Here is a 57,671-nt window from a genome sequence, read left to right on the forward strand (position 1 = left end):
ACTCCAAGAATACCCAAACAATGGAAGGCATACTCTTTCAAGGTGAACTTTAGAAATAGGATCTTAAAAGTGAAAGTGACAGAAGCGGGAACCAGTTTTGATTTGGAGGGGACCGATGAAATGTCGATCAGGGTCAATGGAAAACGCGTAGTGCTAAAGGCCGGTGAAACGGTATCAGCTTAACTCACAAAAAAACCAGCTTTTTAATCAACTTAAGATGTATGAAAAAAGTTCTCTTATTGATTTGCTCTGTCTTGATATGTGCTTCAGTTATGGCACAGATAGATAGGGTTGAGCCTCCCTTTTGGTGGAGTGGTATGCAAAATACCCAGTTACAGGTCATGTTATACGGCAAGGATATTGCCAAATACAGTCCTGAAATAAAAGGTATTCCAATTATTGATGTGCATCGTCCGGAGAATCCCAATTACCTGTTCATCACCCTTGATACAAAGGAAGTGAAGGCGGGAGCTTTTGAAATTCTATTAAAGGACGGCAACAAACTGGTTGAGTCCCTTGATTACGAATTAAGGGAACGGAAACCAAATTCCGCCCAAAGGCAGGGTTATGATGCCTCGGATCTGATCTATTTATTGATGCCGGACCGGTTTGCCAATGGAAATCCGGCTATAGACTCGCATCCGGACGTCGTGGAGAAAGTTGATAGGAAGTTGGATGGGGGCCGCCATGGAGGGGATATCCAAGGTATCATAGACCATCTGGATTATATAGAGGAACTGGGGGCCACAGCCATATGGAGCACCCCACTTTGCGAGGATAACGATGAAAAGTATTCCTATCATACCTATGCCCAAAGTGATGTCTACAAGATAGACCCCAGATTTGGAACCAATGAGGATTACAAGCGCCTTGCTGCAGAACTCCATCAAAGGGACATGAAATTGATTTTTGATTATGTCACAAATCATTGGGGCATTACCCATTGGATGATGAAAGACCTGCCAACCTATGATTGGATACATCAGTTTCCGGGATATGGTCAGACCAATTACCGGATGACCACACAGATGGATCCCAACGCCTCACAATACGATTTTAGATATTGTATGGATGGATGGTTTGTAAAGACCATGCCGGATCTAAACCAGAAAAACCCCTTGGTATTGAATTATTTAACGCAAAATGCCATATGGTGGATTGAATATGCCGATTTGGATGGTTTCAGGGTTGATACCTATTCCTTTAACGATAAGGAGGGGATTGCCAAGTGGACCAAAGCCATCACCGACGAATATCCCAATTTTAATATTGCCGGAGAAGTTTGGATGCACGATCAGGCACAGATGGCCTATTGGCAAAAAGACAGTCAAATAGGTGCCATTCAGGGCTATAATTCCAACTTGCCCACAGTAATGGATTTTACATTGCATGATGCCATCATGGAGGTGTTCAAAGTGGAAAAGCCAACTTGGAACACAGGGATCATCCAGCTATATGAGAATTTCGTCAATGATTTTCTTTATCCGGATATCAACAACATCCTCATATTTGCAGAAAACCATGACACACCACGGATCAATGAACTTTATCCCAATTTTGAAGACTACCAATTGGCCATGACCCTCATTGCAACCGTTAGGGGGATACCCCAGATCTATTATGGCAGCGAGATAGGAATGAAAGGCGACAAGAATAAGGGGGATGGGGATATTCGCAGAGATTTTCCAGGTGGTTGGCAAGGTGATGTCACTTCTGCTTTTACGGCCAAAGGGCGCAGTGCCGAGCAGAACAAATATTTCAATTTCTCAAAAAAGCTTTTTAATTGGCGCAAAAATGCCAAGGCTATCCATCAAGGAAAAACGACCCAATATGTTCCCGAGGAAGAGGTTTATGTATATTTCAGATACACTTCTGACCAAACGGTAATGGTGATCCTCAACAATAACAAGACCTCAAAGAGCCTTTCACTGGAAAGGTTTGTCGAAAATCTGGGCGGTTACACAAAGGGGAGGGAAATACTGACAGATACCGAAATAAAATTGGGCAAACAACTTGCCATCGGTCCAAAGGCAAGTATGGTCATTGAACTGGAGAAGTAGTCCAGTTACTTAGGTAAATCATTAATGATATAGAAATTGTCAGCGGTTGAGAAAATTGAATTATAACCCCATGAAAAAATTTACATTTATTATCTTTAGTTGTCTCTCCTTGATGGTTATTTCAGAGGGATATGGGCAGGATAAAAAAGCAAAATCGGAGATGAAAAAGGTGCAGGAAGATAAAAAGGAGGTGGTTTACCAAGTGTTTACCCGTTTATTCGGAAATACGAACACTACAAATAAACCATGGGGGACTATCCAAGAGAACGGTGTTGGCAAATTTGCCGATTTTACCGATCAGGCCTTAAAGGGGATCAAGAACCTAGGGGTCACTTATATTTGGTATACCGGGATTCCCCACCATGCTGTCATCAATGATTATACAGCCTATGGCATTTCCAACGATGATCCGGATGTGGTTAAAGGAAGGGCCGGTTCGCCCTATGCGGTCAAGGATTATTATAATGTAAACCCGGATCTGGCCACAGATCCTGCGCGCAGATTGGATGAGTTCAAGGAGCTTATAGAGCGGACCCATAAAAATGGACTGAAGGTCATCATTGATATTGTCCCCAACCACGTGGCCAGAAGATATGAAGGAAAGAACAATCCAAAAGGGGTGGTCGACTTTGGTGCGGAGGACGATACGTCGGTAACCTATAAAAGAGACAATAATTTCTATTACAATCCAGGGGAGCCCTTTAAAGTACCCCATTGGGAGCACGGGTATGTGCCACTGGGCGGGGAGAATACAACTTCTGTAGATGGACATTTTGATGAGTTTCCGGCCAAATGGACAGGTAACGGCGCACGTTCCTCACAACCGGGATTCAACGATTGGTACGAGACCGTAAAGATCAATTATGGCATTACCCCGGATGGTGTACGTGAATTTGATTCCCTGCCGGAAGGATATGACAAGAAGGATTATAAGGCCCATTTTGAGTTTTGGAAGGACAAGGATGTGCCCAATAGCTGGAAAAAATTTAGGGACATCGCCCTGTATTGGATTGAAATGGGGGTCGATGGATTCCGATACGATATGGCGGAAATTGTGCCCGTTGAATTTTGGAGCTTTATGAACGCTACCATTAAAATGCAAAAACCGGATGCCTTTTTGATGGCCGAAGTTTACAATCCCAACTTATACAGGGACTATATCCATAAGGGAAAAATGGATTATCTGTATGACAAAGTAGGTTTGTACGATTCCTTGGTGCCCATTATGAAAGGTTACGGGTGGACAGACCAGATCAACACCGTGCAGAATAGTATGTTGGATATAGAACACCATATGTTGCACTTTTTGGAAAATCATGACGAACTTCGTTTGCCAAGTCCGGAATTCGCCGGTAGTGCCGAAGTGGGAAAGCCGGCAATGGTACTTTCTGCTACCATCAGTACCTCTCCGACCATGATCTATTTCGGACAAGAGGTTGGTGAACCGGGGAAAGAAAACCCGGGATTCGGGAGTGCGGGACGTACCTCTATCTTCGATTATATCGGGGTGCCCCACTTACAAAGATGGGTGAACAATAAAAAATTTGATGGAGGAGCCTTGAGACCAGAGGAAAAAGAGTTAAGGGATTTCTACAAAAGATTGTTGAATTTTACCATTAAAAGTAGTGCCCTGATGGGTGAATATCAAGAGGTGCATTCTTTTAATAGGGCGCATACGGAATGGTACAATCACCGGGTGTTTTCCTTTGCCAGATGGTCAAAAACAGAAAAATTGGTCGTCGTTACAAATTTTGATGCCAACGACACCTTTGGTTTTAGTCTTGGACTGCCACCTGATCTAATAGAAAAATGGCAATTGAAGGACGGGGATTATTTATTGACAGACCAATTATACGGTGAAGCCAAGGCAGTGTTGCGTGTTAAACAAGGAAATGCAAGAATGCGTGTAGATCTCAAACCGTTGCAGTCGTTTATCTTTAGACTGGAAAAATGATCTTAAGATTGGGCCAAGGCTTTTGTATGAAGTAAAATGGGCCATAGTAAATGAAAAAAAGGAGCTGGGGATTTTAAAACCACAGCTCCTTTTTTAATGGTAATTAACGTGTTGTTTTTTGATAGACATATCCTATTACGGCTCCTATAATACCATAAAATACGATATCTATTATCGCTTCCACCAAATGACCCGTCATATCCATCAGTTCAGAGGTACCATACCAGAGTAGGCCCATTCCCAAACCAACAAATATCCCAATCCATATTCCAAAGGCAAAGCCAGAGGCCGCACCATAATTTCCTGCAGCCCATTTGCTGTACAGGGTGCTTATGGCAAAAGTGCCGATCAAATTGCCCAAGGCTATGAACAACATATCTGGTGGATCTTTCATAATACTATTTGTGGCATGGACTTCAAAGAACGAGACCGTAGCTACTCCCCAAATGGCATATCCCAACAAGAACATGGTCAGGAACCCCAAAATTGTGGCCAATACGTTTGATTTTGAAAACATAGTTTATTGATTTAATTGGTTATGGTTACTTAAATATAGTTAATAATATTTTCGGTATTTATAATAAATTAACAAATAGGATAGCTTAAAAGATAACATCACTCTTGTTGTTTGCGACATGTCTTAAGAATCAATAAAATTCTAATAGTGTTAATTCCATTTCAAATTGTATTTTTGATGCTCATTAAAATTGTTAAAAATGAAAGTCTTTCGTTTTCTCTTGGGCCTATGTTGCCTACTGATCTTATCCAATTGTAAAAAAATGAACGAAACCTTAGTAATAGGACATAGAGGAGCCATGGGCCATGAAACAGAGAATACCCTAGCTTCTGTACAAAAAGCACTGGACTTGGGGGTAGACATGATAGAGATCGATGTCTTCAAGGTTAAAAGTGGGGAGATTGTGGTATTCCATGACGAAACCCTGGAGAGACTCTCTAATGCCGGCGGTAGCATTGAGGATTACAATATATTTGATCTTAAACAGGTGATCTTGGACGGTAACCACAGAATACCCATGTTACAGGATGTCTTGAAACTGATAGACCATAAGGTGCCGTTGAACATTGAATTAAAAGGAGCAGGAACTGCCGACCGTGTCAACTTTATAATTGAGTATTATGTAAAGGAAAGGGGTTGGAAACTACAGGATTTCCTGATTTCCAGTTTTAATTGGGATGAATTGAGGGACATGCGCAAATTGAACAAAGATATAGCCATAGCAGTCCTTACCGATGGCAATCCATCAGAGGCCATTCCAGTGGCCAAAGAACTCGGTGCGGTCGCCATCAATCCGGCCTACAATACGCTGAACGAAGAAAAAGTAGAGGAAATAAAGGCCGCTGGGTTCAAAATATATACCTATACCGTAAACGAGCCTGAGGATATTGAAAATATGAAAGATTTGGGAGTGGACGGTATTTTTACAAACTTTCCAGAACGGATGCGTTAATGTATGATGTTGTAATTATTGGGGGTGGTGCAGCAGGTTTCTTTGCGGCCATCCAAATGGCAGAGGAAGATCCCGGTTTAAAAATAGTTCTTTTGGAGCGTGGGAAGGAAGTCCTTTCCAAAGTAAAGATATCCGGTGGCGGAAGATGTAACGTGACCCATGCCGAGTTTGATCCAGGTGAATTGGTACATCATTATCCCAGGGGCGAAAAAGAATTGTTAGGGCCCTTCCATACGTTTTGCAGTGGGGATACCATGGCATTTTTTGAGCGTAGGGGCGTACCTTTGAAAATTGAGGAAGACGGTCGTATGTTTCCAGTTTCCAATAGTTCACAGACCATAATAGATTGTTTTTTGAATGAAGTTGGCCGTTTGGGAATAACGGTCCTAAAGAACAGTTCGGTTACGGCCATCACAAGATCGGACCATGGATTTACAATCCAATCCATTAAAGCAGAATATCGGGCCAAAAAAATATTGGTGGCAACAGGCAGTAACCCCAAAATTTGGAAGATGCTCGAGAATATGGGGCACTCCATTGTACCTCCCGTGCCCTCGCTCTTTACCTTCAATATAAAGGACGAACGTATTTCGGGTATTCCCGGTGTAAGTACCCATGCTATGGTTGAGGTATTGCCACAGAATCCCATAGGTTCCAAGGTAAACATTCCCCTTAAGAGTAAAGTGCCACAACAGTCCAACCTACAATCGGAAGGTCCATTGCTTATCACCCACTGGGGAATGAGCGGGCCTGCAATTTTAAAATTGTCTGCCTGGGGTGCCAGGGTGCTGCACGATTACCATTATAAATTCAAAATACGGGTGAACTGGTTGCCGGCCTATCATGAAGGCGCTGTGTTCCAGCAGCTTTTGACCATCAAGGAAATTGAGGCAAAAAAGACCGTTTTGCGAACCACTGCCTTTGAAATCCCAAAAAGGTTATGGATCAATCTGGTAAAGGCTGCTGGGATTTCAGATAAGACCAAATGGGCTGATATTGCTAAGAACGATTTACAGGAATTGAGCTTGCAGTTGGTAGGTTCCGAATTCTCGGTAGATGGGAAAAGTACTTTTAAAGAGGAATTTGTTACCGCGGGAGGTATAGACCTAAAGGAAATAAATTTCAAGACCTATGAAAGTAAAATTGTGCCTGGCCTCTATTTTGCTGGTGAAGTCATGGATGTAGATGCCATTACGGGAGGTTTCAATTTTCAAAATGCATGGACGGGTGCTTTCATTGCAGCCAAAGCAATAGCTGCTAACTAATTAACAATATCCTTGCCAAGTGCCAGCTTAATTTAATTCCCAAATCTTATAGTTCAGAACAGTTGCAAAACACACCCAAAGGAAATAGGGGATCAATAAATATGCTGCCGTTCTATGTACTACCTTGAACCATTTGATGGTCAAAACGATTAATACCAGTAGAGCCAAAATGATCAAGAGGGCCATCAAAGGATTCTGAAAACCAAAGAAAACAATGCTCCATAGGGCATTGAGCAGTAATTGGAAACCAAAATGGTACAAGGCCGTTTTTACCCAAACATGATAGAAACCCCTTGCCCAGACCAGCCCTGCCGCTACGCCCATCATAATATAGAGCACGGTCCAAACCGGCGCAAAGATCCAATTTGGTGGGTTGAAGCTTGGCTTTTTCAAGGTTACATACCAATCATTTATGGAGGACTGGGTCGCAAAACTGGATAAAAATCCAATAAGCAGACAAACCGTAACGCAGATGGTAATGTAGTATAATCTTTTTTTCAAAATTTGGCTGTAAGACCCTAAAATAGTAATTTATTTTATTCGGGACCATCGTAAAACACCTTAAAAACTATCTTTGCAAAAACTTTTCATTAAATGATAGGAACAGACTTCGTCCCTTCGGCCTATTCAAATTCAGTGGCCAAAGGTAAGATCACGTGGAAATCACCAAGCAATATTGCGCTAGTGAAATATTGGGGCAAGAAAGAGAACCAGATTCCAGCGAATCCTTCCGTCAGTTTTACCCTGGACACCTGTGCCACGACCACAACAGTAACGTATCGCAAATTGGAAGAAGAAGGTAAAGATTACTCCTTTGATCTCTTCTTCGAAGGAGAGCCCAAGGAATCGTTCAGGCCAAAAATCTTGACCTTTTTTAAGCGGGTGGAACACTACCTGCCTTTTTTAAAATCCTATCATTTTACCATTGATACCTCCAATTCCTTTCCCCATAGCAGTGGTATTGCTTCCTCGGCAAGTGGAATGAGTGCTCTAGCCCTATGTTTGATGAGCATTGAAAAGGAATTGCAACCAGAAATGGACCCAGGGCATTTCAATAGGAAAGCTTCGTTCCTGGCCCGTTTGGGCTCGGGCAGTGCCTGCAGAAGTATAGAAGGCGATCTAATGCAATGGGGATTGCATAAGGATACCCAAGGAAGCTCCAATGAATATGCCATCAAATACCCCTTTCCGGTCCACGATGTATTCAAGAATTATCAGGATACTATTTTATTGGTGGATAAAGGGCAAAAACAAGTCAGTAGTACCGTAGGGCACGACCTAATGCATGGGCACCCCTTCGCGGAACAGCGATTTTTACAGGCACATGCCAATCTCACCAAATTACAGGATGTTTTTGCCCAAGGTGACCTGAATGGGTTCATAGAGATCGTGGAAAGTGAAGCGCTTACGCTACACGCCATGATGATGACCAGTTTGCCCTATTTTATTTTGATGAAGCCCCATACCTTGGAAATCATCAATAAAATTTGGGCCTTTAGGGAGCGGACCAATACCCACGTATGTTTTACCCTCGATGCAGGGGCCAACGTGCACGTTTTATATCCTGAGTCAGAGCAGGAAATAGTTTATCAATTTATTAAGAATGAGTTGGTTGCATATTGTGAAAACGGGCAGTATATTTGCGATACAATTGGATATGGAGCCAAAAAGATGTAAATTAATATCATTATTGGCGAAATAAGGCGTTATTTGTATATCGCTTTTAAGATCCAATTTTTTAAAAAGGCTATGAAAGGACCATTATTTTACTCTAAAATTTTACTTTTTGGGGAATACGGGATTATAAAGGACTCTAAAGGACTTTCCATTCCCTATAATTTCTTCAAGGGCGCCCTAAAAACAAGCAAGAATCTTACGGAAATTGCAAAGAAATCCAATGAGAGCCTGAGGGCATTTGCGCTGTATTTGGAAAAAGTGCAGGTTGAAAATCCGGAATTGGTAAAATTTGATCTCGAATCACTGAATGAGGATATTGCCAATGGCATGTATTTTGACAGTTCCATACCGCAAGGTTATGGAGTGGGTAGCAGTGGAGCCCTTGTTGCAGCCATTTATGATAAATACGCTGTAGAAAAGATTACGGTCCTGGAAAATTTAACCCGGGAAAAATTACTCACCTTGAAGTCCATTTTTGGAACTATGGAATCCTTTTTCCATGGCAAGTCTTCCGGTTTGGATCCCTTGAACAGTTATTTAAGCTTACCGATCTTGATAAATTCAAAGGACAATATAGAATCTACCAGTATACCTTCCCAAAACTTGGAAGGTAAAGGCGCAGTATTCTTATTGGATAGCGGTATCATTGGAGAAACCGCGCCTATGGTTCAGATCTTCATGGAGCAAATGAAGCAGGACGGTTTTAGGAATATGCTGAAAGATCAGTTCATTAAACATACAGATGCCTGTGTGGAAGATTTTATCAGTGGTAACATGAAATCACTTTTTGGAAATCTGAAGCAGCTCTCCAACGTGGTGCTGGACAATTTTAAACCTATGATTCCTGCTGAATTCCACAAACTTTGGAAGAACGGCATAGAAACCAACGATTATTACCTTAAGCTTTGCGGTTCAGGTGGCGGTGGTTATATTTTAGGTTTTACCCAAGATATTGATAAAGCAAAAAAAGCATTGCAAGGTTATAAGTTGGAAGTGGTCTATAACTTCTAAGGTTTGAACCATGCTTAGTAGAAAGAACAAGCTCCTTTTATTAAAGATCTTGAGTCTTGTTTCCGTGGTACGTGGATACAATATTCTTATGATTGTATTTGCCCAATACCTGGCATCCATATATATTTTGGCACCAGATCTGCCCTTGAGAAGGGTTGTCTTCGATATCAACCTCTTTGTTTTGGTCACCGCTTCTGCCCTGGTAATCGCTGGGGGGTATATCATCAACAATTTTTATGATGCAGAAAAGGATTTGATCAACAAACCCAGAAAGACGATGTTGGACCGATTGGTAAGTCAGCGGACGAAGCTGACCACCTATTTTGTACTCAACTTCCTTTCGGTCTTTTTGGCGAGTTATGTATCCTTTAAGGCAGTTGTTTTCTTTTCGGCCTATATATTTGGGATCTGGTTATACTCCCATAAATTGAAGAAGGTGCCCTTTGTAGGCAATATGGTATCCGCTATTCTGGCCATTACACCCTTTTTTATCGTGTTTGTCCATTACAAAAATTTTGAAGCCCAAATTTTCGTACATGCCGTTTTTCTGTTCCTATTGATATTGGCCAGGGAAATGATCAAGGATATGGAGAACATGGCCGGGGATTTGGCACAGAACTACAAGACCATCCCTATTCTGTATGGGGAGGTTTTTTCCAAGGTTGGCATCAGTATTCTGGTGGCTCTAACCTTGGTGCCCTCGTTATTGCTGATTACCTCTTTTGATGTGGGATACATGTACATTTACTTCATGGGGGCAATTGTTTTATTGCTCTTCTTTCTGGTGCTGCTGTGGAAATCCAATAGCAGGAAGCATTACGTATGGCTCCATAATATCCTAAAATTGATCATCATCGTAGGGGTGTTCAGTATCTTGTTGATCGATGTTGATATGGTATTAAATAGAATATTCTAATGGAAAACTTGCTGAAAGTCGCCCTAGCGCAAATTAGTCCCATATGGCTGAACAAAAAGGCCACGCTTCAAAAAATAGAAGATACCCTCCTAGAAGCTTCTTCCCAAAAAGCGGAATTGGTTGTCTTTGGGGAGGCACTTTTGCCTGGATATCCATTTTGGTTGGCACTGACCAACGGTGCTGCTTGGGATTTGAAGATAAATAAGGAAATACACGCCCATTATGTGCGGAATGCCATACAGGTAGAAGCAGGAGAATTGGATTCTATTTGCGCCTTGGCCAGGGAAAATAAGTTGGCCATTTATTTGGGTGTCATGGAGCGTGCCAAGGATAGGGGAGGTCATAGTATTTATTGTTCGTTGGTCTATATCAGTGCCTTGGGTGAGATAAAGTCCGTTCATCGAAAACTACAACCTACGTATGACGAAAGGTTGACATGGGCACAGGGAGATGGGAATGGCCTTCGGGTACATCGCTTAAAACAATTCACCGTTGGGGGACTTAATTGTTGGGAAAATTGGATGCCATTACCTAGAGCGGCACTTTACGGGCAGGGAGAGAATTTACATATTGCTGTTTGGCCTGGCAATGAAGTAAATACTAAAGACATCACTAGATTTATAGCGAGGGAATCCAGGAGTTATGTCATTTCCGTGAGCTCATTGATGAAAAAGGCTGATTTTCCTGAGGACACCCCTTATTTAAAGGAAATATTGGAAAAGGCCCCCGATATTCTCGGCAATGGGGGATCGTGTATCGCTGGTCCCGATGGCCAATGGATATTGGAACCTGTGGTAGACGCCGAGGGATTGATCTACCAAACACTAGATTTTAATAGGGTCTATGAAGAGCGCCAAAATTTTGATCCTTCAGGTCATTATTCCAGGCCCGATGTCACGAAGCTTTATGTGAACAGGGAGCGCCAATCCACCATAGAGTTTAAGGATTAATTCACCCGTCATAGCTTAACCAACTATATAAAAGGTAATTGCTGTAATCCTGAATTTCCTTTGTACCTTTGTGGAAATATTTTAGTAGATAATACGTATGGGAAGGTCAGATGACAATAAAGATAGGAAAGCTTCGGGAAGAGGAGAAGGTTTTAAGAAGAAGAGCTTTGCAAGGGGCAATGCACCTATAAAAAGGAAATCTGAAGGAGATAAGAAACCTTCCGATCCCAATGTAATTCGTTTGAACAAGTATGTGGCCAATTCCGGGGTTTGCTCCAGAAGGGATGCCGATATTTATATTGCCTCCGGGAACGTAACCGTAAATGGAAAGCCAGTTACTGAAATGGGTTATAAGGTGAAGCTTACCGATGTCGTTAAATTTGACGGTCGGTTGTTGAGCCCTGAGAAAAAGGAGTACGTGCTTTTGAACAAGCCCAAGGATTTCGTGACTACTACCACAGATTCAAGGGGAAGAAGATCGGCAATGCAATTGGTGTTGAATGCCTCCAAATCCAAAATTTCACCTATTGGTCGTTTGGATAAGGACGATACCGGACTTATTCTTTTTACCAACGATGGGGAAATGGCAAAGCGTTTGGCCAGACCACAGAACGGGTTGAGAAAGATCTACCATGTGGTGCTCGATAAAAATTTGAAATTCGAAGACTTAAAAGCCATTGAAGAAGGGGTTACGATAGATGAAAGTGTGATCAGGGTGGCCGAAATAAGCTATATAGATAATGCACCCAAGCGCGAAGTGGGAATTGAAATCCACAGTACCCGAAACAAGGCGGTTCAAAGAATATTTGAGCATCTTGGCTATGAGGTAGAAAAATTGGACAGGGTGGTCTATGCCGGCTTAACCAAAAAAGATTTGCCTAGGGGCCATTGGAGGTACCTTACGGAGCAAGAAGTGATCAATTTGGGGATGATCAAATAGATCACTCGCAAAAAGAAATAAAAAAGGGGCCAAAAACATATGTTTTTGGCCCCTTTTTTTAAGGCAAATGGTTTTACTTCATTTTATTTCTGATCTCCTTCAGACACAGATTGCCCAAACTCCCTTCATGGGTATGTTCAATATCCCGTTTTGGGGAAAAATTCCCTGCATTGATCTCCATTCCCATTTTCTTGTAGGCGTCCCGGAACGGCATCCCACCCAATACCAAGTCGTTCAAGGTGTCCACGCTAAATAGGTAGTCGTATTTGGGGTCTTCCAAGATACCTTTGTTCACCTTGATTTCCTTTAAACTGAAGGTCAGTATTTCCAAGCACGCCTTTAAATCTTGTATGGCGGGAACTATTACCTCTTTTACCAATTGAAGGTCTCTATGGTATCCGCTAGGTAGATTGTTGGTGATCAAAATGAGTTGGTTGGGAACGGCCTGAAGCTTGTTGCATTTGCCCCTCACCAATTCAAATACATCGGGGTTCTTCTTATGTGGCATGATGCTAGAGCCCGTAGTGAGTTCATCTGGAAAAGAGACAAAATTGAAATTCTGGCTCATGTACAGGCAGATGTCCATGGCCATTTTAGATAGGGTAGCTGCAATGCTGCTCATCCCAAAAGCCGTAGCTTTTTCTACTTTTCCGCGACCCATTTGGGCGGCTACCACGTTGTATTTCATTGTCCCAAATCCCAATTCCTTAGTGGTGAAACTGCGGTCTATGGGAAAGGAACTGCCGTATCCGGCTGCACTTCCCAGCGGATTCTGATCGGCAACCTTATAGGCCGCATCTATAAAATATAGGTCGTCCACAAGAGTTTCTGCATAGGCAGAAAACCAAAGTCCGAATGAAGAAGGCATGGCAATCTGCAAATGGGTATATCCCGGTAGCAAAACATCTTTGTGCTGTTCGGCCAACTTTAGCAGCAGGTTGAACAATTCTTGGGTCATTCCTTTGATTTCAGAAAGCTCATTTTTTAGATACAGGTGCATGGCCACCAAGACCTGATCATTCCTGGATCGTGCCGTGTGGATCTTTTTTCCGGTATCCCCTAGTTTTTCGGTCAGTACGTATTCGATCTTCGAATGCATGTCCTCAAAAGAGTCCTCAATGGTGAATTTTCCAGATTCAATGGATTGGTTGATATGATCCAATTCTGTGCATAGGGCCTGGGTCTCTTCTTTGGTCAACAATCCTATTTTGCCCAACATTTTTGCATGGGCCTTGGAAGCGATTACGTCGTATTTGGCCAACACCAAATCCAGTTCCCTGTCATTGCCCACTGTAAAATGGTCTATTTTCTTATCCGTACTAAATCCTTTGTCCCAAAGTTTCATATGTTATTGTTTTCAGGTTTTCGATGTATCCTAAATCATCCGTTTTTAAATCTTGTGCACTGTTAGTGCAGGAATCCTTCTAAAATTTTAATATACAAATCTATCCCCTCTTCAATCTCATCTACATAGATAAATTCATCGGCAGAATGAGATCTGGTGCTGTCACCAGGTCCCAATTTCAAGGATTGACAGCTCAGGGCCGCTTGGTCCGATAGGGTTGGGGACCCGTAAGTGCTTCTTCCCAATTTTATCCCGGATTGTACCAAGGGATGATTTTTGTCTATGGAAGAGGAATTGAGTCGAAGTGAGCGTGCCTTTATCGCACAAGGGGCCTCCTTGGAGAGTATATCGGCAATCTCTTTATTGCTGTAGCGGTCATTTACCCGTACATCCACCACTAGATCCACTTTTGCAGGAACCACATTGTGCTGACTTCCGGCATTTATTTGGGTAACGGTAAGTTTTACCTCTCCCAGGGCTTCGGAAACTTTTTCAAAGGAATAGTTCTGAAACCACTGCAGTACTTCAATGGTATTGTATATGGCATTATCGGTATTGGGATGTGCCGCATGGGAGGGGGTGCCTTTTACTTCGGCATCAAAAACCACCAATCCTTTTTCCGCTATGGCCAGGTTCATCAAGGTAGGTTCTCCCACAATGGCCACATCAATATGTGGTAAAATTGGCAGCATACTGTTAAGACCATTGGGCCCAGAACTTTCTTCCTCTGCGGAAGCCACTATGATGATGTTGTGGTTGAGGTCTTCTTTCTCATAAAAGTGGGTAAAAGTAGCTATCAAGGAAACCAAGCACCCTCCGGCATCATTACTGCCCAGGCCAAATAATTTGCCGTCCTCAATATGGGGGTGGAATGGGTCCTTCGTGTAGGCCGAGTTTGGTTTTACCGTGTCATGATGTGAATTCAGTAGCAAGGTAGGTTTGCTTTCATCATAGTATTTGTTGAAAGCGTATACATTATTTTTCTCCCTTTTGAACGCAATATCAAAAGAAGAAAACCAAGCTTCAATGGCATCGGCAGTTTGACCCTCTTCCGAGGAAAAAGATGGTATGGAGATCAATTGGTGTAAAAGGGCAATTGCTTTATCTGTCAGTTGTTTTTGGGCCATGCTCATAATGTTATGGTTGTAAATAAGGTCGAATTAGGTTGTAACATGGAAATATCGCCTATACAGACCTTGCTCACTTTTTTGTTCAGGGCATGAAAGCAATTCTCCATTTTTGGCAGCATGCCATCGGCAATAATTTTTTGGTCCAATAAATCTTGGTAGGATTTGGTGTTGATATGCTTTACTACGGAATCATCTTTGGCTATATCCAGTAATACCCCCTTTTTTTCAAAGCAGTAGTACAAGGTTGTTTCATAGAGCGTACTCATCCCAATGGCAATTTCTGAGGCAATGGTATCGGCATTGGTATTCAATAGTTGTCCTTTTCCATTATGGGTAATGGCACAGAATACAGGTACTAACCCAGAGGTCAGGAGGGCGTTTATGGTGTTGGCGTTTATGCCGTCCACATCCCCGGCATACCCGTAGTCTATAGTTTTTACGGGCCGCTTATGGGCTTGAATGGTATTGCCATCGGCACCGCTGAGACCAATGGCATTACAATTGTTGGCCTGCAATTGAGCCACAATGTTTTTATTGGCCAGGCCGCCATAGACCATGGTGATTACTTTTAAGCTTTCCTCGTCCGTAATTCTTCTTCCGCCGACCAACTGGGATTTTATGCCTAATTTCTCCGCTAATTGAGTGGCCAGTTTGCCACCACCATGGACTAAAATTTTAAGGCCCTCCATGGCAGAAAAAGCACTGAGAAATCTGGACAGTTCACTTTCGTCTTCTATAACGTTCCCTCCGATTTTTATAATGGACAATTTTTGTTTCATGCTTTTGGTTTCTTGTTTCCTGCTCTTCTAGAGCTGTAATATGTTTTAATGGGGCATAACATCCATATGATCAAGAAATACTTTCCAATAGCTTCTTGAGTGTTACTTGGGCTGCATAGGTCCGGTTGTTGGCCTGTTCAATGACCAATGATCGTTCGCTATCCAATACTTCATCTGCTACCACTACATTCCTACGTACGGGCAGACAGTGCATAAATTTCGCTTCGCCCAATTTTTTTAAGTTCATGGTCCATTTGGAATCCTTGTTGGTGATCTGTCCGTAATTGGTGTAATTGCTCCAGTTTTTGACGTATACAAAATCCGCGTTTTCCAGGGCTTTTTCCTGGTCATACTCAATGGTACAGCCTTGGGTTACCTTTTCGCTCAACTCATAGCCCTTCGGGTGGGTAATGATGAAATCTGCCTCTTGTCGCTGCATCATTTCCACAAACGAATTTGCTACGGCATGGGGCAAGGCCCTAGGGTGTGGGGCCCAAGAAAGAACAATTTTTGGTTTTGGTTTGGTGTTGTGCTCTGCCAAGGTGATGGCATCTGCCAATGCCTGTAACGGATGTCCCACAGAACTTTCCATATTCAGTATGGGTACAGTAGCAAATTTTTTAAATGATTCCAAGACTACTTCGGCCTCATCTTCCTCCTTATTGGTAAGGGATGCAAAAGCCCTAATACCTATAATGTCACAGTACTGGGAAATTACTTGGGCAGCTTCCTTTACATGTTCCGATGATCCTTGGTCCATAATTGTGCCATCCCCATATTCCAACGCCCAGCCCTCACTGCCAAAATTCATGACAATGACCTCCATGCCCAAGTTCATCGCTGCTTTCTGCGTGCTCAAACGGGTCCGAAGGCTGTTATTGAAAAAAAGCAATCCTAGGGTTTTGTCTTTTCCCAGGGCTTTATCGCGTTTGGGATCTGCTTTCAGGGATCTTGCCTCCTCAACCCAATCGGGCAGGGAGTCAATATCTTTTAGGGATAGGTAATGTAACATGTCTTTATTTTATTTTGGTAAAATTGCTTTTATGGTTCAGGGCATCCAGAATGAAATTTTCCTTTAAGCCGTTTACGATCCAGGTTTCTATATGGGCCTCGTTGGCGATGGTGGCCGCTTCAATTTTGGATTGCATGCCTCCAGTGCCCTTGGAGGATTTTAGTCCACTTACCTCCCTTTGGAGCACCCTAAGGTTGATCACCTCCTTGATTGTTTCGGGCTTGTTGTTTTCCAAGGACTCCTTGGTATAAATGCCATCCGTATTCGTGGCAATAATAAGCAGGTCCACATTCAAGAGGGCGGCGGTAAGCGCAGCCAATTTATCATTGTCCCCAAACTGTATTTCATCCGTGGCCACCGTATCGTTTTCGTTGATGATGGGAATAAAGTTATTGCTTACCAACACGTTGATGGTATTGCAAATGTTCACCTTGGAAGCTTCCTTTTCAAAATCGGAATACGAAAGAAGGCACTGTGAGGTCAATAGTCCCAATTCCCTGAAGTTCTCTTGGAAAATCCGCATCAGGTGGGGCTGGCCGATAGCCGCCAATGCTTGCTTTACATTGATATCTGCACCATTATGCTCCAATTTTACAAACTGCCTTGCGGCGGCAATAGCTCCGGAACTCACAATAATAAATTCATATTGGTCTTTTAATGCCGCTATCTGACGGGCAATATCCTCAATCTTCCCTCTGGAAATCTGATCGGTCTCCTTGGTCAGGGTATTGGTGCCAATTTTTATTAATATCCGTTTTTTATTCATCCGATATGTTGCTCTTCTGCTTATTGTCCTAATTTAAGTTCCTTTTGAAGGGCCTCAAAGAATAGATCGATTTGTTTTTTGGTAATATTCAAGGCAGGGAGAATCCTTAATACACGCTTGTCCTTTGCTCCTCCGGTAAAAAGATGTTGGTTATAGATCAGTTTTTTGCGTAGTTCGGATACATCAAAATCGAATTCCAAGCCCAACATTAGGCCTTTTCCTTTGACTCTCTTTACCTGAGGAATCTTTGCTGCCTCGGATTTGAAATATTCATATAATTTGTTGGTGTTCTCTATGAGGAATTCTTGTTCAATGACCTCCAATACGGCCAATGCTGCTGCACATGCCAAATGATTGCCACCAAAGGTGGTGCCCAAAAGGCCGTAGGATGCTTTGATGCTTTCGTGGATCAAAACGCCACCAATGGGGAACCCGTTGCCCATGCCCTTCGCAATCGTTATGATGTCGGGCTGGATATCATGATGTTGGAACGCAAAAAATTTGCCACTTCGGCCGTAACCGGACTGTACCTCGTCTGCTATCAAAAGTACTTGGTGTTCCTTGCATAGGGCTGCAATAGCCTGATAAAATTCTGTGGTGGGCTCGTCCAGTCCCCCAACGCCCTGAATGGCTTCCAGGATCACCGCACAGACGTCACCTTGTTCAATTTCTTTGGTAAAGGCCTCAAGATCATCAAAAGGCAAAAATGTGACTTTTTGTTGCTGGTTGATGGGCGCATTTATTTTGAGGTCGTCCGTCGCCGCTACAGCCGCAGAAGTCCTACCATGAAAGCTATTGTGAAATGCCAATACCCTTGATTTGCCCGTTTGGAAAGAAGCTAATTTCAAGGCATTCTCATTGGCTTCTGCCCCAGAATTGCACAAGAAAAGGTTGTAATCCTCGCATTCGGACAGTTTTCCCAATTTTTCTGCCAATTCGCACTGCAAAGGATTTTGTATGGCATTGCTGTAAAACCCGATCTGATCCAATTGTTCCTTGATGCGCCTTACATAATGAGGGTGCGAATGGCCAATGGAGATTACCGCGTGTCCTCCATAAAAATCAAGGTATTTCTGGCCTTTGTCATCGGTCACAACAATACCCTTGGCGGTCACTGGGGTTACGTTATAAAGTGGATAAACATCAAATAGGTTCATTGTTATTCTCTTTTAATTTGATTGATCTTTTCATAGGAAGCCACTATACCCTGGATAAGGGAGGAGCTCAATCCTTGGTGTTCCATTTCGTTCAGTCCCTGAATGGTACACCCCCTTGGGGTAGTCACCCTGTCTATCTCCTCTTCCGGATGGTTGCCCGAAGCGATGAGCAATTGGGCAGCTCCATTGCAGGTATGCATGGCCAGTTCTTGAGCCTCTTTGGCATCAAACCCCAATTGAATGGCGCCTTGTGTGGTGGCCCTGATAAGCCGCATCCAAAAAGCGATGCCACTGGCACAAATTACCGTGGCCGCTTGCATCTGACCTTCAGGAATGACCATGGAATGCCCCATTCTGTTGAAGATGGTTCTGGCAAGTTCAATTTTTTCCTGACCCTTTTCATTGCCACAGATACAGGTCATGGACTGGCCTACCGAAATTGCAGTATTGGGCATACTTCGAATGATGTAGTTGTCCTTTCCAATGACTTTTTCTATACGGTCAATGCTAAAGCCGGTTATGGTGGAAATAAGGATATGCCGTTGGGTGAAATGTCCTTTCAGGTTTTCTAGCAAACCCTCAAAATGGACAGGTTGTACGGCAAATATTATGATGTCCGAATTTTTTAGAGCTTCCGTGTTATCCTTGGTTACGGTGACATTCCCATAGGATTCAAGGGCTTTAATCTGGGTTATATCTCTTTTTGTGAGGTATATGGAGGATATTCCGTCATTTGTGCTCAATAATCCTTTGGCTATGGACAAACCTAGATTTCCCGCCCCAATAATGGCTACTTTCATTTTTTGATTGGTTTATGCGTGTATGATCACAACACTTTATTATCTATAATTGGATGGTTTAAAATACCCCTGCTTTTAGTTGTAGACCTTCCGTCTCGTCAAAACCGAGCATCAGGTTCATGTTTTGTACGGCCTGACCGGATGCTCCTTTTAATAAATTATCGATCACCGAAGTAACAAGAAGAATATTGTTGTGTTTATGCAGATGGATATGGCAATAATTTGTGTTCACCACCTGCTTCAAACTAATCTCATCCTCAGAGACCTGGGTAAACAGGGCCTTGGCATAGAACTTTTGATACAATGAATAGGCATCTGTTAGACTTCCCTCATAATGCGTATAGGCAGTGGCAAAAATCCCGCGGGTGAAATTACCCCTACTGGGCAAGAAGATCAGGTCTCCCGCATTGTTCTGAAGGGAATGAAGACTTTCATTGATTTCTCCAAGATGCTGGTGGGTAAATGGCTTATACCAAGACACATTGTTGGTCCTCCAGCTGAAATGTGAGGTTGCCGTAAGACCAACCCCCGCCCCAGTGCTCCCGGTAACGGCATTTACATGTACCGTATGCTCCAGAGCTCCTGCATCCGCCAAAGGCAAAAGGGCCAATTGGATGGCTGTAGCGAAACACCCTGGATTAGCAACGTGATTTGCATTTCTAATGGATTCCCTGTTCAATTCAGGAAGCCCATAGATAAAATTCTTGCCAATGAAATTCGCATCGGCATGTAATCTGAAATCGTTGCTCAGATCTATAATTTTGGTATCGGCAGAAAACGGGTGCTCTTTAAGAAAGGAGGTAGAATTCCCATGCCCCAAGCAAAGAAATACCACATCCACATTTAAATTGACCTCTCCCGTAAACTCGATGCCAGTAACTCCCAAAAGATCGGGGTGTGCGGTGGATACTTTTTTGCCCGCCCTTGTTGTACTGTAAATAAAATCGATGCTCACTTTGGGATGGTTCAAAAGGATTCTGGTCAGTTCACCCCCCGTATATCCCGATCCGCCTATAATTCCCGCTCTAATCATATCCGTTGTTAACGTGGTTAAATATTTTTCCGGCGTTGGATAATATCTTGATAAATCCTTTGGCGTCCTCAGCGGTCCAGCCTTTGTTCATTTCTCCATAGCTGCCGAAAGAAGCATTCATCAGATCGTGCTTGGATTCTATTCCATTCAGTTGGAAACGATAAGGGTGGAGGCTTACAAGGACATCTCCCGAAACGTATTTCTGGGTGTCGGTCAAAAAGACCTCGATATTTCTCATAACCTCGTCCAAATAATTCCCTTCATGCAATAGCATACCATAAAAGTTTCCTTGTTGCTCTTTCTGGAATTGTTGCCATTTGCTCAAGGTGTGTTTTTCCAACAAATGGTGGGCCTTGATAATTATAAGGGAGGCTGGTGCTTCAAAGCCTACCCTGCCTTTTATGCCAATAATGGTATCTCCAACATGTATATCCCTGCCTATGGCATATTTCGATGCCAGTTCGTTTAAGGCGATAATATTGTTCACGGGAGTGTTCCCATTGCCATTGATGGCTACCAGCTCACCCTTTTTAAAGGTGAGTTTAACTTCCGTTGGATCTGTTTCTTGTAACTGACTGGGATAGGCGTTGTCCGGTAATGCGGCATAGGATGTCAGCGTCTCCTCTCCACCAACAGAGGTGCCCCATAGGCCACGATTGATGGAATATTTGGCTTTTGCCCATGGGTAATCTACCCCGTTTTCTTTAAGATATGCTATCTCAGCCTCCCGTGATAGTTTGTGGTCCCTAATAGGGGTGATGATCTCAATTTCTGGGGCTATGATTTGAAATATCATATCGAACCTCACTTGATCGTTACCGGCCCCGGTGCTGCCATGGGCAATATATGAAGCACCAATTTTTTTGGCATGGTTCACTATTTCTATGGCCTGCACAATTCGTTCGGCACTAACAGAGAGGGGGTAGGTATTGTTTTTGAGAACATTACCGAAGATCAAATATTTGACCACCTTCTCATAAAATGTCTGAACGGCATCAATGGAGGTATAGGTGGATGCTCCCAGTTCCAATGCTTTTTCCTCGATATTGGCTATTTCCTCTTTTGAAAATCCGCCGGTATTGACACTTACTGCGTGTACTTCAAATCCTTGGTCCTTTGATAGATATTTTGCACAATAAGATGTGTCCAGTCCACCACTATAGGCTAATACTAATTTTTTCATTTTTCTTTCTTTTTAAGGAACAATTGCTCCTTGATGCTTTTTAATCTTGTAAATGCTTTTGTATTCAATTTGTTGTCTTCCACTTTTTTCTTGGCATGTGGATCGTACAACATGCCCGTACAGAGACACATTTTTGTTTCCGTCCTGGTCAGGATGTCAAAATTCTTACAGGTCTGACAGCCTTTCCAAAATTCGGGGTCATTGGTGAGTTCTGAGAAGGTCACAGGTTTGTAACCAAGCTCGTAGTTCATTTTCATTACGGCAAGTCCCGTAGTGATTCCAAATATCTTTGCGTCAGGAAATTTTTTTCTGGAAAGTTCAAATACGGCCTTTTTAATTTTTTTGGCAAGGCCTTGTCCTCTATAATCCGGGTGGACTATCAGTCCAGAATTGGCAACAAACTTCTCGTGGCCCCATACTTCAATATAGCAGAATCCGGCAAAAGTATCTCCGTCCAGTGCTAAAATGGCATTGCCATTTTTTAACCTTTTCTCAATATACTCCGTAGTGCGTTTGGCTATACCGGTACCGCGAACCTTGGCAGATTCCTCAATGGTATCACAGATAACCTGGGAGTATTTAAAATGTGATTCGTTAGCAATAACAATCTTCATTGAATGTTGCTTTAGGATTAAAATAAAATAATGATTTTTTTCGAGAATTGGAAATGGACTCACCTATTTCCATAGTAGAAGCGCACCCTTACGGGCGACGACGTGTAGGCGTAAATGAATAAGCGGGAAAGGAAACCCGATTATGACAATTTATATGTGTTGTTTCATTCATTACAAAACAAATGTACCAATAAAAATGAATTAGGGGCAAAACATGATTATTTTTTACAAAATAACAGGTTTTTGTTATTTAGGTTGATCAATTCATAGGCAAGAAAGCCATACACTAGGAGATATTCAATGCTGATGATCAATAAGTTCTCTTGAAACTGGGTATTGGAATAGGCCCAATAACTCAATATGACAAGTAGGGACCATACCAAAGGAAACCGGAATTCGGTGAATATGGCCAGAAGGACCAAGAAGATGATATACCAAGGATGTACGGTTGTGGAGAGGAAGTAATAACAGCTCAGAATCCATAACATGGCAGTGACCAAAGAGGAAACAGTTAAGTTGTTCCTCTTAAAGGTGAAAACCAAAACCAGAACAATTACCAGAAAAGGTATAATTTTACCATAGACCTTGATCATCTCATAGGCGGGGACATCCATTTGCGATCCAATGGCTTTAATTACATTATAGATGCTGGCGTTAAACTCAAAATTGGAAAACCACAAACCTATGGTATCGGCATAATGCGAAATGAATTCCAAAGTAAAAAAGGGAAGGGTGCCTATTACAATGGTTGCTCCAATCAGACTATAGAACAGCATACTTTTTTTGATGCCGAAATGTTTTAAGAATAAAGGTAGGAACAATAGGGGCACTAGTTTTGTCATTATGGATAGGGCGTAAAGCACGCCACCCCATACCCACCTATTCTTGGCTATAAGATATATGGAGGCCAAAAAGAAAAACAACATGACACCTTCAAAATGTAGGTTTCCGGTTAGTTCAACGATAACAAGGGGATTCAGGAAATACCAAAAGATCAAATACGTTGATCTATTGAGATGCTTCAGTAGCCTGATGCCAAAAATCAATATGCCCAGATCTGCCAATAGGATGATGGTACGCATGGCTATGATACCGCCTAGAATGGAGGATCCCCCAAATAAGGTTGCGATAGCAAATAGCACTTGGTTCAGGGGTGGGTAATTTGAAAAATGCATGGCACTGAGTTCACCCATACCCAAATGCAACTCCCTTGCATTGGCAATGACCAGATTTCCATGTGCCATAAGTTGGTCAGGTGTATACAGATAGGGGTTGATCCCATGACTGACCAGTTCTCCATCCCAAATAAAACGGTAAAAGTCCTGAGAGAGATTGGGGGTGGCCAAAAGGAATGCCAGGCGGAACAGTATGCCGGCAGTGATCATAAATTTGAAGTTCCACTTTTCGAATTGGATGATCTTAAAACACAAAAAAAATAACCCTACGGATAGGGTTATTAATTTTATAAAATCAGATCTGTCCAGATCATAAGCAAAACTCCCATAAAACACGATGCTGATCAGCACCATAAGGATTGGAAATTTATGAAGTTTCCAATAGGAGGACATACTTATGCTTTGGCCGTAAGTGAGTTAAAGAATACAAATCCAAAACCTAGGAACAACATAAAATGGAATGGGAACAAACCAAAATCGTTCAAAGGAATTGCACTGTACATTCCAAACAAGAAATAGATCATTAACATAGCTTCCAAGATCATGTTTGGAGATAATTTTTTGGTCAGGTATTTGTTTCCTTTCCAGCTATCTGTAAGGCTGTTGATGTTGAATTTGGGCGTTCTAACAAATTCGCTTCTTTTACCCATATGGCCTTCCAAAACGGCCATTGAATTGTGCAAAGAAAAGCCCAATGCAACGGAGAAGAAGGTAAAGAACAACTTGATATAGTCCACAAAATTGTCAAAACTACTGCCCTGAATACTCTTATAGGTGAACCAATAGCATACAAACAAGATAATGGTGCTCACTACAAAGAAACTGGTGACTTCAAAGATCCATCCCAAGTGCCCGTACATATTTTTAATGTACAACATAGGAATACTCAAAAATGCTACGATGAAAACACAAAGGAACATAGAGCTGTTCAACAAGTGCATAACGCCGTGGAATTTGGTTTTGAAAGATATGTTTCTAGAGGTAATAACACTCAAAACAGTTTTCCTAAAGTTCTCCGCTCCACCCTTGTTCCAACGAAATTGCTGTGAACGGGCAGCACTGATCACTACGGGAAGCTCAGCAGGAGTTTCTACATCTTCCAGGTATTTGAACTTCCAATTTTTCAATTGAGCCCTATAGCTCAAGTCCAAATCTTCGGTCAAGGTATCACCTTCCCAGTTACCGGCATCCAGGATACATTCCTTTCTCCAAATACCTGCAGTACCGTTAAAATTGATGAAATGGCCTTTTGCGTTTCTTCCCACTTGTTCCAAGGTGAAGTGTGCATCCAAAGCAAAAGCCTGGATTCTGGTCAAGGTAGAATAATCTCTGTTGATATGTCCCCAACGGGTCTGAACAACACCGATCTCTTCATCCTTGAAATAGATAACTGTCTTTTTCAACCAATCTGCGTCCGGCAAGAAGTCGGCATCAAAAATTGCGATGAAGTCACCTTTTGCAATTTTAAGTCCTTCTTTCAAAGCTCCTGCCTTATAACCAGATCTATTTTCTCTTCTAATGTGAGAAATATCCAAACCTGTTTCTTTCAGCGCTTCTATTCTTTTGGCCGTATCATGTACCGAATCATCGGTAGAGTCGTCCAAGACCTGAATTTCAAGTTTGCTGGAAGGGTATTCAATTTTTGCAATATTCTCCAACAATCGCTCTACCACATACTCTTCGTTGTAAATAGGCAATTGAATGGTAACAAATGGAATCTCTTTTGGATCGAGGAGATTGTATTTAGGAGCCTCTTGGTTCCGTCTCTTGTACCAAAGATAATTTACAAGAAGGTTCAATTGAGCCAAACTGTAAAAGAAGATTAAAACTAGAGCAATACTGTAGATTGCAATGATAATGTAAGTGATGGTTAGTCCCATTTTAGATGATAAAGAAAAGTGTGATTAAGTTTGTTTTTTATTTAATACTGTATTTAAAAATCCAACCTAGGATTTTTATGCCTGCAAATATACTACCTTTTACCGTACCTGACACTTTTGACACCCCAATTCTTTTTTTGTAACGAACTGGTACTTCGGTGTATGTAAGTTTCTTACGTAACGCTTTGAGTTGCATTTCTACAGTCCAACCATAGGTTTTGTCCTCCATTTCAAGGGCCAACAACTGGTTGTATTTTATGGCTCTAAAGGGGCCTAAATCTGTAAATTTTGCTTTAAAAAGCATTTTCATTAGAAAAGTTGCCAGATTATTGCCGAATATTTGTTGCGGTGTCATGGAACCTTGTTCCCTCAACTCTTTTACACGCGCCCCAACTACAAAATCTAAATCCTTCTCTATAATGGGTTCAACTACCTTGGTTATCTCTTCCGGGTAATCGGAATAGTCACCGTCGATAAATACGATAATATCGGGTGTTTTGGATTTTTTGGCTATATAATCCATTCCACAAAGACAAGCATAACCATATCCCATCCTGTTTTCTGTTAGTACAGTGGCGCCCATATTCTGGGCGTTAATGGCCGTTCTGTCAGTAGAATTATTGTTTACCACAATAATTTCCGAAACATAATCGGGTATTTCTCGGATTACTTTCGCAATGGAATCTTCTTCATTATAGGCAGGAATAATTACGTTGATGTCTTTCATTCTACTATTTTTGAACAGGTATCTGCTCTTCCTTCCTCTATTAATTTGGATTCCATTTTTTGTTAAATCCTTTAACTTTTCATTTTTTTAAAAAGCGGACAAAAGTATATAACTTATTGTCAACTTCAACAAGAAACCAAAAATGTTTTATAATTATTTTTGATTCACCAGATCCATGAGGTTTACATCGTTGCCCAAAAGAATTTCCGTTGCGTTGATACGACCTTTTTCCGGCCCATTTTCCAGTTTCAACACGCCTCGAGGACAAACGGCCGAACATATTCCACAGCCAACACAGCTAGACCTTACTATGTTTTCTCCCCGCTGTGCATAGGCCCTAACATCTATTCCCATTTCGCAATAGGTAGAGCAGTTGCCGCAAGAAATACATTGCCCTCCGTTGGTGGTGATCCTAAACCTTGAAAAAAGGCGTTGTTGGAATCCAAGAATCGCGGCCATGGGGCATCCAAACCTGCACCATACCCTGTTACCAAATATAGGATAGAATCCGGTGCCAATGACCCCCGAAAAAATGCTTCCTATCAAGAACCCGTAGGTTTTTCTCAGGGTTTCAGATTTGAAAAGAAATACGTTGCCATCACCGTTGAGGTAGTGAAAACCTATGAGGGCTATGATAATGGTAAAATATCCTATTGCACCATAACGGGCATCTTTTTGAAGTTCCTTTCTTTTAAAAAGCATGACCCATCCAAAGACCAAGGTCAATATCCCAGCAACTCCAAGTAAAAAGGTGTTCTTGGTCAACCAATATTTACTGCTATCGTTTCCAAGATAGGAATAAATCACGGCCGTGGTCATCAAGGTCACAAATACCACCACGCTGTGAACAACCCACCTCTCTATTTTCCAAGCCTTTTGGGTCTTGTCGCTCAATTGGCGAAAGGCATCACCTGCTGTTTCGGCTAGACCACCACATCCACAGACCCATGAACAATACCATCGTTTTCCGTATTTATAGGTGAGAATAGGGGTGATAACAAAGATGGAAAGGATACCAAAAATGAGCATGGCCAAACCTATATCTCCTGCATCGATCATACTGTTTACCCTATAGCGCTCAAAATTATAATAGTTGAGGGGCCAGATATTTTTGAGGTCGTAATAAGGAAGTGAAAAGGAATCGCTGTTCAATCTCGACATGAATTCGGGGATCAGAAAAGCAAAGGCAGTCTGGAAGAACATGACACTGGAGGTACGGATCATTTCATACCTGTTGTGTCTGTATTTCCAGATAAATTTGATTCCAAATGCCAAAATAGCGATGGTGTACAGTGTTCCATATACAAACCATTGACTTGCCGGGTTGCCGCTGAGGAGATAGCTCAAAGGATCAAAAAGGGCAATGATCCCCGTATTTTTGCCAGCTTCGGCAAGACCGAGATATTGGGGATAAAAATAAAGTACAATATAAAATGTGGTTAGGGCAATACCTGCCATCCATGCCCATACGCCCCTGCTAGAGACAGATTTGAACCATACCCCGTCATTCTTAATTCCTTTTGAAGTATTTACATACGCTGCTGCAGAGAACCAGACTGTTCCTGAAAAAATAGCTGTTAAAGCGATGGTGAGCCATAGTGCTTTTTGTGGAAAATCAACGTTTAAAGTTGCTAGGAAGAGAATGGCAAGGCCGCTCATTCCCAAAACCGTCGCTATTTTCTGACCAGTGGTCAATGCTTTGGGAGGTGTGCCGGTCAAGGCCATATTTTTGTCGTACGTACTCATGTTGGAAAGTGGTTATGCGTTGAAAAATATTCTTTTGAGGCTTTTCTTTTTGACACCAATGGTGGTATTGAATTGGTTGTTGTATTTGGCCACAATGGCTTCCTCATAGCTGGTGTAAAATTCAGGGTCAAAATTGGCATCCTTTAAATGAGCCATCACGTGGTCCACGGATCGGTGTTCCGTCAACCATCTATCAATTATTTCATGTCTCATCCGAATGCCAAAAGTGTTGATGCCCAAAAATTCTTTGGTATCCCTATGGTAAGAAATGGTGATACAGGCTTTTTCGTGGTCATGCCTCCAATGGAAATGTTCCTCGTAAGGTTTGATATTCCGTTCGCTGAAAACCCATCCGTAGGTTTGGTATTCGATATCCAAAAATTTGGCAGAGTTGAACCAGTGTCCTGGATTGTATTGGGTTGGATTGCCACAGATAGTCTGGGCTATGGCTTCGCCCATCATCCTGCCGGTATACCAGACGGCCTCCACTGGTTTTCTGTTGCCAATGGCTTCCCGCTGTTCCGCACAATCGCCAATGGCATAGATATCCTCAATATTGGTTTCCAACATGCGGTTAACCTTTATGCCCTTTCCTAATTCCAGTCCAGAACCTTTTAGAAAATCAATATTCGGTGTTACACCGGCCGTAAGGCCAACCAAATTGCAGGCAATGGTTTCACCCTTATCAGTGACAACGGCCATGGCATTGCCAGCTTCATCTGAAATTATTTCTTTTAAATTAGTGTTCAGCCGGAGATCTATATGGTGTTCCAAAATATGTTCATTGATCATTTCGGATTCCCCTTTTGGAAGCACCCCGTTCCAAAAGCTTTCCTCCCGGACCAAAAAAGTTACCGGAATATCTCTGGTACGAAGCATTTCCGCCAATTCTATGCCTATGAGTCCGCCACCAACAATTATCGCACGTTTGCACATATCCTTGTTGGGGGCATGTATTTCTAAATTATCCAAATCTTGTTTGGAATACAGTCCTTGAACCCCTTTCAAATCTTGTCCGGGCCAACCGAATTTATTGGGTTTGGAGCCGGTTGCTATAATAAGTTTGTCATATGTCATAGATTCTGAATGGGCCAATTCAATCGTTTTGGATCCGTGGTCTACTTTTGTGACGTAGCCTTTTACAAGTTCCAAACGATTTTTGGACCAAAAGAAATCTTCATAGGGCTTTATATGCTCAAATTGCATATGCCCCATATAGACATACATAAGGGCTGTACGGGCGAAGAAATGTTCGGTCTCTGCGGAAACAATCGTTATTTTTTTATCTGAAAGCTTTCTAATGTGCCGGGCAGCGGTAACTCCTGCTATCCCATTACCAATAATAACAATATGTTCCATGTGTTGGGTAGTTGTTTTTCCTTAAGTCGTGCTTAAATATAAGAACTTAATTTCAGGGGTTAAGTTTTACATTCTTTAATAGTCCATCCCTAATGTTAATATGGGACCATATTTCGTTACTAGAAGTAAAATTGCAGTATTTTAGAGCTATGAAAAAACTGATCCTCTTTGTCCTATGTGCCTTGCAACTATCCTGTATTAGTCAGGATAGAAAAAAAATAAATGGCGTAAGTTTTGTTGCTTCCAGGGATCGGGCCTCTCAGGAGCACGTTGATGCCCTGTTGCGTATCAATGCGGAATCAGCCGCCGTCATGCCCTTTGGTTTTATTAGGGATGTTGCATCCCCAGAAATTATTTTTGATACTGAAAGGCAGTGGTTCGGTGAGACCAAGAAGGGGGCAAGACAATATATCGAATTGCTTCATAAAAATGGATTAAGGGTGATGATGAAGCCCCAGATCTGGATTTGGAAAGGGACCTTTACGGGTACCTTGAAAATGAACTCGGAAGAAGATTGGAAAAGATTGGAGTCCTCCTATTCCAATTTTATTATGGCCTATGCTGAACTGGCACAAGAAACAAAGACCGAATTTTTTTGTGTAGGGACCGAATTGGAAAAGTTTATAGAGCACAGGCCGGCATATTGGCATGGCCTTATTAAAAAAATCAGGGCGGTTTACAAGGGCAAGCTGACCTATGCGGCCAATTGGGATGAATACCAAAAGACCCCCTTTTGGAAGGCACTGGACTATATTGGGGTAGATGCCTATTTTCCTTTGTCAGAGGAGAAGACCCCTTCGGTAGCGCAATTGGTAATGGGGTGGAAACCCTATAAGGAACAACTTAGATTACTCTCAGAAAATCTGGATAAACCCGTGATTTTTACCGAATATGGTTACAGAAGCAACGATTACACTGCAAAACGTCCTTGGTTGGTAGATAGGAGTAAGGACGATGTTAATCTTCAGGCTCAAGCGAATGCCACCCAGGCCATATTTGAATCATTTTGGGAGGAGGATTGGTTCCAGGGCGGTTTTGTATGGAAATGGTTCATAGACCACGCTGCTGCAGGTGGAGGAAATGACAATAGATTTACCCCTCAAAATAAGCCTGCGGAGAATGTTATCAAGAGCTTTTATAAAAATCATTGATCTAATATTATAATAGAGGCTTTGCTTTTTGGAAGTGGACTTAATTTTTGATAATCTTTGTGCAAAATTAGCACTGTGTATCCCAATAGAAGTAGTCTCCTATTCGTAATTTTCCTTGTAGCCTCGCTGACCATCAATGCCCAAAATTCGGTAAGGACCGTTATTGCGGAAAAGGGGGACGGCATTTTCTCCATCCTTAGGAAACAGGGCATGGACCCCATTAAACATTATGGTCATTTTGTAGCCTTGAACAAAGATAATCTAAGGGATAGCATCCAACTTTATGAGGGAAGAAAATATATTCTGCCTCCCTTTGTGGAAGAAAGTGTTGAAGTTTTGGATACTATCCAGAAAAAGTCGACCGAACGAAAGATTGTAGCCAAGGAAGCGGAACATTCCATTTTTGGCAGAAAGTATGCAGCTGTACCGAATATGAGCAAAGCTCTGGACGGGGCCGTGTATTACCTTATTTCCGGGCACGGTGGACCCGACCCCGGTGCCATAGAAAATTACGAAGGAAAAATTATTGCCGAAGATGAGTATGCCTACGATATAACCTTGCGGTTGGCCCGTGAATTAATGTCACAAGGGGCGAAGGTGTATATTATTATACGCGACCCCAATGATGGTATCAGGGATGAGCGCATCTTGGAAATAGATAGGGACGAGGTCACCTATCCGGCGTTGGAGATACCACTGAACCAATTGGCCCGACTGAAACAAAGGACCGATGCGGTCAACGCCCTGTACGCGGAAAATAGGGGAAAATACCAAAGGCTTATTGTGACCCATGTGGATAGCCGTAGTAGTGGGCAAAATATCGATGTTTTCTTTTACCATCATGAGCACAGCAAGAACGGAAAACGGTTTGCGGAGAATATCCACACAACTTTCCAGAACAAGTACCAGAAATATCAGCCCCATAGGGAGTATTCTGGAACCTTTGAGGATCGTACCAATTTGTATGTTATAAAAAATACCCATCCGGCCATGGTCTATATAGAAATTGGCAACATCAAAAACACCAAAGACCAGAGGAGAATTTTGGATCCCGATAACAGACAGGCATTGGCAAAATGGATCTCGGAAGGTGTGTTGTTGGATTATCAGACCCGAAATAAAGTGCCCTAGGAGGCAATATTCTTTCTGTAGTAGTTGTGGAGACGTTCCGGACTTGCACCCAGTAGGTTGATAAGGTGTATCATCCCAAAATGGTATTGTAGGCGGATGGTGCCATTTTTATTGTATTTCCTAGCAGAAGTCAGAACTTCTTGTGGCAATACCTTAAATCCATCCAATTTATAAAGTCGCCCTATAAATTCAGTATCCTCATAAATGATATAGGTCTCATTGAAACCATTGGACCTGTGCCATAATTCTTTGGTGATAAACAGGGATTGATCTCCTCCCCGACAAATTTTGTGGTTGATCCGTGTAAACCATGCGGATGCTTTTAAAAGCCAATTGTTGGAATCGAATTTCATGCGAAAACATCCTGCCGATTTTCCAAGGACCACTGCGTTTAATATGTGGGAATCGAAATCTTTGGGAGGATAGGTGTCGGCATGTAAAAAGTACAAAATAGTACCTGTTGCCACTTCTGCCCCTTTGTTCATCTGCTTGGCCCTACCTTTTTCTGAGTGCAGAGGAATAGCACCAAATTCTTTGGCAATTGCCATACTATGGTCCGTGCTACCTCCATCTACCACAATAATCTCCTCTACCTGTGCGGTTTTACTGTTGTTGCGAAGAAAAGCCAGTAAATTGCCAAGGTTTTCCGCCTCGTTGAGTACGGGGATGATAATGCTTATTTTAAGGGGTTCGTTTTGATGCATTAAGGCTCCAATCGTAGTTAATGTAATCTATGCTGGTGTCTTTGTTCAGCTTGGTGTCCGAATATTGATTGATATATTCATAAAGGGACATCTTATCGGTGAAGTCCTTTTTGTACCACTTGAAAATTTGTGATAGCATGGCCTTGTCTTTCCTTATCGTATTTCTTTTAGGATCATTCACGAAACTCTCTGCCGTTCTTTGGAACTGTTCTTCCAATTTTTCCACTGTAAAGGCCTCATTCAATAGTTTGGGGCAGGAATAGGAAGCGCAGTTGATGGCAAAATGGATTCTGGGCTCGTCCATCTTTCGCAAAATATTGTGTTCAATATCCCCTAGGGAGAATTGTTTGTCCCTAATGGTCACTACTTTTCTGTTCCATGGACCTTTTAGATCTTTAATACTGTTAAGGGGGTAATTGTCCAAGATCAATTTTACGGTAGCGGCATTGTACAAATTGATATAGTATACCAATTTGCTCTCTTTGGTGTCGTATTCCGAAACCGGGTTTTTGGTCTGCTGATCCAAGTAGGAGTTTAGTAGGCCAATTTCCTTGCGGAAGCTCTTATAATCTACATTGCCATCCTTGTCAACATATTTCTTCAGAAGATTGTCCCAGATTGTATAATCTACTTTCTGAGGTGATAGGGCGCTAGGGTCATGGGCAGTGCTCTTGGCATTGCCCATGTTAAATCCTGTGATGACCAACAGTAAGATTGTGATTCGGTTTACAAAGTGCTTCATGGGAATCTATTAACTAATGTCTTAGTGTGCAATTACAAATAAACCTTACAATAGGTAATGAAAGGAGTCGTCACTTTTATGGCTAGCAGCAGCCACCCCCATTATAATGCCAGGTACTTTCACTGATATGGATCTGCGCACTGGCCTCGGCCAAGGCAGCGGCCGTTTTGTCACATACGGCCAAAGGTTGGTTTTGCATCAGAACGTGGCCGTTGTTATCATCAAAATAAGGTTCATCTCCATAATAAATGGCAGTTTTTCCTGTAAATATACAGGGGCCATCTACAGGCATTGGGTCTTTTATGGCGGCGATCTCTATGGATTCAATATAGATCAGTTCCTCTGTGGGGTAGTGGTTTGGTGAAAGAACGCGATAAGATTTGCGTGCCCTTATTTCTATGGTCCCAAATCCGGCATCGGTCAGAGCCTTGATATAGTCTTTCATCGGGATACTCCCGCTTAGGCAAAGAGCTCTGAGCCTGTCATCGTTCCTTAGTTTATCGTTCATGGGCTGCTCGCAGATAGGGTCGCTCATCACCAATCTGCCGTGTGGTTTTAAAATTCGGTACATCTCCTCAACTGCCTTTTTCAGGTCCTCGGCCTTAAAAATATTGAACAAACAGTTTTGGGCAGCTACATCTATACTTGCATCGGCAACCGGTAAATTCAAGGCGTCCCCTTTTACTAAGTCAACGAACTCGCTCTTGAACCAGTCGTTTTCTTTTTCGGCAATCTTGAAATTCTTTTTGGAAGCCTCCAACATTTCATCAACGACATCAACACCTGTAACGCCACCTTTTTGTCTTGAAAAGTAGGAGAACTGTAAAAGCTCCATGCCTCCTCCAACGCCAACATATAATACTTTGGGACTGTTTGTCAAATCCTGTGCAGAAACCGTGCTCCCGCATCCATAGTTCATCTCCTGCATGATCTTGGGAATGGAAAGTCCGGGAAATTGCCAGACAGGGTTTGTTGTACAGCAAAGACCCACGTCTGGGGTCATAGCAGCTTCTTTGTAAAGGTCGTTTGTGGCGTTTAAATAACTCATATCTCTTTAATTAGTTCTTTGAACAATTTTATCATTTTTGGTTCCGTTTCCCCGGCAATGGAAATGATTTCAGCAATGTTCACCGGTTTCAAATTGTCCGGGTCACATTCATCGGTAAGGACAGAAACGGCCATTACGGGCAATCGGAGGTGATTGGCAGCAATGACTTCTGGGACAGTGCTCATCCCAACAGCATCTGCTCCTATCAGTTTTATCATTCGGTACTCGGCCTTGGTTTCCAGTTGCGGACCTACCACAGAGGCGTACACCCCTTTTTGCAGGGATATGTTTTCCCTTTTGGCAATGGCTTCTACCTTTTTACGCATATTTGGGTCGTAGGGTTCACTCATATCCACAAAACGATCTCCAAATTCAGCTACATTTTTAAAGGCAAGGGGGGATCCGCCTTGGAGATTGATGTGGTCCTCGATTAGCATGATATCTCCTTTTTTGAAGTCGAGATTCACAGCCCCGGCGGCATTGGAAATAAACAGGTTCTTGATTCCCAGCTGGTGCATTACCCGAATGGGATAGGTAACATCTATCAAATCATAACCTTCGTACATATGGAAGCGACCCTGCATAACCACAACCTTTTTGCCCTCTATGGTGCCATAGATCAATTTTCCCGTGTGGAACTCTACGGTTGCCAGCGGAAAAAAAGGAATATGGTTGTAGTGCGCCTCTATTGGATTTTCAATTTCAGCTACTAATTTTCCAAGTCCCGTTCCAAGAACAATCCCCAATTCTGGGGTCTCAAAACCTTTGTTTCTTAAGTAAGCCGTGGACTCTTCTAATTGTTTTGATGTCATATTTTTAGTTTTTTTAAAAATGGTTCAAATGCTTTTATATGTTGAATGTCCTCATAGTGATCTACATCATTTTTGATCTTCAACAATTTTACGTCTTCATTTGATAGGTCGTTTAAGGAATCCTTTAGAACGGTATCGGTACCCCAGGCTTTGTTTTTGAAAAGACCGGAGTTCATTTTGGACATTCCAAGAAGGTAGTAGCCGCCGTCCTCTGCAGGTCCTATTACAAATGGCTTTTTATCCAATTCCTGGAACGCTGTATTCAGGTCTGCCGTGGAGAGATCGTACATATCACTCCCAATGATAATGATATTTTTGTATCCTGCCTCGAACCCGTCTGAGAAGGCTTTGGACATACGTTCGCCAAGATCTCCCCCGGACTGTATTTTTTTATGGTAATGGGCTGGTTCCCAAATATCATCATCCCATATTTCTTCAGAATAGTGTACCTCTTTTGTGGCCTTTGCCTCTTTGGTGATGGCATGGGTGTGAGCCAAAAGAAAAGTGTAGATTTCCAAAGCGGTTTGGTCACCTACTTTGGCTGCCAATCTAGTTTTGCACTTGCCCAATTCAGGATTTCTGGTGAAAATAAGAAGTAGGTTTTTTTGGTTTTGGGATTTCAAATTTAAAGTCATAAACGGTTTAATAAACTTTTTCTCCTTTAGTCAGGAATTTTCCCCAATGCTTACTAAATGCATGGACCTTATTGGTCTTTTGGCCCTGATTGTCAAAAACGGGATAATTTTTGTTTTTCCACTCGAAAATGCCTCCATATAGATTGTGGATATTGGTGTAGCCTGCTTCCAAAAATTGTTCCGCGGTGTTTTCGGAGCGGACCCCAATGGAGCAATACACAATGATGTGGGAGTTTGTATCAGGGACGAGTGCCAACATTTCTTTGGTGTCCAATTTTCCAGTTCCGACCCATTTCGCATCCGCAATATGGCTAACATCGTACTCCTCCTTTTTTCTTGCGTCCAAGAACACATAGTTGTCAAGGCTTTGTGCTTCGTGAACATTTATATAGGCAACATGGTGATTGTTGTATTTTAATAGGGCCTCTTCAATTGAATTTTGGGCATAGGATGACAAAATGCCTAGAAAGAGGATGAAAAAGGATATATAAAATCTCATGGGAAATGTAATGTCATTCCTAACAAAGATACCATTTTGCTCATAAAATGTACCACTTTAACAAAGCATTAGGGAAGAGGTGGTATGCTATTCAATAAAATATTAATTTTAGGAATAATTGAATAATACCAATATGGAGGTTAAAAAAGTTATCCTTGCCATTGCTGTTTTAGGATTTTTAATTGGATGTAAAAACAAGACAAAAGAACCATCGTCCGTGAAAGAGAATTCGGAGTTATCTTATTATCAAGAGCCGTACAGGCCCCAGTTTCATTTTACACCAGAAAAAATGTGGATGAACGATCCCAATGGCTTGGTCTACCACAAAGGTCTCTATCATCTTTTCTATCAATATTATCCGGAGGATACAGTTTGGGGACCTATGCACTGGGGGCATGCAGTCAGCAAGGATATGATGCATTGGGAGCACAGGCCGATTGCCCTGTTCCCGGACGAACACGGTCTTATTTTTTCTGGTAGTGCAGTGGTTGATGTGAACAATACCTCCGGTTTTGGCAGTCCCGAAAATCCAGCCTTGGTGGCCATCTTTACATACCACCTTATGGAGGGAGAGGAAGCAGGTAGGAAAGATTTTCAGACGCAGGGTATTGCCTATAGTTTGGACAACGGTGACACATGGACAAAATACACCGGGAATCCGGTAATTGAGAACACTGGTATAAGAGATTTTAGGGATCCCAAGGTATTCTGGAACGATAAAGCAAACAAATGGACAATGCTCTTGGTAGCCGGAGACCACCTGCAAATTTGGGAATCCCCAAATTTGATTGATTGGCAATATACCAGTGAATTTGGTAGGCAACAAGGTGCCCATGGTGGCGTATGGGAATGTCCGGATCTATTTCCCTTAGAAGTGGAAGGCACCACTGAAAAAAAATGGGTTTTATTGATCAGCATTAATCCAGGAGCCCCCAATGGAGGTAGTGGTACGCAATATTTTATAGGCGATTTCGATGGTTCTACCTTTACATCTGATCAGCAAGAAGCACGGTGGATAGACCTTGGGAGGGATAATTATGCCGGGGTGACGTACAATAACGTTCCCAACGAAGATCGTATTTTTATTGGATGGATGAGCAATTGGGACTACGCCAGGGATACACCAACCGAAAAATGGCGCAGTGCCATGACATTGCCACGAAAATTGAGCCTACGAAAGGTAGGTAGTGGTTATGGGCTCTTCAATTTTCCGTTGGAAGGTTTTGATGGTCTAGTGGAGAAGGCACCATTGCAAAAGGTAGCCGTACGTTCTATGGATGTGCTGTCCGTTCCAAATGAAAACCTGAATCAATCAGATCTCATGTTCAAAACAGGTGCCGCTAGTTTTCAGCTTATCTTTACGAATGACCTAAAGGAAAAATTGGTAGTTGTTGTAGATAGGAAGAACAAGATGTTGATCCTAAATAGGGCTAATTCTGGTAGAACAGGTTTCCATAAGTCTTTTCCGGATCCCATTCAGAAAATGCCACTGTCCGATTTGCCATCCGGAAAAATAAATTTTAGAATCATAATGGATTGGTCCTCTTTGGAGCTTTTTGTGAACGATGGGCAGCATGTAATGACCACACAGCTGTTTCCCACAAGTCCTTATAACAATCTCGTGATAAAGAATATGGAGGAAAATGAGCTTCAGTTGGAAGATTTTCAACTTTCCAAGGTGAAGTCCATCTGGTAATGCCAAGGATATTTTTTTCATTTTAGCGACTTTTATTACGACCTTGCAGGCATTTTTGAATACATGGATACAAACTTGGTTGATCATAAGAGTGCTTTGCAAAATTTATTTCCTCGAATAATAATCATAATGGTTTTTTTTATGTCCACGGCGACAGTCAAAGGGCAATTAATACAAGAGGACAAAATGCTTCATTTTGGGGTTGGTGCGGCCATTGGCGCGGGGACAACGGGATTGGTGTATGGCATTACAAAGAATAGGACAAAGGCGGTCATCTGGGGTATTGGCTTAAGTACATTGGCGGGTATCGCCAAAGAAGTTGTGGATCATAATAGTTATGGAAAAGCGGATACCGGGGATATGCTTGCCACCACTTTGGGTGGAGTGGTAGGTTCCTTCAGTATAAAGATTGCTATTGGAAATGGGCGTCGCAGAAGGTGATTGTTTTCCAATAGAATAGAATTTGGAACGAAGTCGTTATAAAATTCGCTAAAACAAAAAATCCCCACCGAAGTGAGGATTTTTTTGTGGTGCCTCCAGTCCCGATGCTTCGGGAGAACCAGGGTGTGTTTATTTGTTTTTTAGGATGTCGATGAGGATGTCAGGGGAAACGATGATTTTTTCAATGAATCTTCTGCTTTTCATTCTTTTGATAAACCTTTCAAGAAACAGTGCGTCTTTTTTGGATGGCACCTCTTTTTCAAGAGCTAGAGTCCAGTCGTTTGCTATTTTGGTAAAGTTGTTTTTGAAACGATGCTCCAAATGTTGTGCTAACCTATTTTGGGGATTGGAAGATTCTCCAACATAGTACTTGTTGGCCTTTTTGCTGTAAAGAATGTAAATCCAATGTTTCATAAAATGCCTTAAAACAAAAAATCCCCACCGAAGTGAGGATTTTTTTGTGGTGCCTCCAGGAATCGAACCAGGGACACATGGATTTTCAGTCCATTGCTCTACCAACTGAGCTAAGGCACCAAGCCGTTTAAGCGGTTGCAAATATAATTTCAATTTTGCGATATCCAAACAAAAATCAAAAAAAAGCAGATAGTTTTTTTTCAAATGATGATCTTTGTAACATGAACCTCATAGTTGATGCTGGTAATTCTTTTGTGAAACTCGCTGTGTTTGATAGGGATAGGATGCTTTCATATCAAAAAGTAGGGGTGGATGATTTTTGCAATAAGGTCAAAGAATTTTTTTCAGAATTCCCGAATATTGATCATTCAATCGTCTCTTCCGTCGGATTTTTGGAAAAAAAGCATCTGGCTTTCATTGCTATTTTCAGTAAAGTCCACCTTTTGAGCTCTAAAAGTCTTGTGCCCTTCAAGAATTCCTATGCATCTCCCCAAACCTTGGGGGTGGACCGTATTGCTCTGGCCACGGCTGCCTTTTACCATAATCCAAAAGGAAACACCCTGGTCATTGATGCAGGTACGTGCATTACGTATGACATGATCAATGATATAGGGGAATATTTGGGAGGTGCCATATCCCCCGGGATTACTATGAGGTACAGGGCGCTGCACGACCAAACGTCCAAATTGCCCTTGTTGGAAGCGGAGGAGATCTTGGATTTTATTGGCAATACAACTGCCTCCAGTATACATAGTGGGGTGGTCAACGGTGTTTGTAATGAAATAGATGGGGTCATTCAACAGTATAATGCAAGATTTGTAAATTTAACAGTTATTTTAACGGGTGGGGATATGCAATTTTTGTCAAAACGATTAAAAAATACCATATTTGCGCATTCTAAATTTCTCCTAGAGGGGTTAAATTATTTGCTCGAATACAATAAACGATAAATGATCAAAAAATTTGTAATTGCAATTGTCTACTGTGCAACTTGTATAATCTATTCCCAAAACGGTACAGTATCCCCTTATTCTTTCGGTATTGGCGATTTAAATGCAGTAGGAACTGTGGAAAATCAAATGATGGGTGGCGTGGCCATCTATGCAGACAGCATACATGTCAACCTCAGAAATCCTTCAGCCTATTCGAAACTTGCGTTGACCACCTATACAGCCGGTCTAACAAGAAAAGAGTCTAGATTAAAGACCTTTGACGATCAGGAAAATGCTTCGGTATCCAATTTGGACTACCTGGCCATAGGTCTTCCTTTGGGCAAAGGCTTTGGCTTGGGCTTTGGACTGATGCCTTTCTCTTCCGTGGGTTACAATGCGGTAACACAGAGGGTCAATGCTGAAGGCAACACGGTGACCTATTCTGCCTCAGGAGAGGGAGGATTGAGCAGATTGTATACCTCGCTGGGGTATGAGGTTTTTAAGGACTTTAGTATAGGTGCAACTTTGAATTTTAATTTTGGGACCTTAAACAACGAAAGGATACAAACAGAGGAAGGTGTGCAGTTCGGTACTTTGGACAGGAGAGAATCCAGGATAAATGGGTTCGATTTTAACTATGCCGCCAATTATACCCCTAAAATTTCCGAAAAATATAGGTTGTTTACTTCTGTAGGTGTAAATACCCAAATGAATTTAGTTTCTGAAAATACGCGTACCATAGGATCATTTTCCTTGTCAACAGGGGCTGATGTTGAGGTAATTAATGTAAATTTGCAAGCACAAGGGTTGAAAAACACCGAAATCAAAGTTCCTACGACCACTACACTTGGACTTGGTATAGGAGAGGACAAAAAATGGTTTATGGGTGCCGAATATAGTTTGCAAGGGTTATCATCTTTTGAAAATGATTTCTTGAGTAGGGACAATGTGAGTTATAACGATGCCAGTACTTTTAGTTTTGGTGGATTTTATGTTCCAGATTATTCTTCTTTTACAAGTTACTTTAAAAGAGTAACTTATAGGGCGGGAGCCAAGCTGACCAAATCAGGTTTGGTGATCAATGATAAGGAGATAAATAATTTTGGCATAACTTTTGGAGTTGGATTACCACTGGGAGGAAGTTTCTCAAATCTCAACATCGGATTCGAGTTGGGAAGAAGGGGAACGACAGATGCCAATCTGGTAGAAGAGAGTTATTTGAAAATGAATTTAGGGCTTTCTTTGAATGATAGGTGGTTCCAAAAAAGAAAAATTAATTAATAAATTTGCATTAACCATTAAAACTCAGAACAACATGAAAAAAATATTTTACTTCGCGGCTTTTGCAATAGCTGGGTACATGGGTACTGATGCTGCCCAGGCTCAGGCTCAAAATCCAGAATGTAGCAATAACCTATCTATTTACGTTGAGCATGCCAAAGTTAAAAATTACGATGCGGCCTATACCCCATGGAAAATGGTGTACGATAATTGCCCGGATCTTAACTGGGCCAACTTTGCCTACGGGGAGCGCATTCTTGCCGATAGGGTAGAGAAAGCTACTGGGGCGGATAAAAATGCCGCTATTACCCAAATGGAGCAGCTTTATGACAACAGGTTAAAGTACTTTTCCAACAAAACCAATAAGGCAGAGACCCTTATAGATAAGGTTATCTTGAAGTACGACAACAAAATGACCTCGAATGATGAGGTTTATGAGATGTTGCACAAAGCCTTTACAGAAGATCAGAAGAACTTCACCAATCCAAAGGCACTGTACCTTTACTTTTCTAGCTTGGTAGATTTGAATGCCGAAGGGAAAAAAGATTTGGATTTGGTATTTGAAACCTACGATGCCGTAATGGCAAAAATAGATGTTGAGAACGAGAAGTATACTTCGGTAATCGCTAAATTATTACCAAAGGAAGATGCAAATACATTGACCTCTAAGGAAAAAAGCCAATTAAAATCGGCCAACAGCTATTCTGAGGTATATGGTAAAATTTCTGAGAGTATTGATGGTAAATTAGGGGCATTGGCCAATTGTGAGAATTTGATCCCATTGTATGAAAAGAACTTTGAGGCCAAAAAGAATGATGTGAACTGGGTAAAGGGTGCAGTAGGAAGAATGTTCTCCAAAGAATGTACCGATGATCCTATGTTCAAAAAACTTTTCGAGGCCCAATTGGCACTGGATCCTTCTGCTGAAGCTTACATGTACGGTGCTTCCTTGAAATTGAAGGCCGGTGACTCAAAAGGTGCTGTGGCAGATTTCAATAAAGCTTTGGAATTGGAAACAGACGGTAGAAAACGTTCCGATATTGCCTATAAAATCGCTACTACTTACGTAAGAACTAGCAAGTCATCGGCAAGGAGCTATGCTCAAAAAGCTCTGGATGCCAATCCTTCCAACGGAAAGGCTTATTTGATGATCGCCAGTTTGTATGCAAGTAGTGCCAACGACTGTGGGAATACTACTTTTGAGAAAAGAGCAATTTACTGGAAGGCGGCTGATGTTGCCAGACAGGCAGGTAGGGTAGATCCTGCTTTGAGTGGAAGGGCTTCACAGGCTGCGGCCAGTTATGCCGCAAAAGCTCCATCCAAAGAAGATATCTTTAACTCAGGAATGGCTGGTAAAACAGTTTCTTTCAGCTGTTGGGTTGGAGGTAGCGTAACCGTGCCTAGCTTATAAGATGTACAATCTTATTAGAAATAATTTCAAGAACATTGCCGTAGTTTTTTCTATGGCAATGTTTTTTTTATCCTGTCAGGACAATTATAAAAGGGTCGGGAAAGAAGCCGGGGAATTGATATATCCTCAGGGCGTTGCCGAGAATTTTACGCTTACCTATACCGAGGCTAAAGAGGAGGTGGGTAGTGAAGGTAGGGTGAACACCAAAGTAATTGCTGTATTGTCGAGCCCAAGCACAGAAGATTTTGACAACCTCAGATTTAGGTACAGGACATTTCCAAATGGACTAAAGGTCGACTTTTATGACGATCAAAATAAGAAGAGCGTTATAAAGGCCGATTACGGTATTATTTATTCTGATACAAATTTGATAGATTTACAAGGTAATGTGGTGATCGAAACCCATGATGGTAAAAAGCTCGAAACACCACAGCTTTATTGGGATAGGGCCAATGAATGGATCTTTACCCAGGCAAAATTTAAGTATACCAATCCGGAAGACGGTACTATTATGGACGGGGAAGGAATGGATTTTAATAAGGATTTTAGTTTTTTCAGCGCCCATAGGACCTATGGTTTTATGAGCATTAAAGAGGAGTAATATGATCAAAGTTTTAAAATATACAGAATATCTTTATCTGGTGGTTGCCATAATAGCTATATACAAGGTGGCGACACTGTGGAGTATAGCGCCAGAGGAAACCTACATTTTTATTTTCTTTGCCGTGGTATCTTTGGGAATGTTCTTTTTCCGAAGAAATTATAGGAAGAAATTTGAGCAACGTCAGAACGATAATCAGAAGTAATAGTGGAAACCGGCATAATTATAATTCTTGCAACGCTATTATTGTCCGCCTTTTTTTCAGGAATGGAAATAGCCTTTATCTCTGCGAATAAAATTCACATAGAAATAGAGAAAAAGCAGGAAGGTATATTGGCTATGGTCCTTACCAGGCTCACGCGAAAACCATCAAAGTTTATCGCTTCCATGCTCATTGGAAACAATATCGCCCTAGTGGTCTATGGTTTTTATATGGGGGACGTCCTCATGTATTGGTTCCAGGGAATGTATCCTTCACAATATGGATTGGTCAATATTATGTTGACCGATTTTAGTTTGGTGGCACAGACCATAATATCAACCTTGGTCATACTTTTTACAGCGGAGTTCTTGCCCAAAGTACTATTCCAGATTTATTCCAATACCCTGTTGAAAATATTGGCCGTCCCGGCTTATCTGTTTTATCTGCTTTTCTCTGTTATTTCTGAGTTTGTTATTAGGATATCTGATTTTATTTTAAAGGTCCTTTTCAAAACGGATGGGGATGAAGTTCAATTGGCATTTAGTAAAATTGAACTGGGAGACTATATCACAGAACAAATGGAAACCGTGGAGGAAGAGGATGAAGTGGATTCTGAAATCCAGATTTTTCAAAATGCCCTGGAATTTTCAGCAGTAAAGGCAAGGGAGGTCATGATTCCCCGGACAGAGATAACTGCCGTTGAACTCCACGAAAAGCCTAAAAATCTGGTCAAACTTTTTACAGAGACGGGGTTTTCAAAAATTCTTATTTATAAGGGTACTATTGATAACATCATTGGATATGTCCATTCCTATGAGCTTTTTAAAAAGCCAAAAACCATTAAAAGTGTGCTTTTGCCGGTAGAGTTTGTTCCTGAAACCATGATGATTAGTGATATCCTCAATGTACTTATCAAAAAACGTAAAAGTATTGCAGTAGTTCTGGACGAATACGGTGGTACCTCAGGGATGATGACCGTAGAGGATATTGTGGAGGAGCTTTTTGGGGAGATTGAGGATGAGCATGATTCTACCGATCTCCATGAGGAGCGAATTGATGAACATACCTATAAATTTTCAGCTAGGCTTGAGGTTGATTATATCAATGAAAACTACAAACTAAACCTTCCTGAAAGTGACGAGTATGAAACGCTGGGTGGCTTAATTGTCAATGAGACCGGTGAAATCCCAGAAAAGAACAGCGAAATAAATATCGATAATTTCATGTTCACCGTTTTGGAAGCATCCAACACAAAAATTGATCTTGTTACCCTAAAAATATTGGAGAGCGACTAAGGTGGCTCTTTTCTTTTTCAAATTTTAGCACTTGCGGTTCCAAAAAAAGAGAGGTGCTATGTTTTTGTCATTACGGCCCTAGATTGTCCTAATTTTTCTTTTTTAGGTCAATGTATCCACAATGGATTTAGAATCTATCAGTTATCCCATTTTTTCTTTGCTATTTCGTAAATAAAAATTTTAATACATCAAAGAAAATGGTAATTTCGCCAACTGATTTAAAATAGTTTACATAATGGCAGTATTAGAGAAGATTAGGAAACGAACCACCGTATTGATTTTGATCATCGGTTTGGCTTTGTTTGCATTCGTGATTTCAGGTGTTTTTAGCAGTAATGGGTTTTCCGACGGAAAGGTTGGTTCTTCCGTGGCAGAAATTAATGGCGAGGAAATCTCTATAGATGAGTTCAGACAAAAAGTAGAAGCGGCTTCAAGGAGATACGGACCACAAGCTTCTTCCATGCAGTTGGTGAACAGCGTTTGGGAGCAGGAGGTAAGAAATATGGTACTTGGGCAGCAGTTTGAAGAGCTTGGTATTGATATTGAACAAGACCAAATTGTAAATTATATCAGCAGCAATCCGGCGTATAGCCAAAGTCCACAGTTCTTAAACGAAAGTGGGGTTTTTGATGCAAACAAATTCCGTGAGTTCATAGCGGACCTAAAGGCCAATAATCCTGCACAATATGAGATCTGGTTGCAAGAGGAAAAAGCTATTATTCAAATGGCCAAGGAACAGACTTACTTCAATTTGGTAAGAGCTGGTGTTGGGGCAACCTTAAAAGAAGGGGAGTTTGAGTACAAGTTGGCAAATGACAAGGTAGATCTTGACTATGTACGTGTACCTTATACATCCATTGCCGATAGTACCATAGAGGTAAGCAAAAAAGAGATAGAAAAGTATATCGCTGACCATAAAAAAGATTTCAAGCAGGAAGAATCCAGGGATATTCGTTTTGTGTATTTTGAAGAGAAGCCATCATTGGAAGATGAAAAGGCAGTTAAGGAAGAGATCGTTAAATTGTTGGACGATACAATTGAGTACAATGCTTCAAAGGATGCCAATGATACCATTGTAGGATTTGGTAAAACCACGGATTTGGCTGCCTTCTTGGATAGGAACTCCGATATGAAGTACGATACTATCTACAAGGCCAAAAATGATTTGCCTGCTAAATTTGCAGATTCATTGATCGCCTTACCAATCGGTGGGATCTATGGTCCTTACCGAGATGGGGATTTCTTCAAATTTTCCAAAATGGTCAATAAAAAATCAAATGGTTCTGTAAAGGCCAGTCACATCTTAATTTCTTGGGCCGGGGCCGAAAGAGCTGATCCATCGGTACAAAGAACAAAGGAAGAGGCTGAAAAAGAAGCGAAGGAACTTTTGGTAGAAGCTAAAAAGGACGGAGTTGTTTTTGCTGAATTGGCAAGGGATAAATCTGATGGTCCGTCTGCACCAAGGGGTGGAGATCTTGGGTACTTCCAAGAAGGAGTTATGACAGAAAAATTCAATGACGTTGCTTTCAATAACCCAGTGGGCTATATCGGACTGGTAGAGACTGAATTTGGATATCATATTGTAAAAGTGGATGACAAACAGGATATCTACCGAATTGCAACCTTGGCCAGACAAATAGAGCCTTCTGAGGAAACAATGAACAAGTTGTTTACAGATGCAACCAAATTTGAAATGGAAACGGCCGAATCAGAAGATTCTTTTGCCTCCTTGGCAAAATCCAATGATTATATGGTGAGACCGGTCAACAAGATCAAGGCAATGGATGAGAATCTTCCTGGATTGTCGGCTCAGAGACCCGTAGTACAGTGGGCTTTCAATGAAGATACCAAGGTAGGTGACATAAAAAGGTTCAATATCAATAACGGATATGCGGTAGTTCAATTGACGGCTTCTTACAAAGAAGGACTTATGTCACCTGAAGATGCATCAGTTATTGTACTTCCCAAGATTAGAAAGGAAAAAAAGGCAGAACGTATCATGGAAGCCAATAAAGGAAAATCCATGGACGCTTTGGCGAAGGACAACAATGTCAGTATGGCAACGGCTTCAGCCTTGACCATGCAAGCACCCACTATTCCTGGTGCAGGAAGGGAGCCTTATGTTGTAGGAAAGGCTTTTGCCATGGAAAAGGGAAAAACTTCTGGATTGATCAAGGGCGAGACAGGTGTATTTATGGTAGCCGTTACCAATAAGGTGGAAGCGCCAAAATTGGATAATTACAGTACCTATGCCAACAATTTAAAGGCTGCAAATGAAGCAAAAGTTGCTTCCGGGGTGTTCATTGCACTTAAAGATGCAGCAGAGATCGAAGATAAAAGATCTATCTTTTACTAGTAGGAAAATATTCAAGTCATAAAAAAAAGCCTCCCAATGGGAGGCTTTTTTTATGTTATAATGCCATATCTGAAAAGGGAATTATGGTTTTGTATCCCTTGTCAAGGAAAAAGGATTGGGATTCCTCTCTACCGGTAGCCAAGATAAAATCACCGCCCCAGGCTCCCAAGCTTTTTATGCTTCCCGGAAATTCAGGAAATAACCTGGATTTTACCGTTTCCATTTTTAGGATGTTGGAAATGCGTTTTTCGTGCTCATGGATCAGTATATTGAATTCTGCCAAGTCTTGGCAGGTCAACAATTTTTTGGTGATGAGTCCTATGTCTGAAATCAATTTGTCGGTATTGAACTCCATCTTCCGATATTGTGCAATACCTTCCCTACTGTTCTGTTTTTGGTTTAAGTGTACAAAATAGAGTTGATCTTTGAAATCGGGATCAAAATCAACTTCCTTGACCATGGGCCGCCCCTCTTTTATTTGATACGTAATGGCTGTTTTGTGCTGTGCGCATGCAATATCATAACCACTGCCAGAAAATGCCAGCCAAAGGAGCTTATAGGCATCTACCTCGGCCCATTGTGCAATGTTGTTGATCAGGGTAGAGGAGGACCCAAGTCCCCAATCTCTGGGAAAATCCAATTGGGTCTCCACTAAAAGACCTGAAGATTCTTTTAGAAAGTTTGGGTTTAAAAGGAAGGCCTCAGATAGAATCTTGATCAAGGTGTTCCTTACCGAAGATTCTGTTTTGTTATGGGTGTGCTTTTTCTTTATTTCAGCTGGTTCAAAACTAGTTTCGAACCAGATTTCCTTGGTATTGGTGTAGCTTCTCCAGATTATGGAAGAGCCTTCAATGGGAGAGATTTTGAGGGATTGGCCATAGGTAGTGGGTAGTGCCAGGCTTAGGGCTCCATCGAGCACGGCGTACTCACCGGTAATCAATAATTTGCCATGGCTGTAATAGATGTCTTCCATTATCCTTTTCGTATCTTCTGTATCGCCTCCACTACAGCGCTGTGGGTCACGGTGTGTTTTTTAAAGTGGCTCACCAGAGTGTTTTTTTCCGCCTCCGTTGCCTGTAGTTGATTTAAAATATTCATCAAGTGCATTTTCATATGTCCTTGTTGTATTCCAGTAGTGACCAGGGACCTTACGGCTGCAAAATTTTGAGCCAGACCCGCCACTGCCACCAGTTGCATCAGTTCTTTTGCCGAGGGCCTGTCCAGAATATCCAAAGCCATTTTTGCCAAGGGATGAAGGCTGGTCAGTCCGCCTACTGTTCCCAAAGCCAAAGGTATTTCTATCCAGAAGCTAAAGCGGCCATGGTCAATGGAGGCGTGCGTTAAACTGGTATATTGCCCATCTTTGGCCGCATAGGCATGTATTCCGGCTTCCACGGCACGAAAATCGTTTCCAGTTGCCAGAACCACGGCGTCTACTCCGTTCATGATGCCCTTATTGTGGGTAACCGCCCTGAAGGGCTCTACTTTGGCAATGTTAACGGCGCGGACCATTTTTTCTGCAAACTCCAAGGGCGAAATATCCTCGCCCTCCTGAAGATCTTGGATGGGGCAACTTACCTCCGCCCTGACCAAACAGTTGGGTACATAATTGGAAAGAATACTCATGACCACTTCTATATGCTTCTCTTCCCCAGAAAATTCAGCATACTCCAACGCCTCTGCTTTCCATGTTTGGGCCAATTGTTCCAAGCAGGAATTGATGAAGTTGGCACCCATGGCATCCAATGTCTCGAAGGTGCAATGAAGTTGGTAATAATCCTTGAGATCCTTGCTCTTATCGCGCAATTGGATATTCGTGATCCCGCCACCCCTTTTTTCCATGTTTTTGGTGATCGAGGAAGTGTCCTGTATTAACTTAGGTTTTACAAACTGGAAGAACCGCTCCAATTTTCGGCAATCCCCTTGGTACATAAAGTGAACCTGCCCTATTTTTTCGGTACCCAATACCTTGGTCTTAAATCCTCCCCGGTGGAGCCAAAACTTGGCAGCTTTGCTGGCTGCAGCGACCACGGAGCTCTCTTCAATGGCCATTGGGATAGCGTACAATTTATCGTTGATCAAAAAGTTGGGTGCTATGCCAAGCGGTAGATAGAAGTTGGTGATCGTGTTTTCAATAAACTCATCGTGCAGCTTTTGGAGTTCCTTGTCTGTGTTCCAATAACGCTTTATGGTCGCTTTGGTTTCCTTGGAATTATCCGTATATCGATCAGATATCCAGTCTATTTTTTCTTCTTTGGTAAGTTTTGAAAATCCTTCTATCGGGGCCATCTTCAATTGTTTGTTCTGAGGCTCAAAGATAGTGATTAACACAATAATTCACGGGACCTGTTGAACAAGAGATAGCGCAATCTTAAAGTTGTGATTATTTAAGAACAAAGTTTATTTTTTTGTGAAATTATTAGTAAACTTGGACGTTTTAATCAATTTTTAAAAATTAATGAAAAAACTACACCTAGTACTTCTTTTTATTTTAGGATTTATAGTGGCCGGTTCGGCACAAAACAAACAAATACCATTAGAGGAAATTTGGAATGGAGAATTTAGGACAGAGGGCATGGATGTGCTCAGGTCTATGAATAATGGTAGGGAATATACCGTCCTGAACAATGGTAGGGATACCAAATCTTCCATGATAGATAAATACGCCTATGAAACCTTGGAAAAGTTGGAGACCATTGTTTCTTCGTCTGATAGTGACCAGATTCCCTATTTTACGTCATACGAGTTTAGCAAGGATGAAAGCAAAATTTTATTGGCAACGGACATAGAGCCTATTTTTAGGCGCTCTACCCTGGGTGTTTTTTATCTGTACGATGTGGAATCCAAATCCATCGTAAAGATTGCCGATGAAAAAATCCAAGAACCTACCCTTTCCCCAAATGGTAGCAAGGTGGCCTATGTGTACAACAATAATCTGTTTGTATTCAACGTCAAGGATAGAACCACCGTACAGGTAACCAGGGACGGAGTAAAAAATCAAATCATCAATGGGGTTACCGATTGGGTTTATGAAGAAGAATTTGGCTTTGTTCGTGCTTTCGAATGGAATTCAAATGGTACCAAAATAGCTTTTATTCGATTTGATGAATCCGAAGTGCCGGAATTTTCCATGGACATGTACGGATCGGAATTATATCCAAGCAGGCACGAATTTAAGTATCCAAAGGCCGGGGAGAACAATGCCAAAGTTTCATTGCACTTATACGATGTGTCCAATGGGGAAATAGCTATGGTAGACCTAGGGGGTGCCTATTACATCCCAAGAATAAAGTGGATGAACAATGCCAATTCCCTAAGTGTGCAGACCTTGAACCGTCACCAGGATAATCTGAAGTTAATGGCGGTAAATGCCAAGGATAACAGTGTAACCCTTGTTTTGGAAGATACGGATAAGGCCTATGTGGATATTACGGACAACCTTACTTTTTTGGCCGATGACAGTTTTATCTGGTCCAGCGAAAAGGATGGGTACAACCACTTGTACCTGTACGATTCAAAAGGTAAGTTAAAGAATCAGGTCACCAAAGGAAATTGGGAAGTAACAACCTATTATGGCTACGACAAAAAGACGGACAAGATCTACTACCAGTCCACAGAGAACGGGTCTATCAATAGGGATGTTTACAGCATAAGCAGCAATGGTAGGAACAAAAAAAGACTGACCGAAAAAACGGGTCAGAACGATGCTTCTTTCAGTGCCGACTTCACTTATTTTATCAACACATTTTCAAGTGCTACAACACCACCGGAATATACCTTGCACAAATCACAATCCGGTAAGGAATTGAAGAAAATTAAGGATAATCAGGCCCTTCTCAAAAAATTGGAGGCCTATGCGATTAGTCCAAAAGAATTTTCGACACTCGCAATCAATGGCAATGACCTCAATATGTGGATGATCAAACCACAGGATTTTGACGCCTCCAAACAATATCCGTTGTTGATGTTCCAATACAGTGGGCCTGGTTCCCAATCTGTTTCCAATAGGTGGATGTCTTCCAATGATTATTGGTACCAGATGCTTGCTGCTGAGGGCTATATCGTTGCCTGTGTTGATGGTAGGGGTACCGGATTTAAAGGAAGGGATTTTAAAAAGGTCACCCAATTGGAATTGGGGAAATACGAGGTGGAAGACCAAATTGCAGCGGCCACTTCCTTGAGCACCTTGCCCTATATAGATGAAGGCAGAACCGGAATATGGGGATGGAGCTATGGAGGCTTTATGTCCACCAATTGCTTGCTTAAAGGGAATGACGTATTTGAAATGGCGATCGCCGTGGCTCCTGTGACTTCATGGAGCTTTTATGATACCATTTATACGGAGCGTTTTATGAAGACTCCGGCTGAAAATCCTTCCGGCTATGATGATAATTCACCGTTTAATTATCCGGAATTGTTAAAGGGAAAATATTTATTGGTCCATGGTTCCGGGGATGACAATGTCCACGTTCAAAATTCCATGCGTATGATTGAGGCTTTGGTGCAGGCGAACAAACAGTTCGATTGGGCCATTTACCCGGACAAAAATCACGGAATCTACGGTGGCAATACCAGACTTCACCTATATACCAAAATGACAAACTTTATTAAAGAGAACCTATAACCAAAAGAAATTTTATGTCAGATACTATCAAACCAAGTGATCAACAAGAGCTTTTTGGGCATCCAAAAGGCTTATTTTACCTCTTTTTCGCCGAGTTATGGGAACGATTTAGTTTCTATGGCATGCGTGCCCTTTTGACCCTTTACATGGTAGAGGTCATCTTTGAGGCCTTGAAAGAACGGGATTTTGCTACGGCAGCCGTATATGCATCTTATGGCTCCTTGGTCTATGCATCAACGGTCATTGGCGGGCGTATTTCCGATCAAATTTTAGGGATGCGGAACTCCATTTTTTTGGGAGGGATCTTAATGTCCATCGGTCATTTTGTACTGGCCATAGAGAACAATGTGGCCTTTTTTCTCGCTCTGTCCTTTATCATTGTCGGAAATGGCTTCTTTAAACCGAATATTTCAACCTTCGTAGGCTCCTTATATGAAGATGGCGATGTGCGAAAGGATTCTGGGTTTACCATTTTTTACATGGGAATCAATATCGGAGGCTGGGTAGCTCCTTTGTTGTGTGGATGGTTGGCCTATAGTTACGGCTGGCACTATGGGTTTGGTCTTGCCGGAATTGGTATGTTGACCGGACTGATCTTTTTTTGGAGCGGGATTCGCAAGAATGTCTTTGGCGACAAGGGAATGCCGCCAAACCAAGAAGTAATGAAGAAAAAGGTCCTGGGCGTGAAACAGGGCGTTCTTGTTCCTGTATTGGCAGTGCTTTCCGCCCCGGTAATAGCCTACCTATTGTCTTCCTACAAATCCTTAGGTGCTGAAGGCACATTCTTTGGGGATCAGAATATTGTGAATGTCATTTTCAAAGGTATCGGGGTGGCTATTTTGGCTTATTTGGCGTACATCATGTACCAAGCTACCCTGGAGGAACGTAAGAAACTATTTGTAGCCGTATTGATTACCGTATTTATGACCATTTTTTGGGGGTTCCACGAACTTTCTGGAAGTGTTATCACTTTGTTTGCCGCAAGAAATGTAACCCTGGATTTTATGTCCGCCGCACAGACCAATTCATTGAATTCCATGTTCATAATTATCTTGGCTATTCCTATTTCCCTCATGTGGACCTATCTGAGCAAAAGGAATTTGAACCCGAGGACACCTTATAAATTTGGATTGGGATTATTGTTCGCAGGTGTCAGTTTCTATATATTGGCCATCAGTGGTGCTAGTGCCAATGCCAATGGTTTGGTGCCTTTTGCCTACTTATTGTTAATGTACTTTCTGCTATCGGTAGGAGAGCTTTTTATGTCCCCTGTTGGACTTTCCAAAATCACCGACCTTTCTCCCAAGAGAATTGTGGCCTTTATGATGGGGGTATGGTTCCTGTCTTCAGCATTCGCATTTCAGGTGGTTGGTTTTATAGGTAAAAAATTGGCCATAGAAAGTACGGACAAGAATGTCGGAGGTTTTGAAACCCTAACTGTTTATACGGACGGTTTCCAGCTTATTGCAGAATACGCCATAGGTGCAGGAATTATTGTGCTTATAGCGTCACCGTTGATCAAAAAATTAATGGGTAACGTGCACTAGTATCAGTCATCCAAAGTAAAATAAAAAGCTCCCTTTTCACCAGTATAGTGAAAAGGGATTTTTTTTTGGAGACAAGTCTGCTTCCAACGTTGTACGGCTCCCCTGTAATTGCTGCCATCCGCAATGATGAATTTTGGCTTGACGGAATCAATAAAACGTTCCAAATTGATTTTAGGGGATTGGGTCATTAAAACCAATGTTTCTCGGTTACTTTTTGGGGGATAGGTGCCCAAGCTATCCAAAACATACAATAGTTGATCTTTTAAAAGATAGCTATTATGTAGTGTGTCAAGGTGTACCCTTTTGATACGTTCAGCAGTCATATAATCTTCTTGGATGTGCTGGATACTATTTTGATCGGTGGTGCTGATGGCCAAAGTGTTTCCTGTTCGATGGAACAGGGCTGTATTTCTTGATTGGTGCAGCACAATGATTTCTTCTTTGGTCTGACTGTTATAATTGGCGTAAAGTAGATAGGATTGAAAAAAAATGAGCAAGACCATACTGCTTAATAATCTCTTTGCGGAGCGTTGGGAGAACAGAAACAGGACGCAACCTAGGAGGGCATAGCCCAATAATACCTGTGCAAGGTCAAAAGGGATGCCCCTGAAAACAAAGGATTCCTGATTTCCGATCCACCCAACCACATTGTTCAGAAGGGTTATCATTTCATTGTAAAAGAATGATAAAGCAGGGGGGAGGAAGTTGATCATAGCCAAGGCGATGACCACAATGCCCATACTCAGGATGACACCCAAAAAAGGCACTATGGCCAAATTGGATAGAAAGAACAACCCGGGGAATTGATGGAAATAGAATAGGGCAATAGGTAGTACCCCCAATTGCGCTGCAATACTTACACTCATCAATTGCCATATTCTTTTAATATAGGTATTGCTGGGAGACCATAATTTCTGGAGCATCGGATAAATCCATAAAATAGCAAAAACAGCCGTATAGCTCATTTGGAATCCAACCTGAAATAGAAACATGGGTTCTATCAATAGTATAAAAAATAGGGACAAGGCAAGTATGTTGAAGGTGTTGGTTGGCCTGTTCAGGCTCATGGCAAAGGCTAAAAACGAGAACATAGCCACGGCCCTTACTATGGAAGCGGAAAACCCGGCAAGAAATGCATAGCCCCAAAGAATCAAAAGGATAAGCGTCAGCTGTATGATCTGGCCATGTCTTATCTGTTTTAAAGGGGCCAGTACAAATTGAAGGATAATCAATAGGATTCCGATATGAAGTCCTGATACGGCCAGGATATGAATGGCACCTGCATTGACATAATCGTTGATGGTTTCTGCTGAGACCTCTGTCCTTTGCCCCAATAACAGTGCTTGGACAATGCCCAGCTCCTTTTCACCCATCGCTGCATTTTTTAAGGCGTTTGTAATTTTTTCCCGTATCCCGAAAGCCCAACCATATGAAGTAGTAACGAGCTCGTTCCTTATTTGGAAAAAAGGGGTTTCCAAAGGTATCCGATGGTAGATACCCAAGTTGTTCAGATAGTTTTTGTAATTGAATTGATGTGGGTTTAAAGGCGGGGAGATGGCTGAATAGTTCCCGTAATAGGAGATACGGTCATCTGGCTTTAATTTTGTCCCAACAGAATCAATCTTGAGGGACAGCAATATCTTTCCATTGGTCTTTTTTTGGTTTACTTCAATAATGGAGCCAATGTAATTGTGGGCATAGGCATTGGATTTGAGTACTTCCTGTACCTGTAAAAGGTATTGATTGGGCCCAGCTCCATGGACATGGGAATAATGGTCATTCTGATTGTTGGGCTGGGCCATGGTTATGGCCAAAAAACCAATACCCATGGTCGTAATTGCAGCCAAGGTCCCAAACCAAAGTAATTTTCCCTTTTTTGTGAAAATAAGGGCCAATAGGGCAAGGGAGATGCTTGTGCCAAGCAAGGGAATCCGTGGATCCGTATCGGCATAGTACCCTAAAAGTATCCCTATAATCAGGAACAGAGAAAGTTTTACCGAGTTTTGCCTAAAGAACACGGGTGGCTTTTACAAAAGCGCTGTTCCAATAGCCTTCCCTCATGGAAGAAACGATAACACCCCGTGAAGTGGAAGAATGGATAAATTTAATTTCGTCACCCTCTGTGGTTACTACCATCCCCACATGGTTTATTTTTCTGTTGCGCCTTCCGGTACAGAAAAAGAGCAGGTCTCCTTTGGTGACCTCGTTCAATTTTACTTTTTGGCCCTCCAGGGCCATTTGGGATGATGATCTGGGTAAATTGTAATTGTGTTCCCCGAAGGTGATGAGCATCAGACCGGAGCAATCCAGTCCATCTTTAGAAGTGCCGCCATATTTGTAACGCACCCCTGAATATTCCAAAGCGGTATTGATCAACCTATCCGCAAAATTGAAAGAGGCCTCTGATCTGGCTTCGGCCATTTCTGTGCTGTTGCTCAGGGAAATCTCCTCGTTGACGTTTGGTACGGTAACAGAAGTTCTCGGTACCTTTACGCTTCTTTCAACATGGGTAACGGTAGTGGATTTGGAGGATCCACAACTGGCGATCAAAAAAAGCAATGCTAGATAAGGGAGTTTACGAATCATTGTGTAAGCTTATTGGTTGTTCATGTTATATCGGTTACCCCATAAATTTAAGCATTTTCTACAATAAGTGCAGCGGTATGCGCACTGGCACCTATGCCGCCCAATTTATTTTCGAGGTCCTCATAGGCGTCAAAGATCATTTTTCGTTGCTTACCGTCCAATATTTTTAACAATTCAGATGTAAGATTTTTAGTGTTAAGATCATCCTGAATCAATTCTTTGACAACTTCCTTTTTCATGATCAGATTTACAAGGGAAATGTATTCCAGTGTTATGATCCTTTTGGCTATTTGGTAAGAGATCCAATTGGCCTTGTAACAGACCACTTGGGGGACCTTGAAAAGTGCGGTTTCCAAGGTGGCTGTTCCGCTGGTTACCAGAGCGGCATGGGAGAGTCCCAATAGGTCGTAGGTCCTATTGGCCACAAAACCCACTTGTGGGCCTTTGAGGAAAGGTTCGTAAAAATCCATGTCCAAACTAGGAGCCCCTGCGATCACAAATTGATATTCAGGGAAGGCCTTGGTAACGGACAACATCACATGTAACATTTTCTGTACCTCCTGTTTTCTGCTACCGGGCAACAGGGCAATGATAGGTTTGCTCGGGTGGAGTTTGTTGGTCTGTCTAAAATGGGTGTCATCGGGTTTCTTCCGGTCCCCAATGGCATCAATTAGTGGATGACCCACAAAGTTCACGGGAAAATTGTGCTTTTGTTCGTAGAACTCCTTTTCGAAGGGCAAAATAACATACATGGCGTCAATGTCCCTTTTTATACTCTCTATCCTGCCTTCTCTAGAGGCCCATATTTGAGGGGCAATATAATAGTTGGTCTTGATGTTATTCTCCTTGGCCCATTTCGCAATCCTTAGGTTAAAACCGGAATAGTCAATGAAGATCAGCTGGTCTGGTTGAAAAGACAGAATGTCCTCCTTGCAAAATTTAATGTTTTTAAAGATGGTATTGATATTGCCTAGGACCTCTAAAAAGCCCATAAAGGCCATTTCCTTATAGTGTTTTACGAGGAATCCCCCTGCCTTTTGCATGAGATCCCCGCCCCAACACCTAATGTCGGCTTCCGGGTCCTTTGCTTTGAGGGCCTTGATTAAATTGGAGCCATGTAGGTCTCCTGAGGCTTCACCGGCAATGATATAATATTTCATCTTTTTGTTTTAAAATTTCCCATTAAAACATTTTGTAATACAGTATGAGCAGGGCAGTTAAAAGAGTAGCTATCAATACGCCCCTGGCCCTTAGATCCCTATTCAACTTTAGGAAACCAAAAAAGGCAATAAGGTTCAGGATGGCCCCCAAGGCCAGTAAACTGCCAACATGTTCTTGTTCTATGGCAGCCGTAAAGGTCTCTATGATGCCCAAATCGGAAAATAGAACGATGTAGGCCAGGGTTCCTATGGTATTGGCAATGATACCAACCAAAAAACCGATGATAATTTCTTTTTTATTCATGAAAGTTCCAGTTGTTGATTTGTTGTATGGCGTGGTGTGCCGTAAGGTCAAACTGCGTAGGTACTACGGAAATATAGTCATTGGCCAAAGCCCACTCATCCGTGTCCTCCCCTTTGTCCAATAACTCAAATTCTCCTGTGAGCCAATAGTATTCCTTGCCCATGGGACTGATTCTTTTGTCAAATTTTTCTTTCCAATTGGCCCTTGCTTGCCTGGATACCCTGATGCCCTTATATTCCTTGCCCTCCAATTTGGGAATATTTACGTTGAGTACTACTCCCTTGGGCATGCCCTTGTCCAGGGCTTCACGAACAATTTTTTTTATGGGTTCCCCAGCTTTTTCAAAATTGGCGCCCCAAGAAAAATCACAGAGGGAAAAGCCTATGGCCGGTACACCTTCTATCCCTGCCTCAATGGCAGCACTCATGGTCCCTGAATAGATCACATTGATGGAGGAATTGGATCCGTGGTTAATGCCACTGACACAGATATCGGGCTTTCTTCCCAAGAGTTCCTGTAGGGCTAGTTTCACGCAGTCAGCGGGCGTGCCACTGCAGCTGTATTCCTCTGTGGCCCCATGGTCCGAATCTATGACAACCTTTTTTGAGTATAAGGTATTGTCCAGGGTTATCGCATGTCCCATGCCAGATTGTGGACTGTCAGGGGCTACAACAACTACATCTCCTATTTCTTTCATGAGCCGTACCAAAGTCCTTAATCCTGGTGCCGTTATGCCATCATCATTGGTGACAAGAATCAAAGGTTTTTCCATAGATTATAATTTATGGTGCAAAAATACGTTTTTCATTATGAAAAGCCTTTGCTGTCGTTTAACAAAAATTTAATGGATATAGCACAAAGTGGCATAGTTTTTTCAGTATCTTAGAGGGTTCCGTAGGGTGTATGACGGTTGTTTTCAATGGTCATGCGCTTCATTGTTTTAGGAAGTCGGAAGGAACAAAATATTAAAAAAAGGAATAGAACATGAAAAAGAAATTGGCTTTTGCACTGTTGGTGATGCTGATCGCTGTAGCCTCCTGCAGTTTTACGAATAAATCTTTTGAGACCAGTGATAAGGATAAGTTGTTGTTGGATCTAATTACCTATGTTTTGGAGAAAGGGCATTACCAGCCCAAGGATATCAACGATGA

Annotated in this window: 55 protein-coding genes and 1 tRNA gene (2 of these 56 only partly in view); 24 read left to right on the plus strand and 32 right to left on the minus strand. The window is 42.0% G+C overall.

Features of this window, described 5'->3' with window-relative positions:
* The 3 genes from WAA86_RS10675 to WAA86_RS10685 form a co-directional block, all read left to right on the plus strand.
* On the plus strand, positions 1 to 183 hold the 3' portion of the coding sequence (locus WAA86_RS10675) for a glycoside hydrolase family 65 protein (protein ID WP_337300993.1). 2,124 nt of this gene lie to the left of the window's left edge; 183 of the gene's 2,307 nt are visible here — the last part of the coding sequence; the start codon falls outside the window, past its left edge; it ends in the stop codon at positions 181 to 183.
* Positions 184 to 221: 38 nt separating this feature from the next.
* A complete protein-coding gene (locus WAA86_RS10680; protein ID WP_337300994.1) occupies positions 222 to 2,060 on the plus strand; it encodes a glycoside hydrolase family 13 protein in 1,839 nt (612 codons plus the stop codon).
* 70 nt (positions 2,061 to 2,130) lie between these two features.
* A complete protein-coding gene (locus WAA86_RS10685) occupies positions 2,131 to 4,014 on the plus strand; it encodes an alpha-amylase family glycosyl hydrolase (protein WP_443217583.1) in 1,884 nt (627 codons plus the stop codon).
* Between the two features lie 103 nt (positions 4,015 to 4,117).
* Here WAA86_RS10685 and WAA86_RS10690 read toward each other — a convergent pair whose 3' ends face one another.
* Positions 4,118 to 4,531 carry a hypothetical protein gene (locus tag WAA86_RS10690; RefSeq protein ID WP_337300995.1) on the minus strand — a complete coding sequence of 138 codons (414 nt, stop codon included), beginning with the start codon at positions 4,529 to 4,531 and terminating at the stop codon, positions 4,118 to 4,120.
* 199 nt (positions 4,532 to 4,730) lie between these two features.
* On the opposite strand from WAA86_RS10690, the gene WAA86_RS10695 reads away from it, so the two are divergent.
* Positions 4,731 to 5,483 (plus strand): glycerophosphodiester phosphodiesterase, encoded by a 753-nt coding sequence (locus WAA86_RS10695; protein ID WP_337300996.1) that lies wholly within the window; start codon positions 4,731 to 4,733, stop codon positions 5,481 to 5,483.
* On the plus strand, positions 5,483 to 6,748 hold the full coding sequence (locus WAA86_RS10700) for an NAD(P)/FAD-dependent oxidoreductase (protein WP_337300997.1): 1,266 nt from the start codon (positions 5,483 to 5,485) through the stop codon (positions 6,746 to 6,748). Before WAA86_RS10695 ends, WAA86_RS10700 begins: the two co-directional genes overlap by 1 nt.
* A 27-nt stretch (positions 6,749 to 6,775) precedes the next feature.
* Here the strand turns inward: WAA86_RS10700 and WAA86_RS10705 are convergent, their stop codons facing one another.
* On the minus strand, positions 6,776 to 7,249 hold the full coding sequence (locus tag WAA86_RS10705; protein WP_337300998.1) for a TspO/MBR family protein: 474 nt from the start codon (positions 7,247 to 7,249) through the stop codon (positions 6,776 to 6,778).
* 93 nt (positions 7,250 to 7,342) lie between these two features.
* Here WAA86_RS10705 and WAA86_RS10710 point away from each other — a divergent pair, with 93 nt between their 5' ends.
* The 5 genes from WAA86_RS10710 to WAA86_RS10730 all read left to right on the plus strand — a co-directional run bounded on the left by WAA86_RS10710 (position 7,343) and on the right by WAA86_RS10730 (position 12,242).
* A complete protein-coding gene (locus tag WAA86_RS10710) occupies positions 7,343 to 8,425 on the plus strand; it encodes a diphosphomevalonate/mevalonate 3,5-bisphosphate decarboxylase family protein (protein ID WP_337300999.1) in 1,083 nt (360 codons plus the stop codon).
* A gap of 72 nt (positions 8,426 to 8,497) precedes the next feature.
* The gene (locus WAA86_RS10715) at positions 8,498 to 9,436 is read left to right on the plus strand and encodes a mevalonate kinase family protein (RefSeq protein WP_337301000.1); all 939 of its coding nucleotides are present in this window, start codon (positions 8,498 to 8,500) and stop codon (positions 9,434 to 9,436) included.
* A 10-nt stretch (positions 9,437 to 9,446) separates the two neighbouring features.
* On the plus strand, positions 9,447 to 10,352 hold the full coding sequence (locus WAA86_RS10720) for a geranylgeranylglycerol-phosphate geranylgeranyltransferase (protein ID WP_337301001.1): 906 nt from the start codon (positions 9,447 to 9,449) through the stop codon (positions 10,350 to 10,352).
* Positions 10,352 to 11,302: a carbon-nitrogen hydrolase family protein gene (locus WAA86_RS10725; protein ID WP_337301002.1), complete on the plus strand. Its 951-nt coding sequence runs from the start codon at positions 10,352 to 10,354 to the stop codon at positions 11,300 to 11,302. Before WAA86_RS10720 ends, WAA86_RS10725 begins: the two co-directional genes overlap by 1 nt.
* Positions 11,303 to 11,399: 97 nt before the next feature.
* A complete protein-coding gene (locus WAA86_RS10730) occupies positions 11,400 to 12,242 on the plus strand; it encodes a pseudouridine synthase (RefSeq protein ID WP_337301003.1) in 843 nt (280 codons plus the stop codon).
* A gap of 73 nt (positions 12,243 to 12,315) precedes the next feature.
* Here the strand turns inward: WAA86_RS10730 and argH are convergent, their stop codons facing one another.
* The 15 genes from argH to WAA86_RS10805 all read right to left on the minus strand — a co-directional run bounded on the left by argH (position 12,316) and on the right by WAA86_RS10805 (position 28,948).
* A complete protein-coding gene (gene argH / locus WAA86_RS10735; RefSeq protein ID WP_337301004.1) occupies positions 12,316 to 13,587 on the minus strand; it encodes an argininosuccinate lyase in 1,272 nt (423 codons plus the stop codon).
* Positions 13,588 to 13,649: 62 nt separating this feature from the next.
* Positions 13,650 to 14,714 carry a M20 family metallo-hydrolase gene (locus WAA86_RS10740; RefSeq protein ID WP_337301005.1) on the minus strand — a complete coding sequence of 355 codons (1,065 nt, stop codon included), beginning with the start codon at positions 14,712 to 14,714 and terminating at the stop codon, positions 13,650 to 13,652.
* A gap of 2 nt (positions 14,715 to 14,716) precedes the next feature.
* Complete coding sequence (gene argB / locus WAA86_RS10745; RefSeq protein ID WP_337301006.1) at positions 14,717 to 15,496, minus strand: acetylglutamate kinase; 780 nt, start codon at positions 15,494 to 15,496, stop codon at positions 14,717 to 14,719.
* A gap of 70 nt (positions 15,497 to 15,566) precedes the next feature.
* On the minus strand, positions 15,567 to 16,508 hold the full coding sequence (locus WAA86_RS10750; protein WP_337301007.1) for an acetylornithine carbamoyltransferase: 942 nt from the start codon (positions 16,506 to 16,508) through the stop codon (positions 15,567 to 15,569).
* A 4-nt stretch (positions 16,509 to 16,512) separates the two neighbouring features.
* Positions 16,513 to 17,274: a glutamate 5-kinase gene (proB, locus tag WAA86_RS10755; RefSeq protein ID WP_337301008.1), complete on the minus strand. Its 762-nt coding sequence runs from the start codon at positions 17,272 to 17,274 to the stop codon at positions 16,513 to 16,515.
* A gap of 20 nt (positions 17,275 to 17,294) precedes the next feature.
* The gene (locus WAA86_RS10760; RefSeq protein ID WP_337301009.1) at positions 17,295 to 18,431 is read right to left on the minus strand and encodes an aspartate aminotransferase family protein; all 1,137 of its coding nucleotides are present in this window, start codon (positions 18,429 to 18,431) and stop codon (positions 17,295 to 17,297) included.
* A 2-nt stretch (positions 18,432 to 18,433) separates the two neighbouring features.
* Positions 18,434 to 19,231 carry a pyrroline-5-carboxylate reductase gene (proC, locus tag WAA86_RS10765; protein WP_337301010.1) on the minus strand — a complete coding sequence of 266 codons (798 nt, stop codon included), beginning with the start codon at positions 19,229 to 19,231 and terminating at the stop codon, positions 18,434 to 18,436.
* Between the two features lie 58 nt (positions 19,232 to 19,289).
* Positions 19,290 to 20,264, minus strand: coding sequence for an N-acetyl-gamma-glutamyl-phosphate reductase (argC, locus tag WAA86_RS10770; RefSeq protein WP_337301011.1), 975 nt, complete (start codon positions 20,262 to 20,264; stop codon positions 19,290 to 19,292).
* A complete protein-coding gene (argG, locus tag WAA86_RS10775; protein WP_337301012.1) occupies positions 20,257 to 21,447 on the minus strand; it encodes an argininosuccinate synthase in 1,191 nt (396 codons plus the stop codon). The genes argC and argG overlap by 8 nt, the downstream gene beginning before the upstream one ends.
* Positions 21,444 to 22,061, minus strand: a complete 618-nt coding sequence (locus WAA86_RS10780; RefSeq protein WP_337301013.1) for a GNAT family N-acetyltransferase — start codon at positions 22,059 to 22,061, stop codon at positions 21,444 to 21,446. The genes argG and WAA86_RS10780 overlap by 4 nt, the downstream gene beginning before the upstream one ends.
* 218 nt (positions 22,062 to 22,279) lie before the next feature.
* Positions 22,280 to 23,629: a polyprenol phosphomannose-dependent alpha 1,6 mannosyltransferase MptB gene (gene mptB / locus WAA86_RS10785; RefSeq protein WP_337301014.1), complete on the minus strand. Its 1,350-nt coding sequence runs from the start codon at positions 23,627 to 23,629 to the stop codon at positions 22,280 to 22,282.
* A 2-nt stretch (positions 23,630 to 23,631) separates the two neighbouring features.
* Positions 23,632 to 25,116, minus strand: coding sequence for a cellulose synthase family protein (locus WAA86_RS10790; RefSeq protein ID WP_337301015.1), 1,485 nt, complete (start codon positions 25,114 to 25,116; stop codon positions 23,632 to 23,634).
* A 37-nt stretch (positions 25,117 to 25,153) separates the two neighbouring features.
* Positions 25,154 to 25,843, minus strand: coding sequence for a glycosyltransferase family 2 protein (locus WAA86_RS10795; protein ID WP_337301016.1), 690 nt, complete (start codon positions 25,841 to 25,843; stop codon positions 25,154 to 25,156).
* A 153-nt stretch (positions 25,844 to 25,996) separates the two neighbouring features.
* The gene (locus WAA86_RS10800) at positions 25,997 to 27,589 is read right to left on the minus strand and encodes a 4Fe-4S binding protein (protein ID WP_337301017.1); all 1,593 of its coding nucleotides are present in this window, start codon (positions 27,587 to 27,589) and stop codon (positions 25,997 to 25,999) included.
* A 12-nt stretch (positions 27,590 to 27,601) separates the two neighbouring features.
* The gene (locus WAA86_RS10805; RefSeq protein WP_337301018.1) at positions 27,602 to 28,948 is read right to left on the minus strand and encodes an NAD(P)/FAD-dependent oxidoreductase; all 1,347 of its coding nucleotides are present in this window, start codon (positions 28,946 to 28,948) and stop codon (positions 27,602 to 27,604) included.
* A gap of 149 nt (positions 28,949 to 29,097) precedes the next feature.
* Between WAA86_RS10805 and WAA86_RS10810 the strand changes: the two genes are divergently transcribed.
* A complete protein-coding gene (locus tag WAA86_RS10810; protein ID WP_337301019.1) occupies positions 29,098 to 30,099 on the plus strand; it encodes a glycoside hydrolase family 113 in 1,002 nt (333 codons plus the stop codon).
* Between the two features lie 75 nt (positions 30,100 to 30,174).
* Positions 30,175 to 31,230 (plus strand): N-acetylmuramoyl-L-alanine amidase family protein, encoded by a 1,056-nt coding sequence (locus tag WAA86_RS10815; protein ID WP_337301020.1) that lies wholly within the window; start codon positions 30,175 to 30,177, stop codon positions 31,228 to 31,230.
* On the opposite strand, the gene WAA86_RS10820 is transcribed toward WAA86_RS10815, so the two are convergent.
* The 6 genes from WAA86_RS10820 to WAA86_RS10845 form a co-directional block, all read right to left on the minus strand.
* The gene (locus tag WAA86_RS10820) at positions 31,227 to 31,934 is read right to left on the minus strand and encodes a TIGR04283 family arsenosugar biosynthesis glycosyltransferase (RefSeq protein ID WP_337301021.1); all 708 of its coding nucleotides are present in this window, start codon (positions 31,932 to 31,934) and stop codon (positions 31,227 to 31,229) included. The two genes, WAA86_RS10815 and WAA86_RS10820, sit on opposite strands and share 4 nt — an antisense overlap.
* Positions 31,912 to 32,676 carry a DUF547 domain-containing protein gene (locus tag WAA86_RS10825; protein WP_337301022.1) on the minus strand — a complete coding sequence of 255 codons (765 nt, stop codon included), beginning with the start codon at positions 32,674 to 32,676 and terminating at the stop codon, positions 31,912 to 31,914. The genes WAA86_RS10820 and WAA86_RS10825 overlap by 23 nt, the downstream gene beginning before the upstream one ends.
* An 82-nt stretch (positions 32,677 to 32,758) precedes the next feature.
* Positions 32,759 to 33,724: an arsenosugar biosynthesis arsenite methyltransferase ArsM gene (gene arsM / locus WAA86_RS10830; protein ID WP_337301023.1), complete on the minus strand. Its 966-nt coding sequence runs from the start codon at positions 33,722 to 33,724 to the stop codon at positions 32,759 to 32,761.
* Positions 33,721 to 34,536, minus strand: coding sequence for a purine-nucleoside phosphorylase (locus tag WAA86_RS10835; protein WP_337301024.1), 816 nt, complete (start codon positions 34,534 to 34,536; stop codon positions 33,721 to 33,723). Before WAA86_RS10835 ends, arsM begins: the two co-directional genes overlap by 4 nt.
* Positions 34,533 to 35,171: a TIGR04282 family arsenosugar biosynthesis glycosyltransferase gene (locus tag WAA86_RS10840; RefSeq protein ID WP_337301025.1), complete on the minus strand. Its 639-nt coding sequence runs from the start codon at positions 35,169 to 35,171 to the stop codon at positions 34,533 to 34,535. Before WAA86_RS10840 ends, WAA86_RS10835 begins: the two co-directional genes overlap by 4 nt.
* Positions 35,172 to 35,178: 7 nt before the next feature.
* The gene (locus WAA86_RS10845) at positions 35,179 to 35,670 is read right to left on the minus strand and encodes a rhodanese-like domain-containing protein (RefSeq protein ID WP_337301026.1); all 492 of its coding nucleotides are present in this window, start codon (positions 35,668 to 35,670) and stop codon (positions 35,179 to 35,181) included.
* A 133-nt stretch (positions 35,671 to 35,803) separates the two neighbouring features.
* Between WAA86_RS10845 and WAA86_RS10850 the strand changes: the two genes are divergently transcribed.
* Together WAA86_RS10850 and WAA86_RS10855 are read left to right on the plus strand one after the other, a co-directional pair.
* Complete coding sequence (locus tag WAA86_RS10850; protein ID WP_337301027.1) at positions 35,804 to 37,366, plus strand: glycoside hydrolase family 32 protein; 1,563 nt, start codon at positions 35,804 to 35,806, stop codon at positions 37,364 to 37,366.
* A gap of 141 nt (positions 37,367 to 37,507) precedes the next feature.
* Positions 37,508 to 37,807 carry a hypothetical protein gene (locus tag WAA86_RS10855; protein WP_337301028.1) on the plus strand — a complete coding sequence of 100 codons (300 nt, stop codon included), beginning with the start codon at positions 37,508 to 37,510 and terminating at the stop codon, positions 37,805 to 37,807.
* A 129-nt stretch (positions 37,808 to 37,936) separates the two neighbouring features.
* On the opposite strand, the gene WAA86_RS10860 is transcribed toward WAA86_RS10855, so the two are convergent.
* The gene (locus WAA86_RS10860) at positions 37,937 to 38,221 is read right to left on the minus strand and encodes a GIY-YIG nuclease family protein (protein ID WP_337301029.1); all 285 of its coding nucleotides are present in this window, start codon (positions 38,219 to 38,221) and stop codon (positions 37,937 to 37,939) included.
* A 47-nt stretch (positions 38,222 to 38,268) separates the two neighbouring features.
* A tRNA-Phe gene (locus WAA86_RS10865) sits at positions 38,269 to 38,341 on the minus strand.
* Between the two features lie 101 nt (positions 38,342 to 38,442).
* Between WAA86_RS10865 and WAA86_RS10870 the strand changes: the two genes are divergently transcribed.
* The 7 genes from WAA86_RS10870 to WAA86_RS10900 all read left to right on the plus strand — a co-directional run bounded on the left by WAA86_RS10870 (position 38,443) and on the right by WAA86_RS10900 (position 46,299).
* Positions 38,443 to 39,171 (plus strand): type III pantothenate kinase, encoded by a 729-nt coding sequence (locus WAA86_RS10870; protein WP_337301030.1) that lies wholly within the window; start codon positions 38,443 to 38,445, stop codon positions 39,169 to 39,171.
* Positions 39,172 to 40,434, plus strand: coding sequence for a hypothetical protein (locus WAA86_RS10875; RefSeq protein WP_337301031.1), 1,263 nt, complete (start codon positions 39,172 to 39,174; stop codon positions 40,432 to 40,434). It abuts the gene before it with no gap.
* Positions 40,435 to 40,468: 34 nt separating this feature from the next.
* Entirely contained in the window at positions 40,469 to 41,845 is a 1,377-nt protein-coding gene (locus tag WAA86_RS10880) for a tetratricopeptide repeat protein (protein WP_337301032.1), read from the plus strand.
* A gap of 1 nt (position 41,846) precedes the next feature.
* Positions 41,847 to 42,446: an LPS export ABC transporter periplasmic protein LptC gene (gene lptC, locus WAA86_RS10885; protein WP_337301033.1), complete on the plus strand. Its 600-nt coding sequence runs from the start codon at positions 41,847 to 41,849 to the stop codon at positions 42,444 to 42,446.
* A gap of 1 nt (position 42,447) precedes the next feature.
* Complete coding sequence (locus tag WAA86_RS10890; protein WP_337301034.1) at positions 42,448 to 42,651, plus strand: hypothetical protein; 204 nt, start codon at positions 42,448 to 42,450, stop codon at positions 42,649 to 42,651.
* 62 nt (positions 42,652 to 42,713) lie between these two features.
* Positions 42,714 to 43,943 (plus strand): hemolysin family protein, encoded by a 1,230-nt coding sequence (locus WAA86_RS10895; protein WP_443217587.1) that lies wholly within the window; start codon positions 42,714 to 42,716, stop codon positions 43,941 to 43,943.
* Between the two features lie 235 nt (positions 43,944 to 44,178).
* Positions 44,179 to 46,299 (plus strand): peptidylprolyl isomerase, encoded by a 2,121-nt coding sequence (locus WAA86_RS10900; protein ID WP_337301036.1) that lies wholly within the window; start codon positions 44,179 to 44,181, stop codon positions 46,297 to 46,299.
* Positions 46,300 to 46,354: 55 nt separating this feature from the next.
* Here WAA86_RS10900 and WAA86_RS10905 read toward each other — a convergent pair whose 3' ends face one another.
* Both WAA86_RS10905 and WAA86_RS10910 read right to left on the minus strand, forming a co-directional pair.
* Entirely contained in the window at positions 46,355 to 47,272 is a 918-nt protein-coding gene (locus WAA86_RS10905) for a GYDIA family GHMP kinase (RefSeq protein ID WP_337301037.1), read from the minus strand.
* On the minus strand, positions 47,272 to 48,588 hold the full coding sequence (locus tag WAA86_RS10910) for a hydroxymethylglutaryl-CoA reductase, degradative (protein ID WP_337301038.1): 1,317 nt from the start codon (positions 48,586 to 48,588) through the stop codon (positions 47,272 to 47,274). The genes WAA86_RS10905 and WAA86_RS10910 overlap by 1 nt, the downstream gene beginning before the upstream one ends.
* Before the next feature lie 169 nt (positions 48,589 to 48,757).
* Between WAA86_RS10910 and WAA86_RS10915 the strand changes: the two genes are divergently transcribed.
* A complete protein-coding gene (locus WAA86_RS10915; RefSeq protein WP_337301039.1) occupies positions 48,758 to 50,923 on the plus strand; it encodes a S9 family peptidase in 2,166 nt (721 codons plus the stop codon).
* Between the two features lie 14 nt (positions 50,924 to 50,937).
* A complete protein-coding gene (locus WAA86_RS10920; RefSeq protein ID WP_337301040.1) occupies positions 50,938 to 52,470 on the plus strand; it encodes a peptide MFS transporter in 1,533 nt (510 codons plus the stop codon).
* A gap of 2 nt (positions 52,471 to 52,472) precedes the next feature.
* Here WAA86_RS10920 and WAA86_RS10925 read toward each other — a convergent pair whose 3' ends face one another.
* The 5 genes from WAA86_RS10925 to surE are packed head-to-tail and all read right to left on the minus strand — an operon-like array spanning position 52,473 to position 57,292.
* On the minus strand, positions 52,473 to 54,488 hold the full coding sequence (locus tag WAA86_RS10925; RefSeq protein WP_337301041.1) for a ComEC/Rec2 family competence protein: 2,016 nt from the start codon (positions 54,486 to 54,488) through the stop codon (positions 52,473 to 52,475).
* Positions 54,478 to 55,056 (minus strand): C40 family peptidase, encoded by a 579-nt coding sequence (locus WAA86_RS10930; RefSeq protein WP_337301042.1) that lies wholly within the window; start codon positions 55,054 to 55,056, stop codon positions 54,478 to 54,480. The genes WAA86_RS10925 and WAA86_RS10930 overlap by 11 nt, the downstream gene beginning before the upstream one ends.
* A 47-nt stretch (positions 55,057 to 55,103) precedes the next feature.
* Positions 55,104 to 56,216 carry a lipid-A-disaccharide synthase gene (gene lpxB / locus WAA86_RS10935; protein WP_337301043.1) on the minus strand — a complete coding sequence of 371 codons (1,113 nt, stop codon included), beginning with the start codon at positions 56,214 to 56,216 and terminating at the stop codon, positions 55,104 to 55,106.
* A gap of 22 nt (positions 56,217 to 56,238) precedes the next feature.
* Positions 56,239 to 56,520 (minus strand): hypothetical protein, encoded by a 282-nt coding sequence (locus tag WAA86_RS10940; RefSeq protein WP_337301044.1) that lies wholly within the window; start codon positions 56,518 to 56,520, stop codon positions 56,239 to 56,241.
* Positions 56,513 to 57,292: a 5'/3'-nucleotidase SurE gene (gene surE / locus WAA86_RS10945; RefSeq protein WP_337301045.1), complete on the minus strand. Its 780-nt coding sequence runs from the start codon at positions 57,290 to 57,292 to the stop codon at positions 56,513 to 56,515. Before surE ends, WAA86_RS10940 begins: the two co-directional genes overlap by 8 nt.
* Before the next feature lie 212 nt (positions 57,293 to 57,504).
* Between surE and WAA86_RS10950 the strand changes: the two genes are divergently transcribed.
* Positions 57,505 to 57,671, plus strand: partial view of a carboxy terminal-processing peptidase gene (locus WAA86_RS10950; RefSeq protein ID WP_337301046.1) — the 5' portion only. The gene runs 1,963 nt beyond the window's last position; only the first 167 of its 2,130 coding nucleotides appear in the window; its start codon is at positions 57,505 to 57,507; its stop codon lies beyond the right edge, outside the window.

The sequence above is a fragment of the Sediminicola sp. 1XM1-17 genome (assembly GCF_037203765.1).
Classification (GTDB): domain Bacteria; phylum Bacteroidota; class Bacteroidia; order Flavobacteriales; family Flavobacteriaceae; genus Sediminicola.

Bases quoted from the DNA above. Each gene is read 5' to 3' on its own strand.
- WAA86_RS10780 (WP_337301013.1), bottom strand. From the start codon at position 22,061: ATGAAGATTGTTATTGCTAACGAATCACATTTTAAATACTCCCAGGTT.
- argG (WP_337301012.1), bottom strand. From the start codon at position 21,447: ATGAAAAAATTAGTATTAGCCTATAGTGGTGGACTGGACACATCTTAT.
- WAA86_RS10855 (WP_337301028.1), top strand. From the start codon at position 37,508: ATGTCCACGGCGACAGTCAAAGGGCAATTAATACAAGAGGACAAAATG.
- WAA86_RS10725 (WP_337301002.1), top strand. From the start codon at position 10,352: ATGGAAAACTTGCTGAAAGTCGCCCTAGCGCAAATTAGTCCCATATGG.
- WAA86_RS10880 (WP_337301032.1), top strand. From the start codon at position 40,469: ATGAAAAAAATATTTTACTTCGCGGCTTTTGCAATAGCTGGGTACATG.
- proC (WP_337301010.1), bottom strand. From the start codon at position 19,231: ATGAAAGTAGCCATTATTGGGGCGGGAAATCTAGGTTTGTCCATAGCC.
- WAA86_RS10890 (WP_337301034.1), top strand. From the start codon at position 42,448: ATGATCAAAGTTTTAAAATATACAGAATATCTTTATCTGGTGGTTGCC.
- WAA86_RS10835 (WP_337301024.1), bottom strand. From the start codon at position 34,536: ATGACATCAAAACAATTAGAAGAGTCCACGGCTTACTTAAGAAACAAA.
- WAA86_RS10715 (WP_337301000.1), top strand. From the start codon at position 8,498: ATGAAAGGACCATTATTTTACTCTAAAATTTTACTTTTTGGGGAATAC.
- WAA86_RS10840 (WP_337301025.1), bottom strand. From the start codon at position 35,171: ATGACTTTAAATTTGAAATCCCAAAACCAAAAAAACCTACTTCTTATT.
- surE (WP_337301045.1), bottom strand. From the start codon at position 57,292: ATGGAAAAACCTTTGATTCTTGTCACCAATGATGATGGCATAACGGCA.
- WAA86_RS10795 (WP_337301016.1), bottom strand. From the start codon at position 25,843: ATGAAAGACATCAACGTAATTATTCCTGCCTATAATGAAGAAGATTCC.
- WAA86_RS10845 (WP_337301026.1), bottom strand. From the start codon at position 35,670: ATGAGATTTTATATATCCTTTTTCATCCTCTTTCTAGGCATTTTGTCA.
- WAA86_RS10790 (WP_337301015.1), bottom strand. From the start codon at position 25,116: ATGGGACTAACCATCACTTACATTATCATTGCAATCTACAGTATTGCT.
- WAA86_RS10900 (WP_337301036.1), top strand. From the start codon at position 44,179: ATGGCAGTATTAGAGAAGATTAGGAAACGAACCACCGTATTGATTTTG.
- WAA86_RS10805 (WP_337301018.1), bottom strand. From the start codon at position 28,948: ATGGAACATATTGTTATTATTGGTAATGGGATAGCAGGAGTTACCGCT.
- WAA86_RS10930 (WP_337301042.1), bottom strand. From the start codon at position 55,056: ATGATTCGTAAACTCCCTTATCTAGCATTGCTTTTTTTGATCGCCAGT.
- WAA86_RS10685 (WP_443217583.1), top strand. From the start codon at position 2,131: ATGAAAAAATTTACATTTATTATCTTTAGTTGTCTCTCCTTGATGGTT.
- WAA86_RS10720 (WP_337301001.1), top strand. From the start codon at position 9,447: ATGCTTAGTAGAAAGAACAAGCTCCTTTTATTAAAGATCTTGAGTCTT.
- WAA86_RS10850 (WP_337301027.1), top strand. From the start codon at position 35,804: ATGGAGGTTAAAAAAGTTATCCTTGCCATTGCTGTTTTAGGATTTTTA.
- WAA86_RS10750 (WP_337301007.1), bottom strand. From the start codon at position 16,508: ATGTTACATTACCTATCCCTAAAAGATATTGACTCCCTGCCCGATTGG.
- WAA86_RS10760 (WP_337301009.1), bottom strand. From the start codon at position 18,431: ATGAACCTATTTGATGTTTATCCACTTTATAACGTAACCCCAGTGACC.
- proB (WP_337301008.1), bottom strand. From the start codon at position 17,274: ATGAATAAAAAACGGATATTAATAAAAATTGGCACCAATACCCTGACC.
- argH (WP_337301004.1), bottom strand. From the start codon at position 13,587: ATGAAACTTTGGGACAAAGGATTTAGTACGGATAAGAAAATAGACCAT.
- WAA86_RS10875 (WP_337301031.1), top strand. From the start codon at position 39,172: ATGATCAAAAAATTTGTAATTGCAATTGTCTACTGTGCAACTTGTATA.
- argB (WP_337301006.1), bottom strand. From the start codon at position 15,496: ATGAAACAAAAATTGTCCATTATAAAAATCGGAGGGAACGTTATAGAA.
- WAA86_RS10690 (WP_337300995.1), bottom strand. From the start codon at position 4,531: ATGTTTTCAAAATCAAACGTATTGGCCACAATTTTGGGGTTCCTGACC.
- WAA86_RS10710 (WP_337300999.1), top strand. From the start codon at position 7,343: ATGATAGGAACAGACTTCGTCCCTTCGGCCTATTCAAATTCAGTGGCC.
- WAA86_RS10920 (WP_337301040.1), top strand. From the start codon at position 50,938: ATGTCAGATACTATCAAACCAAGTGATCAACAAGAGCTTTTTGGGCAT.
- WAA86_RS10740 (WP_337301005.1), bottom strand. From the start codon at position 14,714: ATGGCCCAAAAACAACTGACAGATAAAGCAATTGCCCTTTTACACCAA.
- WAA86_RS10895 (WP_443217587.1), top strand. From the start codon at position 42,714: ATGGAAATAGCCTTTATCTCTGCGAATAAAATTCACATAGAAATAGAG.
- WAA86_RS10905 (WP_337301037.1), bottom strand. From the start codon at position 47,272: ATGGAAGACATCTATTACAGCCATGGCAAATTATTGATTACCGGTGAG.
- argC (WP_337301011.1), bottom strand. From the start codon at position 20,264: ATGATTAGAGCGGGAATTATAGGCGGATCGGGATATACGGGGGGTGAA.
- WAA86_RS10860 (WP_337301029.1), bottom strand. From the start codon at position 38,221: ATGAAACATTGGATTTACATTCTTTACAGCAAAAAGGCCAACAAGTAC.
- WAA86_RS10870 (WP_337301030.1), top strand. From the start codon at position 38,443: ATGAACCTCATAGTTGATGCTGGTAATTCTTTTGTGAAACTCGCTGTG.
- WAA86_RS10810 (WP_337301019.1), top strand. From the start codon at position 29,098: ATGAAAAAACTGATCCTCTTTGTCCTATGTGCCTTGCAACTATCCTGT.
- WAA86_RS10730 (WP_337301003.1), top strand. From the start codon at position 11,400: ATGGGAAGGTCAGATGACAATAAAGATAGGAAAGCTTCGGGAAGAGGA.
- lpxB (WP_337301043.1), bottom strand. From the start codon at position 56,216: ATGAAATATTATATCATTGCCGGTGAAGCCTCAGGAGACCTACATGGC.
- WAA86_RS10695 (WP_337300996.1), top strand. From the start codon at position 4,731: ATGAAAGTCTTTCGTTTTCTCTTGGGCCTATGTTGCCTACTGATCTTA.
- WAA86_RS10825 (WP_337301022.1), bottom strand. From the start codon at position 32,676: ATGAAGCACTTTGTAAACCGAATCACAATCTTACTGTTGGTCATCACA.
- WAA86_RS10910 (WP_337301038.1), bottom strand. From the start codon at position 48,588: ATGGCCCCGATAGAAGGATTTTCAAAACTTACCAAAGAAGAAAAAATA.
- WAA86_RS10940 (WP_337301044.1), bottom strand. From the start codon at position 56,520: ATGAATAAAAAAGAAATTATCATCGGTTTTTTGGTTGGTATCATTGCC.
- lptC (WP_337301033.1), top strand. From the start codon at position 41,847: ATGTACAATCTTATTAGAAATAATTTCAAGAACATTGCCGTAGTTTTT.
- WAA86_RS10915 (WP_337301039.1), top strand. From the start codon at position 48,758: ATGAAAAAACTACACCTAGTACTTCTTTTTATTTTAGGATTTATAGTG.
- WAA86_RS10700 (WP_337300997.1), top strand. From the start codon at position 5,483: ATGTATGATGTTGTAATTATTGGGGGTGGTGCAGCAGGTTTCTTTGCG.
- mptB (WP_337301014.1), bottom strand. From the start codon at position 23,629: ATGTCCTCCTATTGGAAACTTCATAAATTTCCAATCCTTATGGTGCTG.
- WAA86_RS10680 (WP_337300994.1), top strand. From the start codon at position 222: ATGAAAAAAGTTCTCTTATTGATTTGCTCTGTCTTGATATGTGCTTCA.
- WAA86_RS10800 (WP_337301017.1), bottom strand. From the start codon at position 27,589: ATGAGTACGTACGACAAAAATATGGCCTTGACCGGCACACCTCCCAAA.
- WAA86_RS10820 (WP_337301021.1), bottom strand. From the start codon at position 31,934: ATGCATCAAAACGAACCCCTTAAAATAAGCATTATCATCCCCGTACTC.
- arsM (WP_337301023.1), bottom strand. From the start codon at position 33,724: ATGAGTTATTTAAACGCCACAAACGACCTTTACAAAGAAGCTGCTATG.